Source organism: Rhizobium sp. NPDC090279, from assembly GCF_044769665.1.
In the GTDB taxonomy this organism is placed as follows: Bacteria; Pseudomonadota; Alphaproteobacteria; order Rhizobiales; family Rhizobiaceae; genus Rhizobium.
This window is the reverse complement of sequence record NZ_JBIVYI010000012.1, coordinates 113,720-171,390: the sequence shown is the minus strand read 5'-3', so window position 1 is coordinate 171,390 and position 57,671 is coordinate 113,720. Positions and strand designations below refer to the sequence as shown.

General features: G+C 61.3%; 47 protein-coding genes and 2 pseudogenes (2 of these 49 running past the window's edge). 20 read left to right on the top strand and 29 right to left on the bottom strand.

Annotated features, from left to right (window positions below):
* Positions 1–5, bottom strand: partial view of a hypothetical protein gene (locus tag ACIQWP_RS26955; protein WP_402794099.1) — the 5' end (the start) only. Its footprint begins 1,090 nt before the window's first position; only the first 5 of its 1,095 coding nucleotides appear in the window; its start codon is at positions 3–5; the stop codon falls past the left edge of the window.
* 289 nt (positions 6–294) lie between these two features.
* Here ACIQWP_RS26955 and ACIQWP_RS26950 point away from each other — a divergent pair.
* Positions 295–417 (top strand): annotated as a pseudogene (locus tag ACIQWP_RS26950) (thioredoxin); the annotation flags it as partial.
* Between the two features lie 17 nt (positions 418–434).
* On the opposite strand, the gene ACIQWP_RS26945 reads toward ACIQWP_RS26950, so the two are convergent.
* Positions 435–1,631, bottom strand: a complete 1,197-nt coding sequence (locus ACIQWP_RS26945) for an MFS transporter (protein WP_402794097.1) — start codon at positions 1,629–1,631, stop codon at positions 435–437.
* A 25-nt stretch (positions 1,632–1,656) separates the two neighbouring features.
* Here ACIQWP_RS26945 and ACIQWP_RS26940 point away from each other — a divergent pair, with 25 nt between their 5' ends.
* Entirely contained in the window at positions 1,657–2,535 is an 879-nt protein-coding gene (locus ACIQWP_RS26940) for an AraC family transcriptional regulator (RefSeq protein WP_402794095.1), read from the top strand.
* A 3-nt stretch (positions 2,536–2,538) separates the two neighbouring features.
* On the opposite strand, the gene ACIQWP_RS26935 is transcribed toward ACIQWP_RS26940, so the two are convergent.
* From ACIQWP_RS26935 to gcl, 7 genes are all read right to left on the bottom strand, one after another.
* Positions 2,539–4,167: an MFS transporter gene (locus tag ACIQWP_RS26935; RefSeq protein ID WP_402794092.1), complete on the bottom strand. Its 1,629-nt coding sequence runs from the start codon at positions 4,165–4,167 to the stop codon at positions 2,539–2,541.
* Positions 4,168–4,451: 284 nt separating this feature from the next.
* Complete coding sequence (locus tag ACIQWP_RS26930; RefSeq protein WP_402794090.1) at positions 4,452–6,863, bottom strand: putative bifunctional diguanylate cyclase/phosphodiesterase; 2,412 nt, start codon at positions 6,861–6,863, stop codon at positions 4,452–4,454.
* A gap of 14 nt (positions 6,864–6,877) precedes the next feature.
* Complete coding sequence (locus ACIQWP_RS26925) at positions 6,878–7,345, bottom strand: molybdopterin-dependent oxidoreductase (RefSeq protein ID WP_402794087.1); 468 nt, start codon at positions 7,343–7,345, stop codon at positions 6,878–6,880.
* A gap of 518 nt (positions 7,346–7,863) precedes the next feature.
* On the bottom strand, positions 7,864–9,150 hold the full coding sequence (locus ACIQWP_RS26920; protein ID WP_402794084.1) for a glycerate kinase: 1,287 nt from the start codon (positions 9,148–9,150) through the stop codon (positions 7,864–7,866).
* 118 nt (positions 9,151–9,268) lie between these two features.
* Positions 9,269–10,153, bottom strand: coding sequence for a 2-hydroxy-3-oxopropionate reductase (locus tag ACIQWP_RS26915; protein WP_402794082.1), 885 nt, complete (start codon positions 10,151–10,153; stop codon positions 9,269–9,271).
* A 5-nt stretch (positions 10,154–10,158) separates the two neighbouring features.
* Entirely contained in the window at positions 10,159–10,974 is an 816-nt protein-coding gene (gene hyi, locus ACIQWP_RS26910; protein ID WP_402794079.1) for a hydroxypyruvate isomerase, read from the bottom strand.
* 12 nt (positions 10,975–10,986) lie between these two features.
* On the bottom strand, positions 10,987–12,771 hold the full coding sequence (gcl, locus tag ACIQWP_RS26905) for a glyoxylate carboligase (protein WP_402794077.1): 1,785 nt from the start codon (positions 12,769–12,771) through the stop codon (positions 10,987–10,989).
* Positions 12,772–12,963: 192 nt separating this feature from the next.
* On the opposite strand from gcl, the gene bhcR reads away from it, so the two are divergent.
* The gene (gene bhcR / locus ACIQWP_RS26900; protein ID WP_402794076.1) at positions 12,964–13,791 is read left to right on the top strand and encodes an HTH-type transcriptional regulator BhcR; all 828 of its coding nucleotides are present in this window, start codon (positions 12,964–12,966) and stop codon (positions 13,789–13,791) included.
* A 119-nt stretch (positions 13,792–13,910) separates the two neighbouring features.
* On the opposite strand, the gene guaD is transcribed toward bhcR, so the two are convergent.
* Together guaD and ACIQWP_RS26890 are read right to left on the bottom strand one after the other, a co-directional pair.
* Complete coding sequence (guaD, locus tag ACIQWP_RS26895; RefSeq protein ID WP_402794073.1) at positions 13,911–15,254, bottom strand: guanine deaminase; 1,344 nt, start codon at positions 15,252–15,254, stop codon at positions 13,911–13,913.
* Positions 15,251–16,489, bottom strand: a complete 1,239-nt coding sequence (locus tag ACIQWP_RS26890) for a urate hydroxylase PuuD (protein WP_402794071.1) — start codon at positions 16,487–16,489, stop codon at positions 15,251–15,253. Before ACIQWP_RS26890 ends, guaD begins: the two co-directional genes overlap by 4 nt.
* Positions 16,490–16,631: 142 nt before the next feature.
* Here ACIQWP_RS26890 and ACIQWP_RS26885 point away from each other — a divergent pair, with 142 nt between their 5' ends.
* A complete protein-coding gene (locus ACIQWP_RS26885) occupies positions 16,632–17,576 on the top strand; it encodes a LysR family transcriptional regulator (protein ID WP_402794069.1) in 945 nt (314 codons plus the stop codon).
* Here ACIQWP_RS26885 and xdhC read toward each other — a convergent pair.
* Genes xdhC through uraH form a run of 4 tightly spaced genes read right to left on the bottom strand, consistent with a single transcriptional unit; the run spans position 17,566 to position 22,629 of the window.
* Complete coding sequence (gene xdhC / locus ACIQWP_RS26880; protein WP_402794067.1) at positions 17,566–18,414, bottom strand: xanthine dehydrogenase accessory protein XdhC; 849 nt, start codon at positions 18,412–18,414, stop codon at positions 17,566–17,568. The genes ACIQWP_RS26885 and xdhC overlap by 11 nt on opposite strands.
* Before the next feature lie 4 nt (positions 18,415–18,418).
* Positions 18,419–20,773, bottom strand: a complete 2,355-nt coding sequence (gene xdhB / locus ACIQWP_RS26875) for a xanthine dehydrogenase molybdopterin binding subunit (protein ID WP_402794066.1) — start codon at positions 20,771–20,773, stop codon at positions 18,419–18,421.
* A 2-nt stretch (positions 20,774–20,775) separates the two neighbouring features.
* On the bottom strand, positions 20,776–22,260 hold the full coding sequence (xdhA, locus tag ACIQWP_RS26870) for a xanthine dehydrogenase small subunit (RefSeq protein ID WP_402794065.1): 1,485 nt from the start codon (positions 22,258–22,260) through the stop codon (positions 20,776–20,778).
* A 3-nt stretch (positions 22,261–22,263) separates the two neighbouring features.
* On the bottom strand, positions 22,264–22,629 hold the full coding sequence (gene uraH / locus ACIQWP_RS26865) for a hydroxyisourate hydrolase (RefSeq protein WP_402794063.1): 366 nt from the start codon (positions 22,627–22,629) through the stop codon (positions 22,264–22,266).
* A gap of 617 nt (positions 22,630–23,246) precedes the next feature.
* Between uraH and ACIQWP_RS26860 the strand changes: the two genes are divergently transcribed.
* Entirely contained in the window at positions 23,247–23,732 is a 486-nt protein-coding gene (locus ACIQWP_RS26860) for an ureidoglycolate lyase (RefSeq protein ID WP_402794061.1), read from the top strand.
* A 149-nt stretch (positions 23,733–23,881) separates the two neighbouring features.
* Here ACIQWP_RS26860 and ACIQWP_RS26855 read toward each other — a convergent pair whose 3' ends face one another.
* The 5 genes from ACIQWP_RS26855 to ACIQWP_RS26835 form a co-directional block, all read right to left on the bottom strand.
* Positions 23,882–25,174 (bottom strand): NCS2 family permease, encoded by a 1,293-nt coding sequence (locus ACIQWP_RS26855; protein WP_402794059.1) that lies wholly within the window; start codon positions 25,172–25,174, stop codon positions 23,882–23,884.
* Positions 25,175–25,601: 427 nt separating this feature from the next.
* Positions 25,602–26,633 (bottom strand): ABC transporter substrate-binding protein, encoded by a 1,032-nt coding sequence (locus tag ACIQWP_RS26850; RefSeq protein WP_402794057.1) that lies wholly within the window; start codon positions 26,631–26,633, stop codon positions 25,602–25,604.
* A gap of 33 nt (positions 26,634–26,666) precedes the next feature.
* On the bottom strand, positions 26,667–27,437 hold the full coding sequence (locus ACIQWP_RS26845) for an ABC transporter permease (protein ID WP_402794056.1): 771 nt from the start codon (positions 27,435–27,437) through the stop codon (positions 26,667–26,669).
* The gene (locus ACIQWP_RS26840; RefSeq protein ID WP_402794054.1) at positions 27,434–28,249 is read right to left on the bottom strand and encodes an ABC transporter ATP-binding protein; all 816 of its coding nucleotides are present in this window, start codon (positions 28,247–28,249) and stop codon (positions 27,434–27,436) included. The genes ACIQWP_RS26845 and ACIQWP_RS26840 overlap by 4 nt, the downstream gene beginning before the upstream one ends.
* Before the next feature lie 147 nt (positions 28,250–28,396).
* Entirely contained in the window at positions 28,397–29,095 is a 699-nt protein-coding gene (locus ACIQWP_RS26835) for a methyltransferase family protein (protein ID WP_402794052.1), read from the bottom strand.
* A 311-nt stretch (positions 29,096–29,406) separates the two neighbouring features.
* Here ACIQWP_RS26835 and ACIQWP_RS26830 point away from each other — a divergent pair, with 311 nt between their 5' ends.
* Positions 29,407–30,354, top strand: a complete 948-nt coding sequence (locus tag ACIQWP_RS26830; RefSeq protein WP_402794050.1) for a bile acid:sodium symporter family protein — start codon at positions 29,407–29,409, stop codon at positions 30,352–30,354.
* Between the two features lie 117 nt (positions 30,355–30,471).
* Here ACIQWP_RS26830 and ACIQWP_RS26825 read toward each other — a convergent pair whose 3' ends face one another.
* Both ACIQWP_RS26825 and ACIQWP_RS26820 read right to left on the bottom strand, forming a co-directional pair.
* On the bottom strand, positions 30,472–31,089 hold the full coding sequence (locus tag ACIQWP_RS26825; RefSeq protein WP_402794048.1) for a 4'-phosphopantetheinyl transferase family protein: 618 nt from the start codon (positions 31,087–31,089) through the stop codon (positions 30,472–30,474).
* Between the two features lie 8 nt (positions 31,090–31,097).
* A complete protein-coding gene (locus tag ACIQWP_RS26820; protein ID WP_402794047.1) occupies positions 31,098–35,141 on the bottom strand; it encodes a Pls/PosA family non-ribosomal peptide synthetase in 4,044 nt (1,347 codons plus the stop codon).
* Between the two features lie 259 nt (positions 35,142–35,400).
* Here ACIQWP_RS26820 and ACIQWP_RS26815 point away from each other — a divergent pair, with 259 nt between their 5' ends.
* The 3 genes from ACIQWP_RS26815 to ACIQWP_RS26805 are packed head-to-tail and all read left to right on the top strand — an operon-like array spanning position 35,401 to position 37,699.
* Complete coding sequence (locus ACIQWP_RS26815; protein WP_402794045.1) at positions 35,401–35,637, top strand: PepSY domain-containing protein; 237 nt, start codon at positions 35,401–35,403, stop codon at positions 35,635–35,637.
* Between the two features lie 2 nt (positions 35,638–35,639).
* Positions 35,640–36,311, top strand: coding sequence for a response regulator transcription factor (locus tag ACIQWP_RS26810; protein ID WP_015342375.1), 672 nt, complete (start codon positions 35,640–35,642; stop codon positions 36,309–36,311).
* Positions 36,308–37,699, top strand: a complete 1,392-nt coding sequence (locus ACIQWP_RS26805; protein WP_402794041.1) for an ATP-binding protein — start codon at positions 36,308–36,310, stop codon at positions 37,697–37,699. The genes ACIQWP_RS26810 and ACIQWP_RS26805 overlap by 4 nt, the downstream gene beginning before the upstream one ends.
* Before the next feature lie 184 nt (positions 37,700–37,883).
* Here ACIQWP_RS26805 and ACIQWP_RS26800 read toward each other — a convergent pair whose 3' ends face one another.
* Entirely contained in the window at positions 37,884–39,950 is a 2,067-nt protein-coding gene (locus tag ACIQWP_RS26800) for a methyl-accepting chemotaxis protein (RefSeq protein ID WP_402794039.1), read from the bottom strand.
* A gap of 259 nt (positions 39,951–40,209) precedes the next feature.
* Positions 40,210–41,016, bottom strand: a complete 807-nt coding sequence (locus ACIQWP_RS26795; protein WP_402794037.1) for an MBL fold metallo-hydrolase — start codon at positions 41,014–41,016, stop codon at positions 40,210–40,212.
* Between the two features lie 385 nt (positions 41,017–41,401).
* Here ACIQWP_RS26795 and ACIQWP_RS26790 point away from each other — a divergent pair, with 385 nt between their 5' ends.
* The 11 genes and pseudogenes from ACIQWP_RS26790 to ACIQWP_RS26740 all read left to right on the top strand — a co-directional run bounded on the left by ACIQWP_RS26790 (position 41,402) and on the right by ACIQWP_RS26740 (position 51,973).
* Positions 41,402–43,087: a Na/Pi cotransporter family protein gene (locus ACIQWP_RS26790; protein WP_402794035.1), complete on the top strand. Its 1,686-nt coding sequence runs from the start codon at positions 41,402–41,404 to the stop codon at positions 43,085–43,087.
* Entirely contained in the window at positions 43,080–43,568 is a 489-nt protein-coding gene (locus ACIQWP_RS26785) for an NUDIX hydrolase (RefSeq protein ID WP_402794033.1), read from the top strand. Before ACIQWP_RS26790 ends, ACIQWP_RS26785 begins: the two co-directional genes overlap by 8 nt.
* 200 nt (positions 43,569–43,768) lie before the next feature.
* Entirely contained in the window at positions 43,769–44,656 is an 888-nt protein-coding gene (locus ACIQWP_RS26780) for an amino acid ABC transporter permease (protein WP_402794031.1), read from the top strand.
* A complete protein-coding gene (locus ACIQWP_RS26775; RefSeq protein WP_402794029.1) occupies positions 44,656–45,417 on the top strand; it encodes an amino acid ABC transporter ATP-binding protein in 762 nt (253 codons plus the stop codon). Before ACIQWP_RS26780 ends, ACIQWP_RS26775 begins: the two co-directional genes overlap by 1 nt.
* A 39-nt stretch (positions 45,418–45,456) precedes the next feature.
* Positions 45,457–46,287 carry an ABC transporter substrate-binding protein gene (locus ACIQWP_RS26770; protein WP_402794027.1) on the top strand — a complete coding sequence of 277 codons (831 nt, stop codon included), beginning with the start codon at positions 45,457–45,459 and terminating at the stop codon, positions 46,285–46,287.
* A gap of 133 nt (positions 46,288–46,420) precedes the next feature.
* Positions 46,421–47,293, top strand: coding sequence for a polysaccharide deacetylase (locus ACIQWP_RS26765; RefSeq protein WP_402794025.1), 873 nt, complete (start codon positions 46,421–46,423; stop codon positions 47,291–47,293).
* Positions 47,290–48,189 carry a polysaccharide deacetylase family protein gene (locus tag ACIQWP_RS26760; RefSeq protein ID WP_402794023.1) on the top strand — a complete coding sequence of 300 codons (900 nt, stop codon included), beginning with the start codon at positions 47,290–47,292 and terminating at the stop codon, positions 48,187–48,189. The genes ACIQWP_RS26765 and ACIQWP_RS26760 overlap by 4 nt, the downstream gene beginning before the upstream one ends.
* A pseudogene (locus ACIQWP_RS26755) lies at positions 48,149–48,861 on the top strand (MmgE/PrpD family protein); the annotation flags it as partial. The gene ACIQWP_RS26760 and the pseudogene ACIQWP_RS26755, both read left to right, overlap by 41 nt.
* 183 nt (positions 48,862–49,044) lie before the next feature.
* A complete protein-coding gene (locus ACIQWP_RS26750; RefSeq protein WP_402794140.1) occupies positions 49,045–49,539 on the top strand; it encodes a hypothetical protein in 495 nt (164 codons plus the stop codon).
* 48 nt (positions 49,540–49,587) lie between these two features.
* Positions 49,588–50,976 carry an argininosuccinate lyase gene (gene argH, locus ACIQWP_RS26745; RefSeq protein ID WP_402794021.1) on the top strand — a complete coding sequence of 463 codons (1,389 nt, stop codon included), beginning with the start codon at positions 49,588–49,590 and terminating at the stop codon, positions 50,974–50,976.
* Positions 50,977–51,052: 76 nt separating this feature from the next.
* The gene (locus ACIQWP_RS26740) at positions 51,053–51,973 is read left to right on the top strand and encodes a LysR substrate-binding domain-containing protein (RefSeq protein WP_402794020.1); all 921 of its coding nucleotides are present in this window, start codon (positions 51,053–51,055) and stop codon (positions 51,971–51,973) included.
* A gap of 29 nt (positions 51,974–52,002) precedes the next feature.
* Here the strand turns inward: ACIQWP_RS26740 and ACIQWP_RS26735 are convergent, their stop codons facing one another.
* The 5 genes from ACIQWP_RS26735 to ACIQWP_RS26715 all read right to left on the bottom strand — a co-directional run.
* The gene (locus ACIQWP_RS26735; RefSeq protein WP_402794018.1) at positions 52,003–53,697 is read right to left on the bottom strand and encodes a dihydroxyacetone kinase family protein; all 1,695 of its coding nucleotides are present in this window, start codon (positions 53,695–53,697) and stop codon (positions 52,003–52,005) included.
* Between the two features lie 205 nt (positions 53,698–53,902).
* Complete coding sequence (locus tag ACIQWP_RS26730; protein ID WP_402794016.1) at positions 53,903–54,550, bottom strand: response regulator transcription factor; 648 nt, start codon at positions 54,548–54,550, stop codon at positions 53,903–53,905.
* On the bottom strand, positions 54,543–56,144 hold the full coding sequence (locus ACIQWP_RS26725; RefSeq protein WP_402794014.1) for a sensor histidine kinase: 1,602 nt from the start codon (positions 56,142–56,144) through the stop codon (positions 54,543–54,545). Before ACIQWP_RS26725 ends, ACIQWP_RS26730 begins: the two co-directional genes overlap by 8 nt.
* Positions 56,145–56,298: 154 nt before the next feature.
* Positions 56,299–57,132: a formate/nitrite transporter family protein gene (locus tag ACIQWP_RS26720; RefSeq protein ID WP_402794012.1), complete on the bottom strand. Its 834-nt coding sequence runs from the start codon at positions 57,130–57,132 to the stop codon at positions 56,299–56,301.
* Positions 57,133–57,489: 357 nt separating this feature from the next.
* Positions 57,490–57,671, bottom strand: the 3' end of a protein-coding gene (locus tag ACIQWP_RS26715) for an aspartate/glutamate racemase family protein (protein WP_402794010.1). The gene runs 541 nt beyond the window's last position; the window shows 182 of its 723 coding nt (coding positions 542–723); its start codon lies off the right edge, out of view; it ends in the stop codon at positions 57,490–57,492.

Genomic DNA, 57,671 nt, shown 5'->3' with positions numbered 1-57,671 from the left:
GTCATTGTCTGCCTGAAACTCCGAGTGGTGGCGTAGGCATCCGCAAAGCAAGGGGCGAAGCGCAAGCCCCGCAAAATCCTGGGGTTCGACTTTGCGCCCACATTTGCAGCACGGGAAAATAGTCATTTTGTCGGCGGCTCAATACCCGGTTGTGGAGCATCTGCGGCTTCGTGGCAATGTGGTCAGCAAAGGCTTGCGGAGTGTGACCTTTTTGTCCCGCAAAGTTGACCGGCCGAGCCAGGCCCGTCTGGTTTTCGTTCCATTACGGGATTCGAGATCGATGAGGAGATCAGCATGACCAATGCCGTCTGGCACGCAGATCCGCTGAGCTGGGGCCACGGGCCGCGCATTTTTGAAGTCTTCCTGGAGCCGACCTGCCCTTTCTCGGTCAGGGCCTTCAACAAGCTCGATGCCTTGCCCTTTCCAGAATACCCTCAATCTTCCACGTTCGGCAGCAGGATCGTCAGAAGGCCGATCAGCGGCAGGAAGGCGCAGAGCTCGAAGACGAATTCGATGCTTGTATGGTCGGCGAGCACGCCGAGCGCTGCAGCTCCGATGCCGGCCATGCCGAAGGCGAAGCCGAAGAACAGGCCTGATACCATGCCGACGCGGCCGGGCAGCAATTCCTGTGCATAGACGACAATCGCTGAAAAGGCCGACGCAATGACCGTGCCGATGATGGCGCTGAGGACGATCGTCGTTTCAAGATTGGCATGGGGCAGGACGACGGTGAAGGGCAGGATGCCGAGGATGGAGCCCCAGATGACCTTCTTGCGGCCGATGCGATCACCCACGGGACCGCCGACCATCGTGCCGACGGCGACGGCGGCAAAGAACACGAACTGGCAGAGCTGAGCCGACCGTTCGGTCACGCCGAAGCGAGCCATGAGGTAGAAATTATAGTAGCTGGTGAAGCTCGCGAGGTAGAAGTATTTCGAGAAAATCAGGGCGATCAGGACGGCAATGGCAAGGCCGACGCGAGCACGGGACAGGCTCAGCGCCTTGTGGACCTTGCCCGTTTTTGCAGGCGCGCGCAGGTGGCTGCCATTGACCTGATACCAGCGGCCCAGTCCTCCAAGAATGAGAATGCCGACGAATGCCAGGCTCGCAAGCATTGCCATTCCATGCTGACCATGCGGAAGAATGAAGAAGGCGGCCAGCAGTGGTCCAAGCGAGCTGCCGAAATTGCCGCCGACCTGGAACACGGATTGCGCGAAGCCGTGTTTCCCACCCGATGCCAGACGAGCAATTCGTGATGCTTCCGGGTGGAAGATCGAGGAGCCGAGGCCGAGCAGCATGGCGCCCATCAGCAGCATCGGATAGTTCGAGGCCATTCCGAGCGTGATCATGCCGGCGCAGCTGCATGCCATGCCGAACGGCAATGAATAGGGTTGCGGTCGTCCATCCGTATACCAGCCGACGAAGGGCTGCAGGATAGAGGCGGTGATCTGATAGACGAAGGTCAGCACGCCGAGCTGGGTGAAGCTCAACTCAAAGCCTGTCTTCAGCACCGGATAGCTTGCCGGCAGCAGGGCTTGCGTGACGTCGTTGATAAAATGGCCGAGGCTGGCCACCAGCAGCACCGGATATATCGTAGTGGCCGCGCGGGGCGGATTCATGACCTGGCTCATGGCTCTCGCTTTTCAATGATCTGCCGTGCTGATATTGGAAAACACTATCGCCCGCTACCGCGACAAGGCGCAATTCTTACGAGACTGGGCCAGAATGGTCAGGAACAGCCGCATAGATCCGTTCATCGATGTCGACCGTCCCCTCATTGCCCTCGGCAACGATTATGGCGACGGCCATCGCGTCGATCCGCACCAGCATCGCCGCGCTCAACTGTTATACGGCTTTTCGGGCGTGGTGGTCGTGACCACCCCGGACGGCACGCTCGTCATGCCGCCGGAGCGCGGCATGTGGATACCGCCGGGCGTGATCCACAGCGTGCGCATGCTCGGCAAAGTCAGTATGCGCAGTCTCTACATCGAGCCCGAAGCGATCGAGACGATGCCGGATCATTGCCAGGTGGTCGAGATATCGCCGCTCTTGCGCACGCTCATTGCCGAGGCAGTCGATATTCCTGTCGATTACGATGTCAACGATCGGGCCGGTGCCTTGATGGCATTGCTTCTGCACGAGCTGGCGAGGTTGAGACCATTGCCGTTGTCCTTGCCGATCCCGCGCAACAGGATGCTTGCCGAAAAGTGCCAGGATTTCCTGCGGCAGCCGACGACGCACGATACGATCGATCTGTGGGCCAGCCACATGCGCATGAGCCGCCGCGCATTTACCCGGATGTTTCGTCTCGAGACCGGGCTCAGTTTCGTCAAATGGCGCGAGCAGGCCTGCCTGCATGCCGCACTTCCGCGGCTCGTTGCAGGTGTGCCGGTGACGACGATCGCGATCGATCTCGGCTACAAGAACCCGGCGGCCTTCACGACCATGTTCAAACGTGCCTTCGGCTACTCGCCACGCGAAATGGCTCGCCAGCATGCGGGCAATGAAACCGGCGTTGCAAATCTCCAGCCGTGAACGTCATGTCGCGTCGAGATAGGGCTTCAGGGGCATGTCGTCATGCCTGGGCACGGTCTGCCGCTCGATCATGTGATGGATGACTGGCGGCTGATCGCCGCGATGCAGTCTGTCCAGGTGTTCGGCGACCTCGACATCGGCATGTGTCTGGCGCTGGCTGTGACGGACATAGTCGATCCAGGTCGGCAGATGGTAGCTCTCCGTCCAGGTGTTCGGCTTTTCCAGATCGCGCAACAGCGACCATTGTTTTGCGCCGTCGCGGATTCTCATCCGGCGGCATTGCGCCATGACGGCCAGAAACTCATGCACGTCGTCCTGCTCGATATCGTAGTCCACCATGACCAGGATGGGTCCACTTCTGGAGCGCAGGTCGAGCTGCAATTGCGGTTCGCTGAAGGTGTTCGTCGGGTCGAGATTGAGGGATTCGAAGTCCGGCTGCCGCAGCACGAGGCCAAGCAGGCCGCCGATGCCAAGAGCCGCACTTGCGATGAAGAGGGCGCCAGTGACGCCATGCGCATCGGCCAGTTCGCCCCAGAGCCAGCTTCCCACGGCCATGCCGCCGAAAGTGGCGGTCTGGTAGAGCGAAAGCGCGCGGCCGACGACCCAGCGTGGTGTCGACAGCTGAACCGTGACGTTGAACAGCGAGAAAGCCTGCACCCAGGCGACGCCCGCCGGCATCAGGAGAAGACAGCTTAGCCATACCTGATTGCTGAGCGCCAGGAAAAAGCAACTCACCGCCAGCGTGAAGAAGGCGGCGCGGATCACCCATTCATTGCTCAGGATATCGCGAATGCGGCCGATCAGCATCGCGCCGCAGATGGCGCCGAAGCCGAAGAAGCCGAGCATGATGCCGTAGGTGATCGCAGTGCCATGCACATGGTCACGTGCAACGAGAGGCAGCAGGGCCAGAATGACGATCGCCGTCAGGCCGAAGACGAAGCCGCGGCACATCACCGTGAGCAGGTTGGGCGACATCAGGACATAGCGAAATCCGGCCGACATGGCGCTGCCGAAGGGTTCGCGCGGCAGAGTATTGCGCACGGGAGCCTTCTTCCAGCGCCATAGGGTTATGATGAGAGCGAAATAACAAAAGACGTTGAAGAGAAAGGCAAAGGCCGCGCCCGCGGCCGCGACGATGACGCCGCCGATCGCCGGCCCGATACTGCGCATGAGATTATAACTCATGCTGTTGAGCGCCACGGCGCCTGGCAGATGCTCACGCGGCACGACATCGCCCATCGAGGCCTGCCAGGAGGGATTGTAGAGGGCGCCGCCGCAGCCGATCAGGAAGGTGAAGCAAAGCAGCAGCCAGGGCGTCAGGGCATTGCTGTAGGACAGGACGGCCAGCGTCGCCGATACGCTCAGCATCAGGGTCTGCGCGATCAGCATGATCCGTCTTCGGTCGTAATTGTCGGCAAGCGCCCCGGCGGCGAGCGAGAAGATCATGACAGGCAGCGTCGTGGAGGACTGGACCAGCGCCACCATGCCATGGGATGTGGCAAGGCTGGTCATGAGCCAGGCAGCCCCAACACCTTCGACCAGTCCGCCGAGGTTTGAAATGAGCGTTGCCGACCAGAGCGAGCGGAAGGTCTTGGACTGAAACGCGACGAGCGGGGAGGTTCTATTGGGCATGTCGGCTTTTCTTCGCAGGATTGTCTTGCTCGACGGCGCGGCGAATTCGCTCGAAGCGTATGCGCAGCCGAGTCGAAATCGAGCCTATAGTGATTTGCTAATTTCCGAAACGATTTTGGAATAATATTCTCGCCAATGACGATGAAATCACGCATTCGGATGGCGGCTATCTGGCGAACGCTTCAGACGGTAAATTATCGTTTACGATGCCGCCCAGGATGATCCCGCGGTCGTGGTTCTCGTTGGAAGCTTCCGGCTTCACTGCTACGCAACCTGGGAGCGGCTTAGCGTCGCCTGTCCACGGAACCGGCCTCTGCAGCCTTCGACGAACTTTCGTCGGCACCGAACTTGAAGCGTGGAACGCTTGAGACCCCGCTCGTACCGGCAATGTCGCCGCTCTGCCGGCTGATCATGGCGCGGAATTCGTTGTCCGGGATGGGAGGGCTGAAGTAATAGCCCTGACACTCCGAGCACCCGGCCTTGATGACCATGTCGAGTTGCGTCTGCGTCTCGACGCCCTCGGCCGTGGTCAGCATATTGAGGTTGCGGCCGAGCGTGGCGATGGACTGGACGATGGCAAAACTGTCGGGCCGGCTTTCCAAGTCTTGCACGAAGCTGCGGTCGATCTTCAGCTTGTCGAAGGGAAAGCGCTGCAGATAGCCCAGCGAAGAATAGCCAGTGCCGAAATCGTCAAGTGCGATGGTCAAGCCGAGCGAACGCAGCCTGTTCAATACCTCCAGGTTGGCGGCATTGTCCCGCAAGAGCACCGACTCGGTGATTTCCAGTTCCAGACGCCGCGCGTCGAATTCCGTCAGTTCCAGCACGGTCTTGACCGTATCGACCAAGTCTGCCTGACGGAACTGGACGGGGGAGAGATTGACTGAAACGCGTACGTCCTCGGGCCATTTAAGGGCATCGCGGCACGCCTGCTGCAGCACCCATCTGCCGAGCGCGTCGATGAAGCCGGTTTCCTCTGCCAAAGGGATGAATTCAGCCGGCGAGATCAGCCCGCGTTCCGGATGGCGCCAGCGCACCAGCGCTTCGCAGGCTACGATCTTGCGGGTCTTGAGCGAAATCTGCGGTTGGTAATGAACCTCGAATTGCCCGAACTTGATGCCGTGGCGCATATCCGCTTCCAGATTGCGCCGGTTCTGGAGCTCCTCTTCCATCTGCGGGGAGAAGACGCAATAGACACCCTTGCCATCCGCTTTGGCCTGGTAAAGCGCCAGGTCTGCATTCTTCATCAGTTGGCCGGTATTGCCGCCTTCGCGCGGCGCCACTGCGATGCCGATACAGGTGCTGACAACGATCTCGTTGCCAGCGATACGGTAAGGCCGACTGACGCTGGCAATGAGGCGTTCGGACAGGTCACGGGCGCTGTCGAGTGTAGAATCAAGGCACCTATGCAGTACGGCGAATTCATCGCCGCCTAGTCTTGCCACGATGTCGTGTCGTGACGCTGTGTTGCGCAGACGGTTGGCGACCTTGCGCAGCAGCGCGTCGCCGACCGGGTGGCCCAGCGTGTCGTTGACTTCTTTGAAGCGGTCGAGATCGAGATAGAGTATGGTAAATAATTGACCGTCTGCCGCCACTCCACGCAGTGCCTGGCCGACGCTCTCCCAAAATAGCAACCGATTGGGCATGTCGGTCAGCGCGTCATGATGGGCCATGTGCACAATACGATCCTGCGCGCGGTGACGCTCGGTCACATCCTCGAACGTGCAAACCCAGCCGCCTTCACCCGTCGGTTCGTGCGATACCGCCACCACCGTGCCGTTCGCGAGATGATGGATATGGTCGCTGAGCAAGGCGATGTCGTTCCGGACACGGGTCTTATCGCCAGCAAGGCTGTGCCCCCCGCCCGTTGACAATCCGGGAGGGAGTAATTCGGGCGCGATGAGATCAGCCAATGGGGTACCGAGCCTCGCCCGGATTTCGTCCAGACCGAACAGGGCTAGGAAACGCGGATTGTGAACGATGACGCGATATTCGTCGTCAAGCAGGCAGAGGCCGAGCGACATGGCCTCCATCGCCGCATCGAACCGGGCATTCTGTATCACCAGGGTCTGCTCCTTGGCCTGCAAGATTTTCTGGGCCCGACCCAAGAGGCCATTGTGAATGAGCAGCAGCAGGATCAGCAGGCAGCCGCCGATGAGCATACCGACGGTGACCCAGGTCAGGGCCAATTGCAGGCCGAGCAGACCACGCCGGTCTTCGGCGATGCGCGCCGAATACCACATGTTGCTGTCGCTGGAGAGCCGCGCCAGCTTCGGGTAGATCGGTTCCAGGATCGCGAGGATACGCGCCGGTGTGCCGGGGACTGAAAGCTGGCTAAGTAGCGGCCGGGTCTGTTTGAGCGCCTCTTCGAGATCGTCGAGGGTCTGGCCGATGTGCGGGTTGGATTGTACGAACTTCTCGACCCCGTTGGACCGCAGGGTCTTGAGGCGATTGACGACGATATCGAAGCGCAGCCTGACCTCGCTGGCATCGATGTTGCCATCGCTCATGCCGATGGCACTAACACGTTGCTCGAGCCGGGTGAACTCACTCGGAGCCTGGGCTATCGTCCAGGTGATATTGCCCAAGCCGACGTCTTGGAGTGCGGTCTGGCGCTGGAAAACCAGGGCGGAAATATAGATCGCCGAGGTGATGAAACCCAGGATCACAATTGTCAGCGCTGTGCGAAGGTAGCGCATGCGGTCCGATGGGGTTATTTGACGGAGATTGCCTTGACCTGCCATACGGCACGACCGTGATAGGGCTGTCCCTGCAAGATTGGGTTACTGTCGAACGGATACATCACGAAGAATGGACCCTGATCGTCGATCGGCATGTATTGGCCATTACGCTTGACGGCGAGGATCGTTCCGAACTTGGCGAAATCGCTGGTCGGAATATCGACGCTATAATCGTTGAGGGCGATGACTGTGGCCGTCGCACCTTGAGCCTTGGCCCTTTCGAGCAGCAGCGCCATCGGCACGCCTTCGAAATTGACGACACCGTCGTTCCAGGGCGTCGAGGTCTTGATCGATACCAGGCCCATGGCCTCGAGCTGATTGCGATCGAATGACACCGAGCCCGACGGGCCGGTAATCGTCACTGACGGTATATCCTGCGCCTGGGCGGGCGCGGCGAACGCGGCAAGGACAGCAAAGGCAATGAAGGCGAAAAGACGCATTGGTGGTCCGATGCTTTCGGGGTATGGGCCTTGCCCGTTCTGTCTTCAGCCTGCGCAGCTAGCTGTTAAAGATCGGTTAAGGTCTGCGGGGCGATGGAAACAAACTTAACAGCTCAAGATCGGGCGCGGCATTTGCTTGACGTCGCTGATGTATTTCGAGATCGGACGAGGTCCGGGTCGCGTGCTACTGATCTGCAATCTTGCCATGAAGTCGATGGGTGTCGATATGGCTCTTCCAGGCAGCTTCGATTTCCTTTCCTCATCAATCATACCAACAAAACGCGGTGACTGGATCAAAAGTGACCCGCGTGATCGCGCTGTGCCTTTGTTACTCCTCGATAACGAGGAAGTGCAACAAATTCATGATAGGCGTCATAGCCCCCTTGCCCGCGATGGTTGGGCTTGCCTCATCAGAAAAAGAGTTCAATTTCAACGGGAAGATGCTGACGTTGTCGAACTTGTGCGAGGCAGGCGTGTGTCATGCTAGGCATGGCTCGCTCAATTTGCAGTCCTGCGATCTAGTGCAGGAGGATCGCGCGGAAGTCGTTGACGTTCGTGCCGGTCGGGCCGCTGACGAAGAGGTCGTTGAGGGCAGCGAAGGCCGACCAGCTGTCGTTGCGGCGAAGAAATTCGGCCGCATTCTTTTCCAGGCCGGCAAGTCGTGAAACCGTGGCGCCGTCGGCAAAGGCCCCGGCATTGTCCTCCGAGCCGTCAATGCCGTCCGTATCGGCGGCAAGTGCTGCGATACCATTCTGACCAGAAATGGCGCAGGCAAAGGATAGCAGGAATTCGCTGTTGCGGCCGCCCTTGCCCTTGCCCTTGCCCTTGCCCTTGCCCTTGATCGTTACGGTCGTCTCCCCGCCTGACAACAGGAGGATAGGGCCTTGCGATGACAGGCCCCGATGCGAGATCTTGGCCACGATCGCAGCGTGTTGGCGGCCGACCACCGATGCCTCGCCCTCGATGGCGTCGGACAGCACGATGGTCTCGACGCCGGCCTTGCGGGCGACCTCGGCGGCGGCATCCAGCGCGATGGCTGCCGAAGCGACGAGCTTCACGGCGTTGCGGGCGAAGCGCGGATCTGATGGCAGCGGCGGCTCGTCCCCGCCATCTTGCAGATGACGCATCACGGCTTTCGGTAAATCGAGATCATACCGTTCTATGATCTCAAGCGCATCGGCGCGCGTCGCTGCATCGGCAATGGTCGGGCCGGAGGCGACGAGGGCCGGATTGTCGCCGGGGATGTCGGAGACAACGAGAGAGACGACGCGGGCGGGGTAGGCAAGGGCGGCGAGCCGTCCCCCCTTGATGCGCGAGACCTGCTTGCGCACGGCGTTCATGGCGCTGATCGGCGCACCGGATGCAAGCAAGGCCCGGTTGACGGTGATCTCGTCGGCAAGCGTGAGATCGCCGGCGGGAGCGGGCAATAATGCCGAGCCGCCGCCGCAGACAAGCGCTACCACCAGATCGTCCTCGGTAAGATCGCCGACGGCGGCCATCAATCTTTCGGAGGCGAGCAGGCCGCTTTCATCCGGCACCGGGTGAGCGGCTTCGAGAACTTCGATACGCTCGCAGGGCACGGCATAGCCGTAACGTGTCACGACCACGCCGGAAAGCGGCGCATCCCACAGGCGTTCGAAAGCCCGCGCCATCTGCGCCGCCCCTTTGCCGGCGCCGATCACCACCGTGCGGCCTTTCGGCTTTTCCGGCAGATGGGCGGCAAGCGCCTTGTCCGGATCTGCGGCAGCGATGGCTGCATAGAAAAGCTTTTCCAGAAAGGCACGGGGATCGGCAAAGGTCGGCATCGGGTTACTCACATCTTAGAGCGTTTCCGCTTTTCTCTTGGAACGCGAAAACGCTCCACTTTCTGTTTTTGGACGCATTCCGGACGGAAAACCGCTTCGCGGTTTTCCTGGAATTGCTCTAGGCGACGGGGTGGTTCGCCATGCGCTCCAGCGCCTTGACGAGACCGGAATGGTCGAGCCCGCCATCGCCATTGGCGGCGCATTGGTTGAAGAGTTCCTGCGTCGAGGCGGTGTTCGGCAGCGAGACGCCGAGCGCCTTGGCACCCTGCAGCGCGAGGTTCAAATCCTTCTGATGCAGCGAGATGCGGAAGCCGGGCTCAAAGGTGCGGTTGACCATGCGCTCGCCATGGACTTCGAGGATGCGCGAGGAGGCAAAGCCGCCCATCAGCGCTGAGCGCACGCGGGCGGGATCGGCGCCGGCCTTCGAGGCGAAGACGAGAGCCTCGGACACAGCCTCGATCGTCAGCGCGACGATGATCTGGTTGGCAACCTTGGTGACTTGGCCGTCGCCGCAATCGCCGACGAGGGTGATGTTCTTGCCCATCAGCTGAAGGAGTGGCAGCGCCCGCTCGAAGCTTGCCTCCGAGCCGCCCGCCATGATGGAAAGCGAGGCGTTCTTGGCACCGACCTCGCCACCGGAGACGGGCGCGTCAATATATTCTGCGCCGGTCTCGCGAACCTTCTTCGCGAACTCCTTGGTCTCGATCGGTGAAATCGAGCTCATGTCGATGACGAGCTTGCCTTTGGAAAGGCCGTAGGCAACGCCGTTCTCGCCGAAGAGCACGTCCTTGACCTCGGGCGTATCCGGCAGCATCAGGATGATGGTATCGACCGTCTCGGCGAGCGCCTTCGGCGTTTCGACGAATTGCAGGCCGTTGTCGAGCAGCTCCTGGCGCGGTGGAATGGAAAATTTTGATGTGACGACGATGTGGCCGGCATTTTGCAGGTGGCGCGCCATGGGGGTTCCCATGATGCCGAGGCCGATAAATCCGATATGTGCCATGGTTGTTAGCTCCTGATATTGAGAATGGCTGCGCTTTCGACATGGCGGCCGGCTGCGGCAAACCAGCCGAGCCCAGCTTCCGTCGTGGTGCGCGGCTTGTATTCGCAGCCGATCCAGCCGTCGTAGCCAAGCGCATCGAGCGCATTGAAAACAAAGGGATAGGCGATCTCGCCGGTGCCCGGCTCGTTGCGCCCGGGATTGTCGGCAAGCTGCACGTGCGCAATCTGCGCCTGGTGCTTCCTGAATGTGCCGATCAGCTCGCCCTCGGTGCGCTGCTGATGGTAGAGGTCGTATTGAATGAACAGGTTGTCGCTGCCTATCTCTGCGATGATGGAAGCGGCCTGATCGGGCGTGTTGAGATAGAAGCCGGGAATGTCGAAGCGATTGATCGGCTCGATCAGCAGCCGGATTCCATGCTTGCCCAGTTCGGCCGCGGCATATTTGAGGTTGACGATGAAGGTCGTCCGCAGCGTCTCATCGGAGATGCCCTTGGGAGCAATGCCTGCGAGGCAGTTGATCTGGCTGCAGCCGAGCGCCGTCGCATAGTCGATTGCCGAGGCAACGCCGCGGCGGAATTCGTCGATGCGGTCGGGCAGGATCGCGATGCCGCGCTCGCCACCCGCCCAATTGCCGGCGGGCAGGTTGTGCAGCACCTGGATCAGGCTATGACGATCGAGCTCGGCGCGTAGCGCTTCCTTCGCAAAGTCATAAGGAAAGAGATATTCGACGCCTTCGAAGCCGGCCTTGGCGGCAAGCGCGAAGCGCTCGAGAAAGGGCACTTCGGTGAAAAGCATAGTCAGATTGGCCGCAAATTTCGGCATTGTCTCTCTCCTTCAGTCCAGCAAAGCGAGGATCGCGGTCGGGGCATCCTCGCCGCGTTCGGCGAGCTCCTCGAACTCGACGACTGCATTGATGTCGGCGCCCATGGCGATATTGGTGACGCGTTCCAGAATGAACTCGATGACAACAGGAACCTGGTGTTCCTTCATGAGCTTTTGCGCCGTCATGAACGCCTCCTGGAACTCGTTCGGGCTGCGCACCCGAATTGCCTTGCAGCCGAGGCCTTCGGCGACAGCGACATGGTCGACGCCATAGCCAGGCTCGGCATTATCAGTGGCGTTGATGTTGTCGAAGGCGAGGCTGACCTCGAAATCCATGTTCAGGCCGCGCTGGGCCTGGCGGATAAGGCCGAGGTAGGAGTTGTTCACGACCACATGCAGATAGGGGAGCTTGTGCTGCGCGCCGACCGCCAACTCCTCGATGAGGAACTGGAAATCGTAATCGCCTGACAGCGCCACGATCGGGCGATCCGGATCTGCCGCACGCACGCCGAGCGCTGCCGGCAGCGTCCAGCCGAGCGGACCGGCCTGGCCGCAATTGATCCAGTTGCGCGGCTTGTAGACGTGCAGGAACTGTGCGCCGGCGATCTGGCTAAGCCCGATAGTCGAGACGTAGCAGGTGTCGCGATCGAAAGCCTTGTTCATCTCCTCGTAGACGCGCTGAGGCTTCAGCGGCGTCTGGTCGAAATGCGTCTTGCGCAGCATGGTACGCTTGCGGTCGCGGCATTCTTCTGCCCAGGCGGACCAGTCGCGCAGCTTGCCTGCGGTTTTCCATTCGGTTGCAAGGTCGAGCAACAGCTTCAATGCAGCGCCGGCATCGGAAACGATGCCGAAATCGGGGGCAAAGACGCGGCCGATCTGGGTCGGCTCGATATCGACATGAACGAACGTTCGGCCTTCGGTATAGGTCGGGACGTTGCCGGTATGACGGTTTGCCCAGCGATTGCCGATGCCAAGCACGAAGTCGGAGGCCAGCAGGGTCGCATTGCCGTAGCGATGCGAGGTCTGCAGTCCGCACATGCCGGCCATCAGCGGATGATCGTCGGGGATCGTGCCCCAGCCCATCAGCGTCGGGATAACCGGAACGCCGGTGATTTCGGCGAATTCGACCAACAGGTCGGAGGCATCGGCGTTGATGATACCGCCGCCCGCGACGATCAGCGGCCGCTCGGCCGCGTTCAGCATGGCGAGCGCCTTTTCCGCCTGCGCCCGTGTCGCCGATGGCTTGTAAGGCTCGAGCGGAGCATAGGTGTCGATGTCGAACTCGATTTCAGCGAGCTGGACGTCGACAGGCAGGTCGATGAGGACCGGCCCGGGACGGCCGGAGCGCATCGTGTGGAACGCTTTCTGGAAGACGTAAGGGACAAGCGCCGGTTCCATGACGGTGACAGCCCACTTGGTGACGGGGGCTGCGATCTTGGCGATATCGACGGCCTGGAAATCCTCCTTGTCGAGGCGGGCGCGCGGCGCCTGGCCGGTGATGCAAAGGATCGGGATCGAATCGGCAGACGCCGAATAGAGGCCGGTGATCATGTCCGTGCCGGCCGGCCCCGACGTTCCGATGCAGACGCCGATATTGCCGGCGCGCGCACGGGTATAGCCCTCGGCCATATGGCTTGCGCCCTCGACGTGACGGGCCAGCACGTGGCGGATCGAACCGCGCAGCTTCATTGCCGAATAGAAGGGGTTGATCGCAGCGCCGGGAACACCGAAGGCGCAATTGACGCCTTCCTTCTCGAGAACCAGCACTGCGGCATCGACTGCTCGCATCTTTGCCATGGGATTTCCTCCGTTTCTGCATCGAAGGTACCGCATGGGCCAGTGAGTGCAATCATAAAATGGAAATCAATCCCATCATATGGAAATAAACATTTTCAACAAATCTGGAACAATCGAAGCGAAGCGGATATGCCATGAAGCCAAAGCATGTCGCCTAAAGGCGCGGTGTGCTTTCAGTCAAAAGTGAGCGTCATGGCGGAAAATCGGGAAAAGACGAGGGGCAGACCGGGCCGGAAACCGGCCGAGAATGCGACGGCTTCGTCCGTGCAGGTGCTTGATCGCAGTCTGAGGCTTCTAGGTCTGGTAGCCGAAGCCGACGGCGCGGTGTTGACCGATCTGGCGGATCAATCGGGGATGGCGCCTTCCACCGTGCACCGGCTACTGACCTCTCTCGCCCAGCACGGCATGGTGACCCATGACGGCGAGACCGGCGCCTGGACGATCGGGGTGAAGGCCTTCGAGATCGGAACGGCCTATTTGCGCTTCCGCAAGCTCGGCACGATCAGCAGGCCGTTCCTCAAGCAATTGATGGAGGCTAGCGGCGAGACCGCCAATATCGCCATCGAGGACGACGGTGATGTCGTCTTCATTTCCCAGGCGGAAAGCCATGCGCCGATGCGGGCCTTCTTCCGGCCCGGTCGGCGCGGGCCGATCCATGCCTCCGGCATCGGCAAGGCGATCATTTCGACATGGGCGGACAGCCGGATCAAGGCCGTGCTCGGCGGTCGCTCGCTCCAGCATTTCACCGACAGGACCCGCGACACGCTTCCCTCTCTGCTTGCTGATGTCGCAGCGATCCGCTCGCGCGGCTGGTCGATCGACGATGAAGAGCACACGCTCGGCATGCGATGCGTGGCCGCGCCGATTTTCGATGAATATGGGGACGCCGTTGCCGGTATTTCTGTCTCCGGTCCGGCTGTGCGATTGCCGGATGCGCGGGTCGATGCGCTCGGTCCTGTGGTGAGGGCGGCAGCGGAAGAATTGACGAAAGCAATGGGAGGAAGGCCGAAGCGCGCTTGAGCTTGCAGCGCGAGCGGCTCTTATGGCAATGGGCAGAGCGAGAATTCGGCAAGCGACAAACACGATGCCATCGTCTCTCCTCCAGAGACGATGGCATCGACGGCCCGCCGTGTAATCGGTCAGGCGAACACCGGTTGCTCGTGTGCGGCAGCTTCCGGCTTCTTGCTCTTCGTCTTCATCGCCTTGCCAGCAACGTAGACTTCGGCGATGCAGCGGTCGTCGCCCATGGTCTGAAGGATGAAGAGCTCCTCGGCGAGCGAGGTCGTCGTGCGCATGCGGAACTCCATTGCTGACTTGGCGCTGGAATCAAGCACGACGATGTCGGCATCCGCGCCTGTCTGAAGCGAGCCGATCTGCTTCTCCAGGCCGAGCGCCAGCGCATTGCCACGCGTCGTGCGATAGAAGGAGTTGAACGGCGTCAGCCGCTGGCTCTGCAAGTGCAGTATCTTGTAGGCCTCGTCCATCGTTTCCAGCATCGAGAAACTGGTGCCGCCGCCGACATCCGTTGCGACCGACCAGCGCGCGCCGAACCGATCGAAACGCGCCGCATCGAAAAGCCCCGAGCCGAGGAAGAGATTCGAGGTCGGGCAGAACACGCCGACAGCGCCGCTTTCGGCAATCACCGAAACCTCGCGGTCACTGAGATAGATGGAATGACCGAGCAGCATGCGACTATTGAGCAGGTCATAACGCGCATAGATATCGGTGTAATCCTTCGCCTCGGGATAGAGGGAGGTGGCAAAGGCAACTTCGTCACGATTTTCGGACAGATGCGTCTGGACGTAGCAGTCCGGATGCTCGGCGACGAGAGCCTTGCTCATCTCCATCTGCTCGGGCGTCGAGGTGATGGCAAAGCGCGGGCTGATCGCATAATGCGCGCGGCCGCGGCCGTGCCATTTGCCTATAAGGCGCTTCGTCTCGTCGTAGCCGCGCTGCGGCGTATCGCGCAGCACTTCCGGCGCGTTGCGGTCCATCATCACCTTGCCGCCGATCATGCACATGCCGCGTGCCTCAGCCGCCGCGAAATAGGCATCGACACTTTCGGGATGCACCGAACAATAGGCAACCGCCGTCGTCGTGCCGTTCGAAAGCAGTTCGTCCATGAAGCGGTCGGCGACTTCGGCCGCATGCGCGGCGCGTGCGAACTTCTGCTCTTCGACGAAAATATAGGTGTTCAGCCATTCGAGCAGTTGCGCGCCATAGGAGGCGATCGCCTGTGTCTGTGGGAAATGCAGGTGCGTATCGATGAGGCCGGGCAGGATGAGGTTAGGACGATGGTCCGCAACTTTAACATCGGCATTGGCCAGCTTGCGCATGTCGCCATAGGAACCGATGTCCACGATCTTTCCGTTGCGCACGAAGACCGCGCCGTCCTCGATATAGCGATAGGAAGCGGCATCATCGATGCCTTGCGGCTCGGCGAGGAAGGTCAGGACGCGGCCACGGATCAGGACTTCATTCATCGGGTCTTCTCCCCATTGATGGCACTTTCGTACCAGGAGACGAGCAGGCGGCGCTCCTCGTCGGTAATATGCGAGGCGTTGGCCGGCGGCATGGCGTGCGAACGGCCGGCCTGCAGATAGATCTCGCGGGCATGGGCGGCGATGTCGCGGTCGGTTTCGAAGACGACGCCCTTAGGCGGCGCGACGATGCCCTCCCAGCTCGGCTCCTTCGCATGGCACATCGAACAGCGGCCCATGATGGTGTCGCGGACCTTGGGGAAAGCCTCGGCCGTGACGAAGGGCTGCTGGATCGCGGAGATCTTCGTTGTGGGTTCGCCCGTCAGGATCTTCGGCACCGTGGAAAGCCACATGATGATGATGAATAGGATGACGGTGACAAGCCAGGTCCAGGTCGGGTTGCCGGCATTGGCGTGGCGGGTGTTGAACCAGTGGCGGATCGTGACGCCCATCAGGAAGACAAGCGAGGCGATGATCCAGTTGAACTGCGTACCGAAAGCCAGCGGATAGTGGTTCGACAGCATCAGGAACAGCACGGGCAGCGTCAGATAGTTGTTGTGCGTCGAGCGCTGCTTGGCGATCCTGCCGTATTTAGCGTCGGGCGTGCGGCCGGCGAGAAGGTCGGCGACGACGATCTTCTGGTTCGGGATGATGATGAAGAACACGTTGGCCGACATGATCGTGGCCGTGAAGGCGCCGAGATGCAGGAAGGCGGCGCGGCCCGTAAACAGGTGGGTATAACCCCAGGCGACTGCGATCAGAATGAAATACAGCGCCACCATCAGCCGCGTGTTGTCATTGCCGAAGGGTGACTTGCAGATCAGATCATACATGATCCAGCCGCCGGCGATCGTGCCCAGCGAAATGGCGATCGCCACCGGCTTGGAGACGTCGAGCACGGCAGGGTCGATCATATAGAGGTCGGCGCCGGCATAGTAGACGAGGCAGAGCATGCCGAAGCCCGAAAGCCAGGTGACATAGCTTTCCCATTTGAACCAGACGAGGTGGTCCGGCATGTTGGCGGGCGCCACCAGATATTTCTGGATGTGGTAGAAGCCGCCGCCATGGACCTGCCACTCCTCGCCATAGGCGCCCGGCGGCAGGGCCGGATGTTTCTTCAGGCCCAGGTCGAGCGCGACGAAATAGAATGAGGAACCGATCCAGGCGATTGCCGTGATCACGTGCAGCCAGCGGACGGCGAAGGTTATCCAGTCCCAGGCGATGGCATATTCATACATGGGAACTCCCTCCCGATCTTCACGGGACTGTTTGCCATCCCTCGATTTTCTCGAAAATCCCGGTTAATCCGCCAACACTTTCAAAAAAAACTATAAGATGACCCCCGCTTTGCTCCGCACGCCGATGTGATAGAAAGGAGCCATGTCTTATCTTGATAATGTCCGTGTCTTCGTTCGCGTGGTCGAACTCGGTACTCTTTCGGCAGCAGGGCGCGACCAGCGGGTCACGCCTGCGGTTGCGAGCAATCGCATCAAGGAGCTCGAGCGCCATCTCGGCGTGCGCCTCTTCAACCGTACGACACGTAAGCTCTCGCCGACCGAACATGGCCGCGTCTTCTACGAAAAGGCTGTGAAGATCATCGAGGCGGTGAACGAGGCGGAGGGGGCAATCGCCGATCTCTCGCGCAATCCGAAGGGCTCGCTCAGGATCACGGCGCCGCTCGGCATCGGCCGGCGGCTGATCGCGTCGGGCATTCCGGAATTTCACGACAAGTACCCGGATATCGAAGTGCGCGTGCGCCTGTCGGATCACAATGTCGATATTCTGGCCGAAGGCGTCGACGTCGCCTTCAAGCTTGGCGTCTTGGAAGATTCCAATCTGCGTATGCGCGGCATCCTCAATTGCGAACGTGTGCTGTGCGCATCCCCGGCCTATATCGCGCGCCGCGGCGCGCCGGCGGATGCCGATGCTCTGATTGCCGACAAACACGACTGTCTTTTGCTGCGCTATCCCGGATCGAAGGAATATTACTGGACGCTGATGACGGCCGAAGGTCCTCGCAAATTCGAGGTCGCCGGGCCCTATGACAGCGACGACGGCGACGTGCTCACCCAATGGGCGCTCGAAGACCGCGGTATCATCAACAAGCCGCTATTTGAAGTGAAGGCCTATCTGAGGGACGGCCGGCTGACGGAGATCCTGAAGGAGAGCCCACCGGCACCGATCCAGCTCGCCGCCATCTATCCGCACAAGCGCTTCCAGGACCCGAAGGTCCGGCTGATGATCGATTTCATGGCGGAGCGCTGTCAGCGGCTCATCGGCAAACTGCTGGAAGACGAGCCGGTGTCTGCGGCTTCTAACGGCTAACGGCTCCGGCGAGCTTTGCGCGATCACTTGTCCAGGTCAGTGCCGCTGTCATGATCTCGGCGGCGGCAAGGGTGGCGATGACGGTCGGGCGCTTGTCTTTCACAGCCGTCCCGCCGATCGGGCAGATGAGGCGATCGAAAAGCTCCGCCTGGCCGGTTTCGCGCGACAGCCAGTTGCGGAACGTGGCGCGCTTCGTCTTGGAGCCGATCATGCCGACATAGGCGGCATCGTCACGCTTGAGCGCTTCGGCGGTGATAAGGAAGTCGAGCGCGTGATCATGGGTGAGGATCACGAAGCTGCTGCCGGCAGGCGCATCGCGTACCAGGGCTTCGGGCATGGCGGTAAGACAAGTCTCGATGCGCGGCACGTTGGAGGCAATCAGTTCCTCCTCGCGCGTATCGACAAGCACGACGCGCAGCGGCGCGAGCGACAGCGCCATGGCAAGCGCATCGCCGACATGGCCCGCCCCGAAAACATAGACATGCGGCCGCGCCGCCATTTCCCGGTCGCTGCGGGCGACGAGCTCGTTTGCAAGCTCTGAATTGAGCGCCGTGAAGGCAAGACCCACCCGGCCGCCGCAACATTGGCCGATCTCCGGGCCGAGCGGCACGTTCATCGGTTCCGCCGCTAGTCCGGAACGCAAGGCCCGGCGCGCCTGGTCGATCGCCATGTATTCGAGCGTCCCGCCGCCGATCGTCGCGAAGATCGCCCGTTCGGACACCAGCATCCAGGCGTCAGTGTCACGTGGCGCCGAGCCCGCGACCCCGGTGACCTCGACCAGTATCGACGCCGGCTCGCGGCGCAGGAAATCCCGGATATCTTCACGGGCGGCAGGCATGACCTCACTCCTTCTGTGCGGTCTTAAGGCGCTCGATTGCCATCAGCACCCGTTCGGGTGTCGCCGGCGCGTCGAGACGCGGGCAGATCTTGTGGTCGGCGACGCTTGCCACCGCGTCCGAAAGAGCGTGCAGAACGGCAAGGCCGAGCGGCAGCGGCGGCTCGCCGACCGCCTTGGAGCGGTGGATCGTCGGTTCATAGGCCTCCGACCAGTCGGTCAGCGCCACATTGAAAATCTTCGGGCGGTCGGATGCAAGCGGGATCTTGTAGGTGGAGGGCGCATGCGTCCTGAGGCGTCCCTTGCCGTCCCACCAGAGCTCTTCCGTCGTCAGCCAACCCATGCCCTGGATGAAACCGCCCTCGATCTGGCCGATGTCGATGGCCTTGTTCAGGGAGCGGCCGGTGTCGTGCAGGATATCCGTGCGCTCGACCACATATTCGCCGGTCAGCGTATCGACGGAGACCTCCGAACAGGCGGCGCCATAGGCATAGTAATAAAAGGCATGGCCGCGGCCGGCCTTGCGGTCCCAATGGATTTTCGGCGTCTTGTAGAAACCGGCGGCCGAGAGCTGGACGCGCGCCATATAGGCCTTCTTGATGAGATCGGAAAAGGGCATCTCGATATCGCCGATCCGCACGCGGTTGGGCAGGAATACCACCTGTTCGCGGGGCACCTGATGGCTTTCCGCTGCAAAGGCGATCAGCCGGTCCTTGATCTGGCGTGCGGCGTTCTGGGCGGCCATGCCGTTCAGGTCCGCGCCCGAGGAGGCGGCGGTCGGCGAGGTGTTCGGCACCTTTGCCGTCGTCGTCGCGGTGATCTTCACCCGGTCGAGATCGATCTGGAATTCTTCCGCCACGACCTGCGCGACTTTCAAATGCAGGCCTTGCCCCATCTCGGTGCCGCCATGGTTCATATGCACGGAGCCGTCGCTATAGACATGGACCAGCGCACCGGCCTGGTTCGATTCGGTCTTGGTAAACGAGATGCCGAATTTCACCGGGGTCAGCGCAAGGCCGCGCTTGACGATGCGACTCTTCGCATTGAACTCGGCAATGACTTTTCGACGTCCGGCGTAATCGGCGCTTTCCTCCAGCTCGGCGACGATGCGCTGTATGATGCAGTCCTCGACCTTCTGGTGATAGGGGGTGAGGTTGCGTTCGCCCTTGACACCCATCGCGTCGTAGAAATTCAGCTTGCGGATTTCGAGCGGGTCCTTGCCGACGGCAAAGGCCACCTCGTCGATGACGCGCTCGGCGCCGACCATGCCCTGTGGGCCGCCAAAGCCGCGGAAGGCGGTGTTGGAAACGGTATTGGTATAGAGCGGCGCCGACTTCGCATGAACATGTGGAAAGAAATAGGCATTGTCGCAGTGAAACAGCGCGCGGTCGCCGACGGGGCCGGAAAGGTCGGCGGAAAAGCCGGCTCGGAGCGCGAAGGTATAGTCGATCGCAAGGATGCGGCCCTCATCGTCGAAGCCGACATCGTAGTCGATGGCGAAATCATGCCGTTTGCCCGTCGCGACCATGTCTTCGTCGCGGTCGAGCCGGACCTTGACGGCGCGTTTCAGCTTCTTGGCGGCAATCGCTGCGATTGCGGCGCATTGGTTGGCTTGGGTTTCCTTGCCGCCGAAGCCGCCCCCCATGCGACGAACTTCGATCGTCACCGCATTGCTTGGCACGCCGAGCGCATGGGCGACCATGTGCTGCGTCTCGCTCGGCCCTTGCGTCGAGCAATAGACGATGATTTCGTCATCCTCGCCGGGCAACGCCAGCGAGACCTGGCCCTCGAGATAGAAGTGATCTTGGCCGCCGAGCCGCATGCGGCCGGTCACGCGGCGCGGCGCGCTCTTAAGATTTTCCGCCGCATCGCCGCGCTTCAGCGTCAGCGGCGTGACGACTTGCCGATGAGTCGAAACGTCGAGATCCCAGATGTCGATATCGGCCGGCAACTCCTCATAATCGATCTTCGCCAGCCGGGCGGCGCGACGCGCCTGTTCGCGCGTTTCGGCAATCACGCAGAAGATCGGCTGGCCGTGAAACTCGACCTTGCCAGCTGCAAGCACCGGGTCGTCGTGCATGTAGGAGGGCGAGATATCGTTGACGCCGGGGACGTCTTCATGGGTCAGCAAGGCAACGACACCCGGTGCTGCGCGCACGGCCGAGAGGTCGACTGATTTCAGGATGCCGTGCGCAACGGTGGAGAGGCCCAGGCCGGCGTGCAGCGTACCTGTGGGTTCGGTGATGTCGTCGATATAGACGGCTGTGCCGGAGACATGCTTGTGCGCGGAATCATGACGGGGACTGGAATGAACGCCACCGACGATGGTCTCGGCCTTGAGATCGGACGTGTGCTTGTTCATGGTTACGCGGCCTCGTATCTGGACACCTGAGCCGGTGTCGCATGGGAGGTGGTTTCCAGATAGAAACGGAGCAGAAGGTTCTTCGCTGCGAGCGCGCGATATTCCGCAGTGGCGCGCATGTCGGTCAGCGGCGCGTAATCCTCAGCGTATTTCTCCATTGCCGTCTCCACCGTCTTCTCGTTCCAGGGTTGGCCGAGCAGAGCCTTTTCGACGAAGCAGGCCCGTTTCGGCGTTGCGGCCATGCCGCCATAGGCGATCCGTATTTCCGCGACCGTGCCATCGGCTGAAAGTGCCAGGCGGAAGGCACCGAGCGTTGCCGTGATATCCTCGTCCCGACGCTTCGTCACCTTGTAGACGGCGAATTTTTCGCCTGCTGCGGGAACCGGAATATGCACGGCTTCGACGAATTCGCCGGGCTGGCGGTCCTGTTTGCCATAGGCGATGAAATAGTCTTCGAGCAAAATGGTGCGTCGGATAGCGCCCTTGCGCAAGGTGAGCGATGCGGCAAGCGCGATCAGCGCCGGCGGCGTGTCGCCGATCGGCGAACCGTTAGCGATGTTGCCGCCGATCGTGCCCATATTGCGCACCTGCTGGCCGCCGATGCGGGCAATCAGCGGGCCGAGCTCGGGGATATGTTGCGAAAGCGTCGCGATCGCCTCCGAATAGGTGACGCCGGCGCCGATGGTGATGACACCGTCTGTTACCGCGATCGACTTCAACTCCTGCAGTCCGGCAATGAAGACCACCGGCGATATGTCGCGCATGTGCTTGGTGACCCAGAGGCCGACATCGGTGGAGCCGGCCACCACCGTCGCGGTTGGCGATGCCTCCAGAACGGCAGCGAAATCATCGAGGCCTGCCGGCACGATCAGCCGGTGGCGGCCTTCGCCGATTTCGACGCGCGCATCATTGTCAAGGCCCTTCAGGCGCGCGATCATCGTCTCGCGTTCGGCAAGGAGCGGGTCGTCTTGCGTTCCGCCATAGCTGGAAATGGCTCGTGCAGCGCGCAGGATCGGCTCGTAGCCGGTGCAGCGACAGAGATTGCCCTGGAGCGCCGTTTCGATCTGCTGGTTCGTCGGGTTCGGTGTCTGCATCCAGAGCCCATAGAGCGACATGACGAAGCCCGGCGTGCAGAAGCCGCATTGCGAGCCATGAAAATCGACCATGGCCTGCTGCACCGGATGCAGACGTCCGTCGCCGGCCGCCAGATGCTCGACGGTAACCACATGGCAGCCGTCGAGCGAGCCGAGAAAGCGAATGCAGGCATTGACGCCTTCATAGACAAGCCCGCCTGAAGGCGTCAGCCGTCCCACGAGCACGGTGCAGGCGCCGCAGTCTCCTTCGGCGCAGCCTTCCTTCGTGCCCTTCAACGAGCGGTAAAGCCGCAGCCAGTCGAGCAGGGTCTGGTCCGGCGCGACGTTGCCGAGCGCAATGTCCTCGCCATTCAAGATAAAACGCAGTTCGGAGCGGATTGTCAGGGCCGTCATCGTTCAGCTCCCGCGATAGGTTGAATAGCTGTAGGGCGAGAGGAGCAGCGGCACATGGTAGTGCGCGCTCTCGTCTGCGAGGCCGAAGCGGATCGGGATGATGTCCAGAAACATCGGGCCATCGCCAGAGCGGCCAAGATAATCACCGGCATGGAAGCGCAGCTCGTAAGTGCCAGACTTCATGGTCTCGCCCGATAGCAGCGGCGCGTCGCAGCGGCCGTCATCGTTGGTTTCCGTCGATTTCAGGAGGTGCTGCCCGTCGCCGTCGATCCGATAGAGATCGATGCGCAAGCCCTGGGCGGGCTTGCCGAGCGCCGTATCCAACACGTGGGTGGTGAGCCGGCCGGCTCCTGGCGAATGAGGCTGCATGCTTTTCTCCCGAACGTAGCGCTCCTACCTCCACTATCCGCCAGGCTCATACCACTGAAAAGCAGCGGAATCGTTCGAGACTTTCAAATTTTCCGAGGGGAATGGCGCGCGCGATTTGCGGTTAGAAATTGGCGTTCGAAAACGTTTGGAGGAACGTTTGATGCGGTGTCGACGTGACATGGATGGACACGGTCGACGCTTTCAGCGGTTCACCGACAAGGTGAAACCGGCTTTGGCATAGAAATCTGCCTTGAATGATGAAGAGGGCGGCGAGAGCCGCCGGTATATTTGTGCCACCAGGCTTCTGCCGGTCTCGCCGCGCCGGAAGGATGCGGGAAAATTGTCTGCAGAGCCCGGCACGCATTGGTTCGCGATCAACGATCTGCTCGTCGATCATCCATCGGCAGGCATAGCCAGGAAGAGGCCTTAGCACCTTCAGAATCGTTATCCGTAACGATCACCTTACGGAAGCGATGGAGCGACGCTGGTCTGACGGAGCGCAATTTGCGTTCCGGGCGAGCCCGGCTGTCCGCGCCTAAGGCCATGCAGCGAACTTCACAGATCTAGCGCCGATCGAGGCAGAGGTGACTTCGAAGAATGACAACGGGAGACCATGGATGAAAGTGATCGAGATTCAGCCGCTGACCAGAACCGCATTCGCCCCCTTCGGCGATGTGATCGAAATGGAGGGCGCACATAGCTACCCCATCAACGCCGGGAAATGCGTTCGCTATCACGACCTCGCGAAGGTCGAAGCGATCGGCAAGGAGGCGCGTACGATGATCAGCTGGCTGCGCGGCGAACCCTATGCGCTGCCGCTGGAACTGCGCATGGTGGAGCGGCATCCTCTCGGCAGCCAGGCCTTCGTTCCGCTGTCGAACCACCCGTTCCTCGTCGTTGCGGCGCGGGAAACGGACAATGGCCCGGGCGAGCCGGTGGCCTTCCGCACGAGGCCCGGACAGGGCGTCAACATCTGGCGCAACGTCTGGCACGGTATCTTGACGCCGCTCGACGGCGTCTCCGACTTTATCGTGGTCGATCGCGGTGGCAAGGGCGTCAATCTCGAGGAGCACTTCTATGAGGAAACGTTCCTGATCCGCTGATCGGATCGGGATCGGTCGGGATGCCAAAAAGGGCGCTGCCATCGCAGCGCCCTTTTTGCTTGGGAACATTTCCGTTTTCCGCAGCCTGCAAGACGTCGAAAGGCCGGGTCATTCAAGCGAATGACCCGGCCTGGAATTCATGCTAGCCGCTAGTCTGCGAAGAAAGCGAAGCGCACGATGAACAGGGCAGCAACGATCTGCGTCGCCAGGTGAAGCGTCTTCCAGCGACCGGTGCAAACCTTGAGGACGACGTAGCTGATGAAGCCGAAAGCCAGACCGTTGGCGATCGAGTAGGTGAAGGGCATCGCCAGCGCCGTGAGTGCTGCAGGTCCCGCTTCGGTCAGATCATCCCAGTCGATTTCCGTCAGTTCGCGCATCATCAGACCGGCGACGTAGAGCAGGGCCGGAGCCGTCGCATAGGCCGGAACAGAGGCCGCGAGCGGGGAAAAGAACAGGGCGGCGATGAAGAGTATGGCGATTGTGACGGCCGTCAGGCCCGTGCGACCTCCCGCCTGAACGCCCGATGCGCTTTCGACAAAGGCCGTCGTGCTGCTAGTGCCCATCAGCGAGCCGGCAACGATGGCCGCGCTGTCGGCCAGCAGAGCTCGGCTCAAACGGTTTGGCTTGCCTTCCTGGATCAGGTTCGCCCGCTTGGCGACGCCGATCAAGGTTCCGGTGGCGTCGAACACCTCGACGAGCACGAAGACGAGAATGATGTGAACCAGGCCGCCGTGCAAAGCGCCGAGGATGTCGAGTTGCATGAAGGTCGGCAACATCGACGGCGGCATGGAAACGACGCCGTGGAACTGGCTGACGCCGAAGATCCAGGAGAGAACGGTGACGGCAAGAATGCCGATCAGGATCGAACCCCTGACTTTCATCGCATCAAGAACGGCGATGACGAAGAAGCCGAAGATGGCGAGAAGCGGGCCGGTCTGCTTGAGGTCTCCGAGGCCGATGAGCGTCGCCTTGTTGGCGACGACGATGCCGGCGCTCTTGAGCGCGATGATTGCCAGGAAGAGGCCGATACCGGCGGCGATCGCGCTCCTGAGCGAACGTGGAATTCCGGCGATCAACCAGCTGCGCACGCCGGTGACGGTCAGCAGGACGAAGATCGAGCCGGAAATGAAGACCGCGCCGAGCGCCTGCTGCCACGTAAAGCCGAGTGCGGCGACGACGGTAAAGGCAAAGAAGGCATTGAGCCCCATGCCTGGTGCCAGCCCGATCGGCCAATTGGCGACAACCCCCATGATGATCGAGCCCAATGCAGCGGCAAGACAGGTGGCTACAAAGATGGCATTGCGGTCCATGCCGGTGGTCGACAGGATATCCGGGTTGACGAAGATGATGTAGGACATCGTCAGGAACGTCGTCACGCCTGCGATGAGCTCGGTGCGCACGGACGTGCCGTGTTCACTCAGTTTGAAAAGTCGTTCAAGCATAGTTCCTCCCTAAGCGTTCCCGACGCTCGTAAAATCATGGGGCTTGCCTGCATCTCCTCCGGATGCGGGCCGCGAGAAGCGGCTGTAAACGCTTTCTGGCGAGGGGGGATTGTGCGCTTTTAATGGCTTCTCACGCTAGAGCCGGATTTCCCTGCAATTCGCGAAAGACATTCTAATTTTTCGAGCTATTTCTGCGCGAATTTTTTCTGATCCCGGTGCTGTCCACTAGTAGCAGAAGCTGTCGCGCGCTACCGCGCAATCATCCGGCGATGCGGATCAGACAACAAAGATATGTGCGATATTTATAGCGGCAAGGTGACAAAGCCAATCTATTTCCGCGGGATGGCGAAATAGTGATTGCCGTCCCCGTCCAGCAGAATGCCCGGGTGCCGATTGTCGGCACCCGGGCATTCCTTGCCGTCTCCAATCAGGTTTTTGCCGCCTTGGCGAAGGTCGGATCGAACGTCTTGTCGAAGGGTACGTCGGCATTGGCAAGGTCAGGATCGAGCGTCTTCAGGACGCCCATCATGGAATCATAGCCTTCCTTCGTGACCATGCCATCCGGCGAATACATTTCCTTCGAGCTCTTGAACGCCTGCATGTAGAGATCGCGATTGCCGAGCAGATATTCCTCCGGCACGACGCCGGCAACATCCTCGGGGCTCGCCGTCGCAATCCATTTCAATGCCTTCATGAAGGCATTGACGGTCCGTTGCGTCGTTATCGGATTGGCCGCGGCGAATTCGCGTTTGATATAGACGGTGGCTGCGGGGTTCGGGCCGCCGAAGAGCGCGCGTGTCCCGGCTTCGGTGCGGGTGTCGAGCAGGATGGCGATATCGCCGTCATATTGCAGTTGCGCGATGACCGGATCGAGATGGGAGAGCCCGTCGATCTGTCCGCTCTTGACCGCCGCGACCGCCCCGGCCCCGCCGCCGACGCCGATCAGCGACGCGTCGTCGACCTTCAGCCCGTTCTTCAGCATGGCATATTGGAACATCAGCGCCGTCGACGAGCCCGGTGCCGTCACGCCGATCTTGCGGCCCTTCATATCGGCCATGGACTTGATCTCGCCGGCAAGCTCCTTGCGCACGGCAATGACGATCCCGGGGAAACGGCCGAGATTGCAGATCGCGACGATGTCCTGCCCCTTGTTCTGCATGCGGATCGTATGCTCGTAGGCGCCGGCCACGACATCGAGCGAACCGCCGATGAGGCCTTCGAGCGATTTCGAACCGCCGGCAAAATCATTGATGGTGACATTCAGGCCCTCTTCCTTGAAGAAGCCCTTTCGCTCGGCGATCGTCAGCGGCAGATAATAGAGCAGCGGCTTGCCCCCGACGCCGATCAGGAGATCGGGCTTCTCCGGTTTGGCATCCTGCGCTGCAGCCGGCAGGATGCCTGCGAGCGACGCGCCGATGCCGAAGCTTGCAGTCCCGATCAGAAATGTCCTGCGTTCCATATTCTTTTCCTCCACTTTTCCGTTTTCTTTGCGCTACTGGCCGCGCCAGGCCAGCAGGCGGCGTTCGACCATGGTCACCAGCCAATCCACGATCAGGACGAAGGCCGTCAGCACGACCATCCCGGCAAAAACGCCAGTCACGTCGAAAACGCCTTCCGCCTGCTGGATCAGGTAGCCGAGGCCGGCAGCCGAGCCCAGATATTCGCCGACCACAGCGCCGACCACCGCAAAGCCGACCGAAGTGTGCAGGCTGGAGAACACCCACGACAGTGCCGAGGGCAGGTAGACATGACGCAGCAACTGCCGCTCGTTCATGCCCAGCATCCGTGCGTTGGACAGGACAGGCTGGCTGACTTCCTTGACGCCCTGGTAGACGTTGAAAAACACGATGAAGAAGACCAGCGTGATGCCGAGCGCCACCTTGGACCAGATGCCGAGGCCGAACCAGAGGGCGAAAATCGGCGCCAGCACGACGCGAGGGAGGGCGTTCGCCGCCTTCACATAGGGGTCGAACACGGCGGCGACCAAAGGCTTGCGGGCAAACCAGAAGCCGAAGACGACACCACCGAAGGAGCCCAGGAGGAAGGCGAGGATCGATTCCGACAAGGTAATCCAGAGATGATACCAGATTGAGCCGCTTGCGAACCATTGCACCACGCGCAGCGCCACCTTCAGGGGATCAGCAAAGAAGAAGGATATGGTCTTCGGATTGCCGAAAAGCGTTGTGGTGGTCGCGAGATGCCATATCAGCAGGATGACGACGGCCACAAGGATCTGCAGCAAAAGGAGGAGCGGACGGTTCATGCGGTCTCCCCGCTGGTCTGGCGGTATGCCGTCATGACTTCGTCGCGTAATGCCTGCCAGATATCCCGGTGAAGCTGAATGAACACGGGATCATGGCGGATCTCGGCGATATCCCGTGGCCGTTCGAGGGTGACCTTGAAGTCGCCGATGATGCGGGATTTCGGGCCGGCGGACATGATGACGACCCGGTCGGCAAGAGCGATCGCCTCGTCGAGATCGTGGGTAACAAACATGACGGCCTTGCGATCCTCCGACCAGAGCTTCAACAGAAGGTCGCCCATGATCAGACGGGTCTGGGCATCGAGCGGGCCGAACGGCTCGTCCATCAACAGCAGTTTTGGATCGCGGATCAGCACCTGCGCGAGCCCGACGCGCTTGCGCTGGCCGCCCGACAGCATGCGAGGGAAGCGATCCGCGAAAGCGGCAAGGCCGACACGCCCCAGCCATTCGCGGGCGTTCTTCCTTGCTTCCGCCTGGCTCGTTCCGGCAATCTCAAGGCCGATCGCCACATTTTCCAATACGGTCTTCCAGGGCATCAGCGAATCCTGCTGGAAGAGATAACCGGCTTGCCGGTTGATCGCTTTCAACGGCTGACCGAAAATTTCGACCGTGCCGGATGCGGGCGCCAGAAGTCCGGCCGCGGCATTGAGAAGTGTGGATTTGCCGCAGCCAGTCGGGCCGACAATGGCTACGAATTCATGCGCCTCCACATTCAGATTGGTCGCCGCAACGGCATCGAACCGTGTCTTGCCGGCGATTTCGAACGAAATCGCCACCTGCTTCAGGCTGACCGCCCGCACAGCCTCCATCATCGTGCCCTGCTGTTCCTCCCGGACGCGCGCCAACTCGCGCGGACGTCAGGCATTGCCATATTCGGTCAACAGATCAAAGCAGGTCGTGCCAGTCAATACGCGATCGGCCACACAGTTCCTTATGTCACAGCGGAAGGCGGCGACGCATTACCAAAGCCGCGGCATCAGCCTAAACCGGACGCGACCGGCATAGTCGGCATAGCCTTCCAGTTCGGCCTGCAGCAGTGCGTCTTCCCAGCTCGTGCGCAGGATCAACAGGGCGCTTGCCCAGGCGGCGGGGATCAGGGCCCACCAGGAGCCGAGCGCCAATGCCAGCCCGGCAAACACCAGGATCGCGCTGACATAGCCGGGATGGCGCACGAATACGTAGGGGCCGTTGCTGATGACGTGCTGGCCGCGTTCCCGTTGCAGGCGCACGCCCGGCTCGAAGAAGCGATTGACCGCTTGCGCCCATGTGCCGAGCGCGAGGCCGGCCGCGAGCAGGATGTAACCCAGGATCACGACGGAGGTTGGCATCGCCGACCACGCCATCCTGCCGGCGTCGAGCGTCGCAACCGGAATTTCGGCGACCATGCCGAGACAGATCAGCGAGACCAGGATGAGGTCCCAACGCTTGGTGCCGGCCTGAAAGCGGTTGCGAGCCCTGAAGATCACCGGGTTCACGCGCAGCATGACCAGGACCGCTATCGCATAGCTGACCGCGAGAAAGGCGATGAAGATCCATCCGGGTAGCCAGTCGAGGCGGCCCGCAGGCAAAAAAACGAGCACGAGCAGCAGCAAGGGCAGGCCGATCGCATAGGATATGGCGGCCCTGCGGGACATGGGATCGGGTTCGGTAACGGTCATCCGTGTGCTCCTTGCAACGCACGCCGTGCGATACAGCCAATGATCGCTAGCGCAACCTCGCGGCACACGACCATCTCGGGATTTTGATACTGCCGTCCCATCATGGCAAGGTCTTGGTGTCGAAGATCGTAGCCGATCCAGCCACGCAGGTCACGGAACACCTCTGCAAGGCTGCGAACTCGTGGGGTGTAGTGGATTTATGTCGGATAGATCGTGCAAGCGGACGGATCGCGCAGCTTGACGGCTTGACAGGCAAGGCACCGGGATTAGACCGGCGAGAATAGCATCTTGCTCCTTCCCCCGGAGATCCCATGAAATTCCTGGCATCCCTTTCTGCCTTCGTTGGCAAGACCTTTTCCATTTGGGTCATCTTGTTCGCCGTGCTCGGCTTCTTCTTCCCCGGCTTCTTCAAGCAGTTCGCGCCCTGGATCGTGGTGCTGCTCGGCATCATCATGTTCGGCATGGGGCTTACGATTTCGGTGGAGGATTTTCGCGAGCTGGTGCGTCGCCCCCATGAGGTCGCGATCGGCGTCATCGCGCATTTTGGCATCATGCCGGCATTGGCGCTGCTTTTGACCAGGATCATTCCCATGCCGCCGGAGGTCGCCGCCGGCGTCATTCTGGTCGGCTGCTGCCCGGGCGGCACATCGAGCAACGTCATGACCTATCTTGCCCGCGGCGATGTGGCGCTGTCGGTCGCCTGCACGAGCGTGACCACGCTCGCCGCGCCGATCGTCACGCCGTTTCTCGTCTGGATGTTCGCGAGCCAGTATCTGCCTGTGAATGCCTGGTCGATGTTCATCAGCATCGTTCAGGTCATCATCGTGCCGCTGCTGCTCGGCTTTATCGCGCAGAAGGCCATGCCCCGCCTGGTTCGCGCGGCGATCCCGGCACTGCCGCTCGTCAGCGTCGTCGGCATCGTGCTGATCGTTGCCGCCGTCGTCGGTGCGTCGAAGGCGGCCATCGTGCAGTCCGGCCTGCTGATTTTCGTCGTCGTCGTGCTGCACAACGGTCTCGGCTACCTTTTCGGCTACTATGCGTCGAAGGCGCTCGGGCTCAACTTCTACAAGCGCAAGGCGCTGGCGATCGAAGTCGGCATGCAGAATTCGGGTCTGGGCGCTGCGCTGGCAACGGCCTATTTCTCGCCGATCGCCGCCGTTCCGAGCGCGATCTTTTCCGTCTGGCACAATATTTCGGGCGCGACCCTGGCAAACTGGTTTGCCTCGCGCAAGGACGCAGACGCGCCGCCCCGCGCCTGACCGGGACTGGAAACCATCCATCTGAAGAGGCGCGGCTTCAAGCAGCGCCTCTTTTCGCATCAGCATAGTCGCATCGATGCGGGACTGGCCGAAGTGCTCGATACCGTGTGACGCGGTCTAGGTCAGATCCTTGGCAAGGGCGCAATAGACCGGCTGATCGGTCAACCCCGTAAGCCTGGTTACGGTGAGTTCAATCGGCGGCAGCCGTCGTCCGGCTCCAAGGCGCACGGTTGCGCCATCGATGCGGAGATGGTTCGGCTGCGCCGCCAGATCCGGCTCGTCCAGCCCGTCGAAAATGCCTCGGCCGCTGATCTTCAATGCGGCCTCCTTGGCGACCCAGAGACGGTAGCAGATTTCCAGTGCTGCCGCGCCATCAAGCGTGGCGACCGCGGCCGCTTCCGCTCTTGAGAAATGATCGGCTGCAAAGGCGGTCGGATCGAAGCTGTTGCTGTCTTCGATCTCGATATCGACGCCGACGGCGCCATCGGGCGCAAAGCCCGCCAGCAGCAGGTCGGCCCGGTGCGAAAGCGAGATGCCCAGCTCGTGATAGGGAGGCCTGAGCGCCGGCCGGTCGCTCGGTCGACGATAGATGGAAAGATCATCCCGTTGCGCGGCGCGTCTCAAGGCGGCTTGCGCCATTGCGTCCCGCTCTTCGTGTCCGCCCGGTGCCGGGCGGACAATGACGGCCATCGCATCTGCGACCGTCAGGACGACCTCGAATTGAGGGGTCGCCATGTCGCTCTTCACGCGGCGGCCGAGGGCAGGACGGCCTTTTGAACGACGGGAGCGGCTTCCTGCTCGGCTTGCACGGCCTGGGCGGGCGTGCCGACCCAGGAGGTGCCAGCTGGAATGGCCTCGCCCTTCATCACCAGCGTCAGCGGACCGATCTCGGCGAAATCACCGACATTGGCTTCGTAGAGGACCGTGCTGCCGGAACCGATGGATACGCCCTTGCCGATGTTGATGCGGCCCACCTTCATGATGCGGTCCTCATAGAGATGGGTCTGCGGGCAGGAGCCCATGTTGATGACGGCATGGTCGCCGATGCTGGTGCAATCGAATTCGCAGATGTCGGTGCTGTTGAGCCATGCCCCCTGGCCGATCTTGGCGCCGAAGGGGCGCAGCAACCAGGGCAGGAACGGCGTGCCGCGCAGATAGTCGAGCAGCATCTTGCTGGCAAGCCCGCCGTAGAAGACGGCGACCGCCTCAGTACGCATTGCCCACCACGACCACATCGGCCGGTTCATCGGCTTGTAGGTGCCGATGAGTATCCATTTAAAGGCGACAGCGACGAGATACAGGATGCCCGAAGTCGCGAGACCAGCAGCCATCAGCGTCCAGAACAGACGGCCCCAGGCGCCGTCATCGATCGCGCTCGCCATCATGTCGGACATTGCGAGCGCCATGACGATCAGGATGGCGGTCGGCAGCGACGTATGCAAGGCTTCGAACACGATGCGCACAAGGCGCATGCGCAGAGGCGGTGCGTAGGTGGCGGTCGCGGCCGCCTGCAGCCTTTCGCGGGTCGGGAACTGGAAGGCGGGGCTGCCGCACCAGGTTTCGCCCGCCTTGACGTGCAGGGAATCGGGCAGGCGTGTCTTGATGCCGACGAGTGAATCGCTCTCGATCACGGCACCCTGCGAGATCACGGAGGAATTGCCGAAGAAGCAGCGATCGCCGGTCTTCAGGCGCTTCAGCACCATCCAGCCGTTCTGGATTTCCTCATCACCGAAGATGGTCTCGTCTCCGATGAAGTTGTCGCGGCCCATTTCGATGAGGTCGTAGCGACCGGCGAAGTTGGCCGAGATCTCCGTGCCCTTGCCGATCTTGGCGCCCATCAGGCGGTACCAATTGCGCATGAAGACGGTGGCATAGAGCGAATTCAAGGTTTCCAGCATGGCCTCGGTGGTCAGGCCGACAACCCATTTGCGGAAATAGAGGTTGCCGAAGATCGAGTAACGGCCCGGCACGACGCGGGGCAGGAGCACCCATCTGAGCGCCACGACGACGGCCATGGACACCACGATCAGCAGGAAGGCGGCCGGCCAGGAGAGCGCGGCGATCATTCCCCAGGACAAGGGATCGTCGGCGCCCGGCGAATACATCTGCTGCACGGCCGAAAACAGGTAGAAGGCCGGGAAGATCGGCAGAAGGCCGACGACGAGGCTGAGATTGTAGGCGACGAAATAGGCGGCGAACTGCAATACGCGCCCTACGGTTCCAAGCTCCGGATGGGCGGGCATCGCCTCATGTTCGGCATGGCCGGTCTGGCGTGCGGGCGAGCCGTCCCAGCGCGTATGGGCCTCGACATGCGTGCCGGCGGCAATTGCCGTCAGGTCGCCGATGACGGCGCCGTCGTCAATCTTGACGTTATGGCCGATGACGGAACCGTTGCCGATCTGCACGTTTTCACCGATGTCGATCGTGCCGACATGGATCTGGTTGCCGATGACCTCGACATTGGCGAGCTTGACCTTGACGCCGAGGCTCGATCTTGCGCCGACGCGCACCAGGTCGATCGCGCCTTCCTCGAACTCGTCGATCATCGCATCCTTGCCGACCTGGGCGCCAAGCGCGCGCATGTAGACGCGGATGAGCGGCGAGCCCTTGAGGAATTTCGGCGCGGTGAGCTGAACGATGCGCTGCATCAGCCAGATGCGGAAATAATAGGTGCCCCACAGCGGATAGACGCCGGGCCGCGTGCGGCCGATGACGAGCCATTTGAGGGCGACGACAACGAGCTTCTCGCCGAGATTGAGGGCGAGATAGACGCCGCCGAGGATGAGGATCTCGTTCCAGACCGACGCGCCGTCATCGATCAGCAGGATCGAAGCCAGCAGCAGGCCGATCCATTGCAGCGTTGCGATCGCGACGATGAAGGGCAAGACCACGGCCTGAGCCAGACCGCAATAGAAGCGCCGCCGCCACGGAACCGGCTCGAAGCTCTTGCGCTCCTGTCCGGAAGCGCGCTCGCTGCGCTGCTCCAGGATCGCCGCAATGCCCCGAAGCGTGCGACCGGCATAGACGTCGCGCAGGGCGATGCCGGCCAGCAGCGGGATCTTGCGGACTTCGGAAACGAACCGGGCCGCCAGCATCGAATGACCGCCGAGTTCGGTGAAGAAATCGGCTTCGAAATTGATGGAGCGCAGGCGAAGCGCCTCTGTTGCCGCCTTCAGCAGCTGGGCTTCGGTCCAGGTGCGCGGCGGTTCCTGAGACTGAGCCGACTGATCGGCCACCAGCGGGATCGCGGCGAGCGTCTTGCGGTCGATCTTGCCGGAGGGAAGGCGCGGCAGCGACACGTGGCTGTGCCAGGCGGCGGGCACCATATAGGGCGGCAGCTTGGCTGCCAGCACGGCGCGCGCCTTGTCGCGGTCGAAGCTGTTGCCGGTCGTCACGACATGGGCGACCAGCATGTCCTCGCCATCCGGCGGCCGATGCACGACCACGGAGGCAGCCTTCACGTCCGCAAGCTCGCCGACCACGGTCTCGATCTCACCGAGCTCGATACGGTAGCCGCGGATCTTGACCTGATCGTCGATGCGGCCGAGGAAGTGGAGCTGACCCTCTTCATCCATCAGCACGGCGTCGCCGCTGCGGTAAAGTACAGGGTCGCCATGGGCCGCGAAGGGGTTGGCGATGAACTTGGCGGAGGTAAGCTCGGGCAGGTTCCGGTAGCCGGCGGCGACGCCCGGTCCGCCGATCAGCAATTCACCGGTATCGCCGCGCGCAACAAGCTGCAGGCTTTCGTCGACGACATAGGCCGTGGTGTTGGCAATCGGGCAGCCGATCGTGATCGGCCGGGAAGGGTCGAGTTCGGCGTAGGTCGCAACCACGGTCGTTTCTGTCGGGCCATAGGTATTGACCAGGCGCCGACCCGGCTTGAAGAAGCGGCTGACGATCGCGGGAGGGCAGGCTTCGCCGCCGACGATGATGACGCGCAGGCTTTCGACGTCGCGCTCCAGCATGGTGAGCAGGGTCGGCACGGTGTCGATGACCGTGATCTTTTCGGCTTCCAGCACGTCGGCAAGCCTGTCGAGTTCGGCCATGACTTCCGATGTCGCGACCTTCAGCGTCGCACCGACCAGATAGGGAACGAATATTTCTTCGAGCGAAAGGTCGAAGGCAACCGAAGCCTGCTGCAGAACGACATCCGATTCGACCATGCCGAGGACGTCGTTACCTGCCCGCAGATAGTGGCAGATGTTCCGGTGCGTAATGACTATCCCCTTCGGCTTGCCCGTGGAGCCGGAGGTATAGATGGCATAGGCGGGATCGTCGTGGGCGGCGAGGCGCGGAGCAACACCATCGTCGTCTTCGGAAAGCAGCGCCTTGAGGATCAGTGTCTGGCCATCGAAAGCGGGCGCAAGGGCCGCCTTCTCGTCATGCGTCAGCAGCCATTTCGCGCCGCAATCGGCAAGGCTGACGGCCACGCGGTCAGCGGGGGCTGCAGCATCGAAAGGAATATAGGCCGCGCCGGCCTTGAGGATCGCGAGAAGCGCAACGTGGAGCTCCAGGGAACGCTGGAACCACAGGCCGACGAAGTCGCCGGGGCCGATGCCTCGACGGCTGAGCGCGCGCGCCGCCTCATCCGACAATCGGTCGAGTTCGGCATAGGTCATCGCCTCGGCCGTTCCGATCAGGGTCAGTGCCGTCTTGTCGGGGCTGCGGGCGACCGTTGCCTTGAATATGTCCACAAGGGTTTCATTGCGGACGAACTCAGGCCGAATGCCGCCTGAGAAAACCGAGAGGCTGGCATTTGGGGTAATCGACGAAATCTGGATAGTCATGGTAACTTCTGCACAACGAAACTCGACACAATCAACGTGCCATCTATCAATGCTTATACACCTTTCAATTTGCAGCTCTCTTACGGGCGCTGTCAGGGAATTGTAATGTTGGGGAAGCTATGTTTGGGTCGGCGCGGGGCGTGGCCCGCGTGCAATCTCGGAAGAAGGATTGATATCGTTGCGCATATTCGGGCGAAGAGCCAGCTGGCCCCGCTGGCTGTCCGTTCTCTTGGCGGCGGCTTTGCTGAGCCTGCCAGGCATGGAGGCATTAGCTCGTCCGCACAGCACTGTTCTGGTCGAGGATGCCGGCACCTTGCGGCCGCTGCGCGACATCTATGCCGTCGTCGCGCGCGAAATGCCGGGGAAGGTGTTGCGAATCAAGCGGATTCGCCGGGCGGGGCGCCAGGCCTATGCCGTGCGGGTATTGAAGCCCGACGGCAAACGTGGTGACATAGTGCTCGATGGTGCAACGCTCGCCGTGATCGAGAGACGCTGAGGATGCGCATTCTGATTGCTGAGGATGAGCCCAGTATCGTGGCGGACATGCGCCGCTGCCTGGAGGATCAGCATTATGTCGTCTCGACCGTGAGCAACGGCGAGGAGGCGTGGTATCGTGGCGATATCGAGCATTTCGACCTTGTCATCCTCGATCTCGGGCTTCCCAAGCTTGATGGCCTGACGGTGTTGCGACGCTGGCGGGCGGAGCGCCGCGGCATGCCTGTCATCATATTGACGGCGCGTGACGGTTGGCGCGACAAGGTCGACGGCATGGATGCGGGTGCCGACGACTATCTGACCAAACCCTTCCGCATGGAAGAGCTTCTGGCCCGCGTGCGCGCCTTGATGCGCCGCGCAGCCGGGCAATCCTCTCCGATCCTTTCCAACGGCGTGCTGGAGCTCGATACGCGCCAGCGTACGGTTTCGTTTCGCGGGCAGCCGGTACAGGTGACGGCGCTGGAATATCGGCTTCTTGCCTATCTGATGCACAATGCCGGCACCGTGCTGTCCCGAACGCAGATCGCCGACAGCATTTATGACGAAGAGACGGAGCTTCTGTCGAACGCGCTTGAAGTCGTCGTCGCCCGCCTGCGGCGCAAGTTCGATGGTACCGTCATCGAGACCCGGCGCGGCCAGGGCTATATCATCCCGCGCGAGGCGCCGCCGTCATGACGCCGTTTTCGCTGCGAGGGCGGTTGCTGCTGGGTTCCGCGGTGGCGATCATCGTCGCAACCTTTCTGGCCGGCGTCGGCATCAATGCCATCTCGGGGCTGGCCGTCAGGGCGCTTGCACTCTCCGAGATAGACGAGGAATTGCGCGTCCTGCTGGCTGCGGTCGATATCAACACGTCCAACCAGCTCTTTCTCGACGATACGCCAACGGATTCCCGTTTCGGCATCCCGAACGGCGGTTTCTATTGGCAGATCGGCCGCAACGGCAACGTGGAACTGCGTTCGCAGTCGCTCTGGGAGCAGAATCTTCCCTGGCTTCGGGCCCGCCCCCGCGATGCCGGCCGGGCGACGGATATGAAGGGGCCGAACGGCAGCCATCTTCTCGCCGTCGAGCGATCCATCTCCATCCCCTCGGCGACGGGCGATCAGATCGTCGATATCGTGATGGCGCTCGACAATCGCGAGCTTGCGCCCGCGCGCTGGCGCTTTTTCTATGCCATGGCGCCATCTCTTGGCGTGCTTTCAGCCGCCCTGATCGTGGCGGTCATCGCCTTTTTGCGATACGGCTTGCGGCCGCTGAACGATCTGCGCGCGGCATTGATGGCCGTGCAGGAGCGCTCCGCCCGCAAGATCACCGGCCAATTTCCGCGGGAGGTCCAGCCTCTCGTGGACGATCTGAACGGCCTGCTCGCCTCCCGTGAGACGCAACTGACGCAGGCGCGCGCTCGCGCCGGCGATCTGGCGCATGGTCTGAAGACACCGCTTGCCGCCCTTGAGGCGACGGCGCGCATGCTGTCGGAAGAGGGCATGTCGGAACGGGCGGCGGCGATCCAGACGGAGGTCAGCCGGATGGAGGCGCAGATCAAGCGAACGCTGGCGCAAACCCGCGCGAGCCTGGCAGCCGCCCACACCGTCGGCGTCATGGACGCCAGCGCCGATCTCCAGAAGATCATCTCGGTCATGCGGCGCCTGTCGACCGAACGGAAAATCGACTTCGAGCTCGTGGCGCCGCCCGAGATGTGGCTGGCGATCGACGAGGCGGATTTTGCCGATATCACCGGCAATCTGATCGACAATGCCAGGAAGTGGACGGCGGGCAAGATCAAGGTTTTTCTGTCGCAGCTGGCCGAGCACGAGGGCGTGGAACTGCGCATCGAGGACGATGGGCCGGGCCTGCCGGAGGATGCTGAAATGGCCTTCATCCGTCGCGGTAGGCGGCTGGACGAAAGCATCGCCGGGACCGGCTTTGGTCTCGCGATCGCCAAGGATCTGGTCGAAGCCTATGACGGCAAGCTGACGCTCGCCCGCTCCGGCCTCGGCGGCTTGTCGGTCACCGTCAATCTGCCGGCGCGGCTGCTGAAGGACAAGCAGGTGGTGCTGGAAAGCTAGAGCATTTCCGTTTTAAATCGAGTCACGGAAATGCTCTATCCTTCTGTTTTTACGCAGTTCCAGCAAAACCGCTTCGCACTTTTGCTGGAACTGCTCTAGGTCGGCGCATGCTGGTCGAGCATTGCCGCCCGCCATTTTGTTTACACAAGGCAGGCGGGCGGGACGGATTTCGGGCATTGCCGCCTCAGGCGGCGCGCCGGCTGCTTCTCGCCTGGACGGACTGCTCGGCAATGCGAAACTGGGCGAGCAGCTCGTTCAATGTGGCGGCTTCCGACGCGAGGCCGTGGCTCGCAGCGGTCTGTTCCTCGACCATGGCGGCGTTCTGCTGCGTGCCCTGATCCATGGTGTTGACGGCCGTGTTGATCTCCTGCAGGCCGGTCGACTGTTCGCGCGAGGCCCGAACGATCGCTTCGATGTTGCGGTTGATCTCCTGGACGTCGCGCACGATCACCTCGAGCGCTTCGCCCGTCTGGTTGACGAGGGTGACGCCGTTCTTGACCTGCTCGCCCGAGGCGGTGATCAGGGATTTGATCTCCTTGGCCGCCTGCGCGGAGCGCTGCGCGAGTTCGCGGACTTCCTGCGCCACCACTGCAAAGCCCTTGCCGGCGTCACCGGCGCGGGCAGCCTCCACGCCCGCATTGAGCGCGAGCAGGTTTGTCTGGAAGGCGATGTCGTCGATGACGCCGATGATATTGGAGATCTCGCCTGACGATTTTTCGATCATGTTCATGGCGCCGACGGCCTTTTCGACGATCTCGCCGGACTTTTCCGCGCCGCCGCGAGCCCGGGTGACGAGCTGGCTGACTTCCTCCGCGCGACGAGCGCTATCCTTGACCGTCGTTGTGATTTCCTCAAGGGCTGCAGCAGTCTCCTCGACCGAAGCCGCCTGCTGTTCCGTGCGCCGCGCAAGGTTGTCAGCAGCAGCCCGGATTTCACCGGCGCCGGTGTCGATTGCGCGGGCATTGCGACCGACTGTCGCCATCGCCTCGTGGAGCTTTGCGACCGAGGTATTGAAGTCGGTCCGCAGACGGTCGAGGTCACCGACAAAGGGAGCCGTGATGCGATGAACGAGATCGCCATTTGCCAGGCGACCGAGCCCATCGGCGAGCGAGTGGACCGCGGAAGCGATCTGTTCTTCTTCACTGACCTTGAGGGCTTCGCGTTCGCGCCGCTCCTGCTCGCTGAGCAGGCGGGTATCTTCGGCCTCTCTCGCAAGACGGCCGCGCTGGATCATGTTGTCGCGGAAGACGGCAACTGCAGCGGCCATGCGGCCGAGCTCATCCTTGCGGTCGGTCGCCGGAATTTCGGCGGAGACATCGCCGCCGGCAAGCCTGCCCATGGCGCTCGTCATCTGCAGGACCGGTCGGACCACCAGTCTCGACAGCAGCGCGGCCAATACGGCGATCAGCGCGATGACGCCGATGAGGGTCGCGATAGCCGCGGCGATACGGAATTTGGCGATACCGGCGAATGCCATGCCGCGGTCGACCTCGACCCCCAGATACCAATCGGCGCGAGGCAGGCCCTGAATGGGCAGAAAACTGACCAAGACCGACTTGCCGTTGAAGGTTGTCTCGGAAATGCCGGCGCCGATCACGGGCGTCGCCTGCGGGAAGGCATCAGCAAGTTTCTTGGTGACCAGCTGCTGATCCTGGTGGACGAGAATGGTCCCGTCGGTCTTCACCAGGAATGCTGAACCCTTGCCACCCATCGTCACCGACTTGACCATGGAGACGAGCGAGCCGAGGGAGAAATCGCTGGCCACAACGCCGAACAGCTTGCCGTCGCGCTTGACCGGCATGGCGGCGGTGATGACGAGAGCACCCGTAGAAGCGTCGACATAAGGGTCGGTGAGGGCCAATTTGTCGGCCTTGACAGCATCCTTGTACCATGGCCGCTTGCGCGGATCGTAGTCGGCCGGCAGCTGTTGCGCGGGAACGGTCGTGAAGACACCTTGCTCGTCGCCGAGATAGGTGGACATGAATTCTCGTATCAGAACGGGATTGTCGAAGGCGTCGTGAATCGCTTGAGAGTTTTCGGCCTTGGCGGCGGCATTGGCGGCGAGTTCGGTCAGCATGACACGTGCGCCCAGCCAATTCGAGATGCTCTGAGACGCCTGAAGGCCCGAGGATTCGATCTCGCCTTTGATCGCATCGCGCGCCAGGGCGCGCTGAAGGCTGTCGATATAGATTGAAAAGCCACAGAGGGCAGCGATGACGACCAGGGACGCCACCACCAAAATCTTCGTCATCAAATTGAAACGGGTCTGCACGGGATCGGTCCTTGAAGGTGATCCAGCGTGCCGATCATTGAAGGAGCAGACGCGCCGGATGGGCCAAACGTCATGGTCATTCCAGCAAATGCCATCATGGCGCCGCGCATGTCCTGGTGAGACATGCGGTCACATATGAGGCAGAAGCGTTAAGTTGCCTTTAATCACGATGCCCCGCGCGCGTTGTCCGCGCGCCCAGTCGCCGGCGCGATGGGCATCCGCGAGAAGCGATAAAATTCTAACCCGTAATTGCCTGGATATATCGTTGCGCCGAGCTGCCGACGACATGATTGCCGTTCCGCTCCACGGTTCGGCCCTGGAATGCGCCGTAGATCGCCTCGAACCGGTAGGGCTGCACTGCCTCGGAAATCCTATTCACCGCGCTCGCATTGAGCGGAATGAGGTTCGGATAGCTGCGCATGAAGCTGACATAGCGGCGGTCCATGGTCACCTGCATCGTATCGCCAACGAATAGTGCGCCATGTCCGTCTTCAAGCCACGGGCAATGAAGCACCGAACTGCCTTCGAAGTGACCGCCGCAGCGGATCATGGTGGCAGCACCTATCTGCAGCGTCTCACCTGTCCATGGACGCAGGGCCGCACCGGGCCTCTGTGCCCATCCGGCATCATCGGCATGAAGGTGGATCGGCACGCCGCCGGCGGCGGCACTCCATTCGATCATGGACGAATAGAAATGCGGGTGGGAAATCGCGATCGCGCTCAACCCGCCCATCGCGGCAATCCGTGCCCTGCTGGCCTGGTCGACAAGGCTGAGGCAGTCCCACAGGATGTTGCCGTCAGGCCCCTCGATCAGAAAAGCACGTTGGCCAATGCCGAAATAGGGCGAGATCTGCAGGCTATGAACGCCTTCCGCTTCTTCATTCCAGGCCACGGCATACGTTTGGTCGAGGATCGCCATATCGGTCCAGTCTTGTCCTGATTGGGGCACGAACTGGCGGTCGTCCTCGCAGATCGGGCAGGCGGGCGGCGGCCCGTCGCTTTCGCTGAACTGCGTGCCGCATGTGCTGCAGATGAAATGCGTCATCTCGAGTTCCTCGCCAGCCTGTCTCTCCGACCTGCGGGCAGGGACTCGCCGCGCGGCCAATGACGGCTCTCATGTTACTATATTGGCCAGATGCAGGATGGATCAAAGCGAAAAGGCGAGGTGGTGCCGCCGTGAACAGAAAATCGTCGTTTTCAGACCGGTTTTTCCAGGTGAAACGGATAGTCCTAATCAGTAATGACAGAATTAATGTCTGTCTATCATTATGATTTTTAATGTTAAAGTGATTTTTCCGCAAGTTTTGTGACAATCTGGCCTTGCAAAAGATGCAAAGACGAAGAAACATAGTCGGCTAATGAAAGTTTAGTCGATCGTGATATGGGTGTTCGGCGTTTGTCCGGGCATCGCAGGCATATGGAGGACCACCATGGCGCTTATTCTCGGCCTCGTCGCCCTGGCCGGCCACATCGCCCTTTTGCTCTGGGGCACGCGCATGGTCCAGACCGGCATCCAGCGTGCCTTCGGTCCCGATCTGCGCTCGTTTCTCGGTCGCGCGTTGAGCAATCGCACGAAGGCGTTTTTTGCTGGGATCGGCGTCACGGCCATCCTGCAGAGCAGTACGGCAACCGGCTTGATGGCGTCCGGCTTTGCGGCGGGCGGCCTGGTCGATCTCGTGCCGGCGCTTGCCGTCATGCTGGGGGCCAATGTCGGCACGACACTGATTGTTCAGGTGCTGTCCTTCGATGTCGCCGCCGCTTCGCCGGCCCTGATCCTTATTGGCGTACTGATGTTTCGCCGGACCGCCAATTCGCGCGTCCATGATCTCGGGCGCGTCATGATCGGGCTTGGCTTCATGCTTCTGGCGCTGCATCAGCTCCTCGACCTGATGACGCAGTACGAGGGGTCAAAGGCGCTCGCCTATGTCCTTGATGCAATTGCGGCGACACCGGTACTGAGCATGCTGCTGGCCGCCATTCTGACATGGGCGGCTCATTCCAGCGTTGCGGTCGTGCTGCTCATCATGTCTCTTGCAAGCAAGGGTCTCGTCAATGTCGATCAGGCCTTCGCGCTTGTTCTCGGCGCCAATCTCGGCACCGCGATCAACCCGTTGATCGAAGGCCAATCAGGCGCCGATCTCTCCGTCAAGCGGTTGCCGATCGGCAATATGCTGACGCGCATCGTCGGCGTCGCCGCGATGATCGGTCTCTTGGAGCCAGCCACGCGTCTATCGGCGATGGTCGATAGCGACAGCGCCCGTGCGGTTGCTAATTTCCATAGTGCCTTCAATATCGTTCTGGCTCTCGTATTCATGCCGCTGCTGCGGCCCTATGCGGATCTATTGACCAAATTGTTGCCGCAGAAGATCGATGAGGCCGATCCGACGCGGCCGCGATATCTCGATCCGGCCGCCAAGGAGACACCCGTCGTCGCTCTCGGCGCGGCGGCGCGAGAGGCGTTGAGGCTGGTTGATGTGCTCTCGGAAATGCTCGCGGGCGCCAAGTCGGCACTAGCGGATACGGATCGCAAGGCGCTGACGCGGCTGCGAGCGCTGGACAATATCCTCGACAGCCTGAATACGGCGGTAAAAACCTACCTGACGTCAATCGACCCCGACGAACTCGGCGAAGCCGACAGGCGGCGTCTGAACGAGATCCTGCTGTTTTCGATGAACATGGAACATGCCGGCGACGTGCTCGATCAGAACCTTCTGCCGCATCTGGCAAAGCGCCTGCGCCGAGGCTTGAACTTTTCGAAGGAAGGGCAGCTCGAACTGGCGACACTGTTTGACCGATTGCAGTCGAACCTGCAGACCACGGCCGCCCTGTTCATGACGCAGAACGAGGGTGCCGCCCGCATGCTGGCTGAGGAGAAGGTGATCTTTCGCAAGGCTGAGCGCGAGGGGACAGAAGCTCATTTCCAGCGTCTGCGCCAGGGCGGCATCGAGACTGTCGAGACCAGCTCGCTTCACCTCGACCTGTTGCGTGACCTCAAGCAGATCAATTCGCATCTCGTCGCCGCTGCCGCCTATCCCGTTCTGGAAGAGCGCGGTGAGCTCTTGCAGAGCCGGACGCCAAGCCCGGTCCCACAGGCGGCGGTGACGGCGCATGACTAAAAAGACCTATCTCCGCCGTTTGGCGGGCGAGGCGGAAAAACTCTTCGCCGGCCAGTCAATCGAGCAATATGCCGCGATCTGCTACAGGCGCTCGCCAGGGCTGAAAGACGTGCAGATCCTGCTGATCACATCGCGTGATAGCGGCCGTTGGGTCATTCCCAAGGGATGGCCGATAGAAGGCAAGCTGCCGCATCAAGTCGCCGAACGCGAGGCCTGGGAAGAGGCCGGCGTCAAGGGGAAGGCAAGGAAGAAGAGTTTTGGCTATTATACCTATCTCAAAGTTCTCGATACCGGCGACACTGTCCCATCTGTCGTTCAGGTCCATCTTCTCGAGGTGACGGGATTGGATGAGCGTTTTCCGGAAAAGGGTCAGCGCCAGCTTCAATGGCTCTCGCCCAATGAGGCGGCTGCCCGCGTCCGGGAACCTGAGTTGAAAAGCTTGCTGCGCATGGCCGAGACCGTCCTTGCGCCGGATCGGTGAATACAACCAATCCTCCAGATTCCCCCTCGCATCTCAACTCACTAAGGCCTGACGGTGCAACACCGTCATGGATGCCTATGATTTATGCCCAAAGCGCATAAATCGCATGTCCAAATCTCGTTTGTGGCCGAAATCAAAAGCAACGTAAGTTTTCCCCATTAGAAAATGGAAGCTCACCAACGAGCTCAGGGGATCGAAATTTGACCAACTCAGCGCTACTGGACGTGAAAGCGCTTGTGATCGTGCCGCAACGAAAGATCGGCACCAAGATCATGGCGGCAATCTGCATCATCCTGCTTCTCCTGTTGGCGAGAGCCTTCTGGAAGGGTGACATCGCCTGGGAATATGTCGGACAGAACCTGTTTGCCAGGGCCGTCATGATCGGGGTCGGCAACACGATCATCATGACGTTCTGCGCCATGATCGTCGGTATCGTTCTCGGTGTCATCGCGGCGATCATGCGCATGTCGGATAATCCGGTTCTGCGCAGCATTTCGGTCGGCTATGTCTGGCTCTTCCGCGGCACGCCGGCGCTGCTACAGCTTCTCTTGTGGTTCAATCTCGCCCTGATTTTTCCGACGATCGGCATTCCGGGCGTTCTCTCCGTCCGAACGGTCGACATCATGACGCCGTTCGTTGCGGCACTGCTCGGCCTCGGCATCCAGCAGGGCGCCTATACGGCGGAAGTCGTGCGCGCCGGGCTTCTGTCGATCGACAAGGGTCAGATGGAAGCCGCGCAGTCGATCGGCATGACGAAGCTGCGGGCGACGCTGAAGATCGTCCTGCCGCAGGCCATGCGCGTCATCGTTCCGCCGATCGGCAACGAAACGATCGGAATGGTCAAGCTGACGTCGCTCGCCAGCGTCATCCAATATTCCGAGGTGCTGAAGAACGTCGAGGACATCTACTATGTCAACTCGCGCGTCATCGAGCTGCTGATCGTCGCCGCCATCTGGTACATGGTCGTCGTCACCGTGCTCAGTATCGCCCAGATCTATATCGAGCGGCATTTCTCCAAGGGCTGGGGCAGGCGGGATGCTGGCGCCCAGCAGGCGACCAATCAGGCCGTGGTCGGGGAGGCTGGCTGATGGACGCGATCATCAAGGCACACGGCCTGCAGAAGTATTTCGGCACGTTTCACGTCCTCAAGGATATCGATTTCGAGATCAGGAAGGGCGAAGTCGTCTGCATCATCGGCCCTTCCGGCTCGGGTAAGAGCACCTTCCTGCGCTGCGTCAACCAGCTCGAGCAGATCGATGCCGGCTATGTCACGGTCGAAGATGAAATCGCCGGCTATCGCCGCGAGGGCAACCGGCTGTTTCCGCTGCCGGATCGCGAGATTGCGCGGCAGCGTCAGTCGGTCGGCATGGTCTTCCAGAAATTTCATCTCTTCCCGCATCGCACCGTCCTGCAGAACGTCATCGAAGGCCCGGTCGGCGTGCAGAGGCGGCCGAAGCAGGAATGCATCGCCGAGGCGCGCGTTCTTCTGCAGCGTGTCGGTCTCGCCGACAAGGCGGGCGCCTATCCGGGTGAGCTTTCCGGCGGCCAGCAGCAGCGCATCGCCATTGCCCGCGCGCTTGCCATGAAACCGAAGGCGATGCTGTTCGACGAACCGACCTCGGCGCTCGATCCTGAACTCGTCGGCGAAGTCCTCGGCGTCATGAAGGAGCTTGCCGCATCCGGCACGACGATGATCGTCGTCACGCATGAGATCGGCTTTTGCCGCGAGGTCGCCGACCGCGTCGTCTTCATGGATGCCGGCATGATCGTCGAGACCGGGACGCCGAGCGACATATTGGAAAACCCCAGGAATCCCAGAGTGAAGAACTTCATCTCTGCGGTGCTTTAACAAGAAAAACCCTGAAAAAGATCATCAGAGGAGAATTGCATGAAACTCATTCGTCTCGCCGCCTCAGTAGCCCTTCTTTCACTCGCGGCCACCGCTGCTTCGGCGGATTCGAGCCTCAACCTGATCAAGGATGGCGAACTCCGCATCATGACCAACCCGATCTATCCGCCGATGGAATTCGTCAATCCGGACACCGGCACGATCGATGGCTTCGACGTCGATCTGGCAAACGCGATTGCCAAGAAGCTCAATCTCACGACCGTTTTCGTGACCTCCGCCTTCCAGGAGCTGCAGAGCGGCCTTCAGACCGGTCGCGCCGACATGATCATTTCCGGCATGAGCGACAACATGAAGCGTCAGGCCGCCATGGACTTCGTCGACTACATCACCAGCGGCCCGATCCTCTTCACCGTCAATGCCAACGCCGGAACCTACAAGCAGGCGAGCGACCTTTGCGGCAAGACGGTCGCCGGAAGCCGCAGCACGACCTTCGGCGATAACGTCAAAGCATGGAGCGCTGAGAATTGCGAAGGCAAGGGCAAGCCCGCCATCAAGTTTGAGGGCACTGCGGATTCGAACGCTGCCCGTCTCGGCATGAAGCAGGGCCGCTATGACGCAGTCGTGCAGGGCATCGAAACGATCGCCTACCAGATGCGCATCGAGCCCAATACCTATACGCTCGTCGGCGAGCCGCTGCTCAGCAACGACACGTTCGGCATCGGCTTCAAGAAAGACCATACCGCGCTTCGCGATGCGGTTGCCGGCGCTCTCGACGCGCTGATCAAGGACGGCACCTATGATGAGATCCTCAAGAAGTGGGGCCTCGTCCACAATGCCGTTCCGAAGGCCGTGATCAACGGCGTCAAGTAACACTTAGAAGAAGCGCCGCAGTAACGGCGGCGCTTCTTCCCTATCTCATGGATGCAGCCGATAGCCGGGGCGCTCAAGCGTCCACGGATGGACGGTTGCGGCCCAAGACACACCGAAACGCATGCTGAGTCCCATGACTACCAAGAGTGCAACCAAATCCGCGAAACCAAGCCTGTGGCCGGAAGGCCGGCAATCGGCTGTGGCGCTCGCCTTCGATGTGGATGGCCCGACGGGCGATGCGATGCTCGATGGCTCGCTGCTCTCCAACCCCCGCTATTTCACGCAAGGCGCCTATGGCCCGTGGCGGGCGCTACCGCGCCTTCTCGATCTTCTCGCTGCTTACGGCCTCAAGGCAACCTTCTTCGTTCCGACCTGGGTGATCGAACATTGGCCGTCGCAATGCGAACGCATCCTCAAGGATGCCCACGAGATCGCCTATCACGGCCATTATCACGAGGTCTTCATCGACTGCAGCCGTCAGCAGCAGCTCGACATCATGGGGCGTTCTCGCGACATTTTCCAAAGCCGCATGGGTGTGACGCCGGTCGGTTTCCGCACGCCCTCGGGCGACTGGAGCGACGAGACGGCCGAATTGCTGCACGAGTTCGGCGTGATCTATTCCAGCTCGATGCGCGGTGACGACCGGCCTTATTTTCATACGACACCGCGCGGCCGTGGCCTGGTCGAGATCCCGGGCCGTTGGGATATCGATGATTACACCGCTCTTGCCTACAGCGAAGAGCCTGACTTTCCCATCGGTCTCGACCGGATCTCAGGCTACGCCGATGTCCAGCGCAACTGGTGCGCCGAATTCGAGGGTTATCATCGCGAAGGCCTCTGCTGGACGACGATCCTGCATCCGAAGGTCTGCGCCAAGCCCGGCCGGCTTGCGATCCTAGAGGGTCTGTTCAAGGCGATCACCGCCCATGGCGACAGCGTCTGGGCAACACACTGTGCGGAGATCGCAAAGTGGTGGATTGCACAACATCCGGAGAATGCCGCATGACCCATACGTCTTCAAAAGGCTTCTGGCCACAGGGCAAGACATGCGCGGCGATCATTTCTGTGATCTTTGACGACGGGCTCGATGCTGTCGCGCAGGCGCCTGACCTCAAAGAGCGCAGCAAGAGTTTTTCCGTCTGGCAATACGGCGCCACGCGCGGGGTCGAACGCCTTTGCAATGCCTTTGCCGATGCCGGCATATCCACGAGCTGGTTCGTGCCGGGGATCGTTGCGGAGAGCCACAAAGAGTTGCTGCGCGATGTCGTGTCGCCGCATCATGATATCGAAAGCCACGGCTGGGATTTCGAGCGTTATGACGCCATGCAGGCAACCGAGGCCGTCGATCTCCTCAAGCGCAGCCGCGAGAGGCTGAACGCGATCGCATCGAACGAGGTTTCCGGCTTCCGGTTGCCCGCCGGCAACTGGCCGCGCCACTTCGATCGGCTCCTCGTCGAGGCCGGCTACACTTGGTCGGCATCGCTGAATGGCGACGATGTGCCCTACAGACATTCCTCGTCGCTGGTGGAGATCCCGGTTCATAATGAGCTCGAGGACCGGCCCTATTTCCAGTTCAATTTCACCCCGGCCTTTCCGAAGGGGCAAAGCCGCATCCCGTCCTATGAGGCGGTTCTCGGCAACTGGATCGCCGAGTTCGATGCCTACCGCAAATATGGCCTCTGCTATGTCATCCAGCTTCGCCCGGAATGGACCGGCACGCCCGGCAGGATCGCGCTCGTCGAAGCCTTGCTGGCCCATATCAAAAGCTTCGACGACGTGTGGCTGGCGACGGCCGCTGAGGTGGCACGGTGGCACGCCGGCAAGGAAAGTGCCGCACCAGCCGATCATCCGATCAACGTCTATGAAGCCTATGTTGATGAGGAAGAGGCCCGTGAGCGTTAATCTGACACAGGCAATAGCGGAGCTTGTCTGCTCGACGAGATTTGAAGCCTTTACGCCCGAGACCATCCACAAGGCGAAGCTTCACATCCTCGATACGCTGGGTGCTGCGATTGCCGGTTCCGCATCCCGCGAAACTGATGCCGTCGTCGCGATGCTCGGCATCCAGGCAGGAACCGGACATTCCACGATCTGGGGGCGGTCGACCGCGGCGGACGCGAGAACATCTGCCTTCGCCAACGGCGTCTCCGCCCATGCCTACGAGCTTGATGACAGCGGCGGCTGCGATCATTCCGGAGCAGTTGTGCTTCCGGCCGTGCTTGCCGCGCTCGGCGACAGTAGCCAGCCGTTAAGTGGTCGCGAACTGTTGCGTAGTGTCCTGCTCGGCTACGAAGTCGGCCGGCGCGTGCTGGAAGCGGTCGGTGGCTACGAAGAGCACAATGGTCTCGGCTGGCATTCGACGGGTACATGCGGCGGTTCGGCGCTGCCGCTGCCGTCGGCAGCATGGTGAACCTCGACGTGAATGCCATGGCCTCAGCACTTGGTTCGGCCTGCTCCTTTGCCGGCGGAACCTGGGCCTTCATCCATAATGGCAGCTCGACCAAGAAGCTCCATGCCGGCCGGGCCGCCGAAGGCGGGCTCATGGCTGCCTATCTTGCACGGCAGGGGTTCGAAGGTCCCGACAGCGTCTTCGAGGCCGAGCGCTGGGGCAGCTTTTTCGCGACCTTCGGTGCTAACAAGGGCGATCCGCAGGCACTGATCCGCGACTTCGGGCATTATTGGCGGCTGAACCGATGCTCCATCAAGCCGCACGCTACCTGCCGTGGCACCCACGCCGGGATCGATGCGCTGGATCTGATGCTGCAGCGCCACGGCCTTGATCCCGCCGATATCGCCGCCATCGAAGTCGACATCAGCGGCTTTCAATACGGCATGTGCGGCGGCAAGGTCATTCAATCCCGCGCACAGGCCCAGATGAGTCTGCCCTATGCGCTGGCGGCACGGCTGCTCTACGGCAAGGTCTTTCTGGCCGAACTGGAAGAAGCCGCCTGGTCGGCCGCCGAGATCGGCCCGTTGATGGACCGCATCACGGTGCGTATTGATCCGGCGATGAAGGATGAGGACGAGCCGGCGATCACCATCGTCACGATATCAGGTGAGCGGCATCAGCTTGTCGTCGAGTTTCCGCTCGGAGGTCCGCAGAACCCGCTCTCCGATGAACGATTGATCGGAAAATATGCGGCACTTGCTGGCATGGTGCTGCCGACGGCAAGGGTCGACGCCATCAGCGACTTCGTTCTCGACCTCGAAAACCAGACAGACGCCCGCAGCCTGCTTGCGCTGCTTCAATAGAGAATGCGCCCGGAGGAGGGCTGCATTCGTTCGAAAGGGAAGATCGCGATGAAAAACCAGAAAGAAGCCACATGGTCCCCGCTGTTCAAGCAGGCGGTCTCCAGGGATTTCGAAAGCTTTCACGAATGCCTTGATCAGGACAAGCGCATTGCATTGCACGACGTTGCGGGATCGAAAGTCCACGCCGAGATGCTCGCCCGCGCAGGCATATTGACTACCGAGGACAACGCGCAAATCCAGACCGGCCTCGACCAGATTGCCGAAGAAATGCGCTTGGGCACCTTCGAATGGAAGGCGGAGCTCGAAGACGTTCACACCAATGTCGAGAACCGGTTGATCGCACTCATCGGCGATGCCGGCAAGAAGCTGCATACTGCCAGATCGCGCAACGATCAGGTCGCGACCGACATTCGCCTCTATGCCCGCGAGCAATTGGATCTTCTTGCCGACGATCTGAAGACGCTTATCGGCGCCTTTGTCGACCTGGCTGAAAAACATGCCGATGCGATCATGCCCGGCTTCACACATCTGCAGGTGGCCCAGCCCGTCACCTTCGGCCACCATCTCATGGCCTATGTCGAAATGTTCCTGCGTGATCTCGATCGCGTCGGCGCGGCGCGGGAGCGTCTCAACGTTTCCCCGCTTGGTGCTGCGGCCCTTGCTGGAAGCGGCTATCCGATCGATCCCGAATACAGCGCCTCCGAGCTTGGCTTTGCCGCATCCTTTGCCAATTCACTCGACGCCGTTTCCGACCGCGACTATGTCGTCGACGTCTGCAGCTCCGGTTCGATCATCATGGGGCACCTCTCGCGCTTCAGCGAGGAGGTCATCCTCTGGTGCACGCCGATGTTCGATTTCATCGAGGTCGGCGATCAGTTCTGCACCGGCTCGTCGATCATGCCGCAGAAGCGCAATCCGGATCTGGCGGAACTGGTGCGCGGCAAGGCCGCTCGTGTCATGGGAAATCTCGCTTTTTCGGCGGCACTGATGAAAAGTCAGCCGCTTGCCTTCAACAAGGATCAGCAGGAATCGAAGCCGCCGCTCACCGATACCCTTGAGACCGTCCGCGCTGCGGTCAGCGTCACGGCGCGGATGATCCCGACGATCACGGTCAAGCATGCAAGGATGCTTGCGGCCGCCAATCAGGGCTATTCGACGGCAACAGACCTTGCTGACTATCTTGTTCGCGCCGGCCTGCCGTTTCGCGATGCCCACCACGCGGTCGCCGCGATTGTCGGGGCCGCCCGTGACAAGGCGCTGCCGACGCTTTCGGAGCTTTCGCTCGCCGACATGCAGGCCTTTGCTCCGACCATTCGCGAGGATGTCTTCCAGGTGCTGACCGTCGAGGGCTCGGTCGCCAGCCGCGATCACAAGGGCGGCACGGCGCCGCGCCGGGTCCGGGAAGCCATAGAGACGGTGCGCCGCGCAATCGCCTGAGCGCCATCGGTTGCCATTCCATGCACATGCTTTAATGCTTGCTGTTCGAGACAGCAGCGGAAAAGCCGGGTAGGGAATGGAGCCGAGGTTCGATCACAACAGATTGCCGCCGCTGCAGACCTTTTCCGTCGTCGCGGAAACGGGCAGTTTTACGGCGGCAGCAGCCGAACTCAATCTTAGCCAGAGCGCGATCAGCCGGCAGGTGCAGCAGCTCGAACATTATTTCGGCTGCAGTCTGTTCGAGCGCCATACCCGTAAAGTTGCGCTGACGGAGCGCGGCATGGCGCTGATCCCGATCGTCGACGGCCTGCTGGCGTCGCTCAAGACCTCGTTCGAGGCGACGCGGACCACGGTGCGCTCTCTCACTATCCGCATGCCGCCGACCTTCGCGCGCAAATGGTTCCTGCCGCGTCTGCCGGATCTTCACAGCCATCATGAAGACCTGAATATCAATATCGATACCGCCTGGTTCCTGCGGCCGACCTTTTCGGTCGGCGATATCGACATGCTCATCACCTATGGCAATGGCCACTGGCCGGGCATGGATGTGCTGCCGCTATTACGGGAACGACTGACGCCGATGTGCTCGGCGCAATTCCTGCCCAAACTCGGCGATCCGCCTGAGGTCAAGAACCTGCAGAACTGCGTGCTGCTGCACTCCAATCCGCGCCACAGCGACTGGACACTCTGGCTGCAGGCCGAAGGCGCCTATTCCTTCCAGGCCTCCCGTCATCAGGTTTTCGACACGCAGGATTTCGCGATGACGGCAGCCGCGAGCGGCTACGGCGTGACGATGGGCGATCTTGCCTTTTCGCGGCAGGATCTGGAAAGCGGCGAGCTGGTCGCTCCCTTCGAGCGCATCATCGACAGCGGCTATGGCTACTACGCGCTTTGGCCGGCGCGAGCAGAAGCACGCCAGAAAGTGTGCGCCTTTTCCGACTGGCTTGGGCACGCCTGCCGCGCGAGCGCGGACGGTTTTGGCGAAGGTCAGGCTTAACGCTTCAGGGTGGCGCTGCGCTACCGAACTCAGAGAGCTGTCGCCAGCGCCTTCATCCAGATCGCTACCGCTGCCGCACCGCCATCCTCTATCCCAAGAGCTCTCTCGCCAAGGTAGCTCGCGCGGCCGAGCTTTGGCACCATATCCGCCGTGCGGCGCGCGCCCTCGGCGGCCACCGTCGCTGCCTGTTTCCATGCCTCGGTCGCAGGCACTTTGTCGTCGGCAGCTTCCAGAGCCTTCAAGGCCGGATCGAGCGCATCGAGCATGGTTCGATCGCCCGGTTTTGCGCCGCCGATCTCGCTGATTGCAGCAATACCGACCGCGAAGGCGGCGCGAAAGTCGTCCGGTGAGAAGCGATTGTTTTGGTTAAGATGGCGGCCGGCTCGGGTGAGCGCAATTGCATAGAAAGGACCGGAGCTTCCGGCGATCGCCCGTCGCAACGCATTGCCGATCGCAACCAACGCATTGGCGGGATTGATCCATGCGTCTTCCGGCAGGGCGCGAATGGCCTCGGCGCCACGGAGCATGCTCGCCCCAAGATCGCCATCGCCGGCCTTGCTGTCGAGCTCCGTCAGCTGGGTTTCGGCTGCTTCCAGCGCATCGCTGACGGCAAGGCCGATCCGGCGCAGTTCGCGAGGATCGAACAGACCAGCATCGCCAAGCGGCGCCTCGTTTTCCGATGCTCTTGGCACCTGCACGATATGGGGCGCCTCCGCAATCGCACCACCCCTCGGCCAGGCGGTCGCGGAGGTCTCGGCGTCCAGTAGCTCGGCATCGCCTTGGCGCAAGTCCAGGAGCGAGATCGAGCAGCCGGGCATTTCGAGTGCGGTCAGGAAGTTGCCGCTCCATGCCCGCTCGATTCTGAGGCCGCGCGCGCGCAGCGATGCGATCGCGCAACGCGCCACGACCGCCAGTTCCATGGGCGGTGTCGCGCCGAGACCATTGATGAGCAATGCGACCTTGGCGCTCGTGGCAAGCTGCATGTCGTTGACGATCTGCTCGATGATCCTGTCGGTGATGGCGTCGGCTGGCAGGAGTTTCGTGCGCTCGACGCCTTTTTCCCCGTGAATGCCGAGACCGAGTTCAATTTCGTCCTCGCCAAGTGTGAAACCGGCCTTACCTGCGGCCGGGACGATGCAGGAGCCGAGTGCGACCCCCATGGTGCCGAGACGGGATGCCGCAGACCGGGCGATCGCGGCAACCTCCTTCAGGCTCTTGCCGCTGGCTGCGGCAGCACCCGCGATCTTGTGTATCAGCACCGTTCCGGCAATGCCGCGGCGACGCTCGCGCGGCACAAGGCCGGAGAGCGCCACATCATCCGCCACGACGACGACTTCGGTCGGAATGCCCTCGATGGTCGCCAATTCGGCGGCAAGACCAAAGTTCAAGCGATCGCCGGTGTAGTTTTTAACGATCAGAAGCGCACCCGCCGGGCCGGCGCTGGCGCGAATGGCGGCAAGAACCGCATCGACGCTCGGGGAGGTGAAGACCTCTCCAGTGACGGCCGCGGTCAACATGCCCGGGCCGACATATCCAGCATGGGCAGGCTCGTGCCCCGCACCGCCACCCGAGATCAGCGCCACGGGCCGCTCGGCGGGCGCGGGAAGGTCTGAACGAATGACGACATTCTCGGCATCCAGCAAGGCGAGGCCGGGTGCGAGAGCGACGATGCCCTCCAGCATTTCTCGCACGACGTCGGCGGGTCTGTTGATGAGCTTCTTCATGGTCGTCCTCCTCTTGCCTGCACGGCCCGCTTCCGGTCGGCCAGCCATCCCGGATGGGACAAAGACCAACTTGGGTGCGCCCGGTCTCCTACGGAACCGCGCGCACCATATCATAGCCGCCATTCACGCCATCAACCGATGGGGAAAAAATTAAGCGGTGTTGCAAGCGCGGCTTGCTGCCCTGGGCGCATGACCAAGCGCATGACTAGGGCGCCTGTTCTTCCCCCAGTATTTCCGCCTTCCTGACGAGCTCGGCGACCGAACGCGCCTCCATCTTCCGCATGACATTGCCGCGATGCAGCTTCACGGTCACTTCGCTGATGCCGAGTTCGTGGGCGATCTGCTTGTTCATCAGTCCCGTGACCACGGCTTTCATGACCTCGCGTTCGCGTGGGGTAAGGTGTCCCGCAAGCGCAACAACCGCCTCGCTCTGCGCGCTCTGACGTCTGCGTGCGGCGTCGCGCTCAAGCGCCACCGCCACCGCATCGAGAACATCCTGATCCTTGAAGGGTTTGGTCAGAAAATCGACGGCCCCTGCCTTCATGGCGCGTACGCTCATCGGGATATCGCCAAACCCGGTCATGAAGACGATCGGCATCTTGTTGCCGAGGCGCTCAAGGTGCAGCTGGAAATCCAGTCCGCTGACGCCAGGCAGCCGAACATCGAGGAGGATGCACCCCGGACGGTCGAAATTTGCGGCCTGCATCAGCGCCGAGGCGCTTTCAAAGGCCTCCGCCTCGAATTTCATCGAGCGGAACAGATCCGTCAGCGCCTCGCGCATCGACAGATCATCGTCGACGATGAAGATGACCGGTGCAGGCGGCACCTTTGGCAACTTGCGTGTGTCAGGCATGTTCCATCTCCGGCTTCATGGGCAGGCGTATCTGGAAGATCGCACCGCCTTCGGGATGATTGGTGCCATCGAGCTTTCCGCCCCGCGCTTCGAGCGAGCTGCGGCATATGGAAAGGCCCATGCCCATGCCCTTCGCCTTGGTCGTGAAGAAAGGGGAGAACAATTTGTCTTTTGCGTTTGCATCGATGCCCGGCCCGGTGTCGTGTACGATGATGGAAACATGTTCGCTATCCGCCTGGCTTGCCGTGATCCTGACGATCCGCTGCGGACTCCCTGCCTCTTCCATGGACTGTATGGCATTCGTGATCAGATTGATCAGCACTTGCTGCAGTTCGATTTTCACGGTTGAAATGGAGGGTATATTCGGGCCGAAATCCACAAGCGCATTCGTTCTGCTCCGCTGAAGTTCGTGTTCCATCAAGCCTATCGTTTCCTCGATCAGCTCACGCAGATCGATCGTTTCCAACTTGTCGCTCGATGGAGCAAGCAGGCTGCGGGCATTGTGGATGATTTCGCTTGCGCGCTGGCTGTCGCGGATCATCCTTTCCGCCGAACGTCGGGCGGCGGCGAGTTCAGGAGGTTCGCGATCGAGCCATCGCAACAGTGTCTGCGCGTTGACGACGATCGCGCCAAGCGGCTGGTTGAGCTCATGGGCAAGGGAAGCCGACATGGCGCCGACCGTTGCGGCCTTTGAGGCCTTCGTCAGTTCCGCCTGTGCTTCGACACGGGCTTTCAGCGCCATTTCGCGTTGCGTGATATCGACCATGCTGACCACGACGCGATTGAAGGCAGCGGGATCTTCGGGAAGATTGATGCTCAACAGCACGAACTTGTCTTCGCCGCTATCGGCTCGCACCTTGACATTGTCCTCGAAGATCCTCTTTCCGTCCATGATTGCCTGAAACATGTCGATGAGCGTCTGTTGTTCGGCCTGAATGTAGGAATGCAGGACGCCGACCGCGGAAGACCGCGCGCCGAGCAGTTCGCGCGCGGCTTCATTGGCCGCAACGACCCTGACCAGGCTTATGCAATCGTCAAGGAAGCCCGGATTGGTGCGGGCATGTGCCCCGATATTCGTGATGCCTTTGGCGCGGATTTCACCCAGATAGCTGTGCAGTTTCGAATAATCCCGCTCCCAGAGCGCGACCCGCGTGCGGTCGAAAATCGAGCGATACCGTGCCTCGCTTTTCGTGAGGGCGGAGTTGCTCGAAAGCAGGCTGAGGCGGGTCGTTTCCGTTTTCAGCAGCAGGATCGTCGTGACGATCAGCGCAGCCAATGCGCCGAAGAGGCGGATTGTCGACTGAAGATCCACATCCTGGCCATGAGCCACGGCGTAGGAAACATGGGTCATGATGTAGGAAAGAACCGTCAGGATTGCGCATCCGATCGCGGCGAGCAGAAGGCCGATGCGCGTGGTAGCCTGGGCGGCGAGAAGCATGCTGACGACATAGAAGACCGCAATGGCGCCTTCTATGTCGGTATAGGTATCGATGTAGAATACGAAGATCGCGAGCGCAATCGCGGCAAGGCCAAAGGCCGCATTGTTGCGGCCTCCGGGGTCGTGTGCGCGACGTAGCAGCGACGCTTTGGACATTGTTCCTTCAGCCTGTTCGATCCCAAGCCTATGCTTTTGCCGGCACAATTGGGTCTATACATAGGTGTGGCGGCGACGATAGCGCCGAGGCAAGGGGTCGTCCAGCGGCTGTTTCAATTCGCCGGAGCCTGCACCACTTGCGGCGCCGTAACGATCACGTCTGGCTCTGATTGGAGGAGGTTCCAGTGCGGATGGCCGTGGAAGCCGGGACGAAGGAGACATGGCCGCTGCTTTGGAACTGCACCCAATAGCCGAGGGCCATGAAAACGGCGCCGCCGACAAGGTTGCCGAGCGTGACCCATACGAGATTGTGAACAGCGCCATCGAGCGTGATATTGGCGGGATGATCGCCCATCAAAGCCATGGCAAAGGTGAACATGTTGGCGACCGAGTGCTCGTAACCTGCGGCCACGAAGATCGTGATCGGCCAGAAGATCAGCATGATCTTGGCAGCAGCATTATCCGTGCGCCCTGCCATCCAGATCGCCAGACAGACAAGCCAGTTGCACAGGATGCCGCGCGCAAAGAGCGCGAGAGAACTTGCCGACATCTTGGCCGAGACGATGGCGAAGAAAGTCTGGCTGCCATCACCCAGCAGTACGCCGCCGCCAGCAAGGTGGAAGAGACCGGCAAGCACCACGGCGCCGATCAGGTTGCCGACCCAGGCGGCTATCCACACAAGCACCATATCGGTAATCCCCGCGCGCCGGGTCAGGACCGCAAGAGGCATATACATCGCCGTTCCCGTAAAAAGTTCGGAGCCGGCGAAGACGACGATCGTCAGGGCTGACGAAAATACGGCGCCCATGACCAGATGAGCCCAGGCAGGATCGGCGTGCGCGCCGGCGGTAAACATGAGGATGTCGCCAAAACCGATATAGGCGCCCGCCATTGCCGCTCCGATGAGGAAGGCAAACAGCTGCGTGCGCACGATATGCGCCTTGTGTTCGCCTGAGGTGGCGAAGTTGACGATGGAATCCTGATACATACGAGATCCTCGCATTAACGCCTGGATCGAACCGAGGGCGTGCTGATTGATGCACGCAAGCTAGTCGCATGGGATGTCGTACTGAATCATACTTAGGTGTAGGTGAGCTTGTGCTGGCGGAACGGCGACCCGCCGGCGCCAAGGGACGCGGGCGGGATCGAGCAGCTCTTGATTGACTGGCCAAGCCGACGGCCGGCGCGCGGTCCGATTGCCTAGCGCCGCTAGAGCGTGATGCCGAAAAGTGTAAGCGGTTTTCGGGCGACATCACGCTCTACCCATTTGATTCTAGAGCGGATTCAGATTTTAGATCGAACAGACCTAAAATCATCCGGCTCTAGCGATTGAGTAAGAAATGCCTCAGACGCAGACCCGGCATTCGCCCCCTTTGATGCGTGGAAAATCATAGGCATTGACCTTCGACGTCGTATAGCCGGCCCCGACGAGGGCTTCCGCCAGCTTGATCGCGGCGGTGACGCCATCGATGACCGGAACGCCGGTTGCCGCCTGCAGCCTATCGCAAAGGGAGGACATGCCGGCAC

Coding starts and splice junctions, on each gene's coding strand:
- ACIQWP_RS26945 (WP_402794097.1), bottom strand. CDS start 1,631: ATGAGCCAGGTCATGAATCCGCCCCGCGCGGCCACTACGATATATCCG.
- ACIQWP_RS26935 (WP_402794092.1), bottom strand. CDS start 4,167: ATGCCCAATAGAACCTCCCCGCTCGTCGCGTTTCAGTCCAAGACCTTC.
- ACIQWP_RS26930 (WP_402794090.1), bottom strand. CDS start 6,863: ATGCGCTACCTTCGCACAGCGCTGACAATTGTGATCCTGGGTTTCATC.
- ACIQWP_RS26925 (WP_402794087.1), bottom strand. CDS start 7,345: ATGCGTCTTTTCGCCTTCATTGCCTTTGCTGTCCTTGCCGCGTTCGCC.
- ACIQWP_RS26920 (WP_402794084.1), bottom strand. CDS start 9,150: ATGCCGACCTTTGCCGATCCCCGTGCCTTTCTGGAAAAGCTTTTCTAT.
- ACIQWP_RS26915 (WP_402794082.1), bottom strand. CDS start 10,153: ATGGCACATATCGGATTTATCGGCCTCGGCATCATGGGAACCCCCATG.
- hyi (WP_402794079.1), bottom strand. CDS start 10,974: ATGCCGAAATTTGCGGCCAATCTGACTATGCTTTTCACCGAAGTGCCC.
- gcl (WP_402794077.1), bottom strand. CDS start 12,771: ATGGCAAAGATGCGAGCAGTCGATGCCGCAGTGCTGGTTCTCGAGAAG.
- bhcR (WP_402794076.1), top strand. CDS start 12,964: ATGGCGGAAAATCGGGAAAAGACGAGGGGCAGACCGGGCCGGAAACCG.
- guaD (WP_402794073.1), bottom strand. CDS start 15,254: ATGAATGAAGTCCTGATCCGTGGCCGCGTCCTGACCTTCCTCGCCGAG.
- ACIQWP_RS26890 (WP_402794071.1), bottom strand. CDS start 16,489: ATGTATGAATATGCCATCGCCTGGGACTGGATAACCTTCGCCGTCCGC.
- ACIQWP_RS26885 (WP_402794069.1), top strand. CDS start 16,632: ATGTCTTATCTTGATAATGTCCGTGTCTTCGTTCGCGTGGTCGAACTC.
- xdhC (WP_402794067.1), bottom strand. CDS start 18,414: ATGCCTGCCGCCCGTGAAGATATCCGGGATTTCCTGCGCCGCGAGCCG.
- xdhB (WP_402794066.1), bottom strand. CDS start 20,773: ATGAACAAGCACACGTCCGATCTCAAGGCCGAGACCATCGTCGGTGGC.
- xdhA (WP_402794065.1), bottom strand. CDS start 22,260: ATGACGGCCCTGACAATCCGCTCCGAACTGCGTTTTATCTTGAATGGC.
- uraH (WP_402794063.1), bottom strand. CDS start 22,629: ATGCAGCCTCATTCGCCAGGAGCCGGCCGGCTCACCACCCACGTGTTG.
- ACIQWP_RS26860 (WP_402794061.1), top strand. CDS start 23,247: ATGAAAGTGATCGAGATTCAGCCGCTGACCAGAACCGCATTCGCCCCC.
- ACIQWP_RS26855 (WP_402794059.1), bottom strand. CDS start 25,174: ATGCTTGAACGACTTTTCAAACTGAGTGAACACGGCACGTCCGTGCGC.
- ACIQWP_RS26850 (WP_402794057.1), bottom strand. CDS start 26,633: ATGGAACGCAGGACATTTCTGATCGGGACTGCAAGCTTCGGCATCGGC.
- ACIQWP_RS26845 (WP_402794056.1), bottom strand. CDS start 27,437: ATGAACCGTCCGCTCCTCCTTTTGCTGCAGATCCTTGTGGCCGTCGTC.
- ACIQWP_RS26840 (WP_402794054.1), bottom strand. CDS start 28,249: ATGATGGAGGCTGTGCGGGCGGTCAGCCTGAAGCAGGTGGCGATTTCG.
- ACIQWP_RS26835 (WP_402794052.1), bottom strand. CDS start 29,095: ATGACCGTTACCGAACCCGATCCCATGTCCCGCAGGGCCGCCATATCC.
- ACIQWP_RS26830 (WP_402794050.1), top strand. CDS start 29,407: ATGAAATTCCTGGCATCCCTTTCTGCCTTCGTTGGCAAGACCTTTTCC.
- ACIQWP_RS26825 (WP_402794048.1), bottom strand. CDS start 31,089: ATGGCGACCCCTCAATTCGAGGTCGTCCTGACGGTCGCAGATGCGATG.
- ACIQWP_RS26820 (WP_402794047.1), bottom strand. CDS start 35,141: ATGACTATCCAGATTTCGTCGATTACCCCAAATGCCAGCCTCTCGGTT.
- ACIQWP_RS26815 (WP_402794045.1), top strand. CDS start 35,401: ATGGAGGCATTAGCTCGTCCGCACAGCACTGTTCTGGTCGAGGATGCC.
- ACIQWP_RS26810 (WP_015342375.1), top strand. CDS start 35,640: ATGCGCATTCTGATTGCTGAGGATGAGCCCAGTATCGTGGCGGACATG.
- ACIQWP_RS26805 (WP_402794041.1), top strand. CDS start 36,308: ATGACGCCGTTTTCGCTGCGAGGGCGGTTGCTGCTGGGTTCCGCGGTG.
- ACIQWP_RS26800 (WP_402794039.1), bottom strand. CDS start 39,950: ATGACGAAGATTTTGGTGGTGGCGTCCCTGGTCGTCATCGCTGCCCTC.
- ACIQWP_RS26795 (WP_402794037.1), bottom strand. CDS start 41,016: ATGACGCATTTCATCTGCAGCACATGCGGCACGCAGTTCAGCGAAAGC.
- ACIQWP_RS26790 (WP_402794035.1), top strand. CDS start 41,402: ATGGCGCTTATTCTCGGCCTCGTCGCCCTGGCCGGCCACATCGCCCTT.
- ACIQWP_RS26785 (WP_402794033.1), top strand. CDS start 43,080: ATGACTAAAAAGACCTATCTCCGCCGTTTGGCGGGCGAGGCGGAAAAA.
- ACIQWP_RS26775 (WP_402794029.1), top strand. CDS start 44,656: ATGGACGCGATCATCAAGGCACACGGCCTGCAGAAGTATTTCGGCACG.
- ACIQWP_RS26770 (WP_402794027.1), top strand. CDS start 45,457: ATGAAACTCATTCGTCTCGCCGCCTCAGTAGCCCTTCTTTCACTCGCG.
- ACIQWP_RS26765 (WP_402794025.1), top strand. CDS start 46,421: ATGACTACCAAGAGTGCAACCAAATCCGCGAAACCAAGCCTGTGGCCG.
- ACIQWP_RS26760 (WP_402794023.1), top strand. CDS start 47,290: ATGACCCATACGTCTTCAAAAGGCTTCTGGCCACAGGGCAAGACATGC.
- ACIQWP_RS26750 (WP_402794140.1), top strand. CDS start 49,045: ATGCTGCAGCGCCACGGCCTTGATCCCGCCGATATCGCCGCCATCGAA.
- argH (WP_402794021.1), top strand. CDS start 49,588: ATGAAAAACCAGAAAGAAGCCACATGGTCCCCGCTGTTCAAGCAGGCG.
- ACIQWP_RS26740 (WP_402794020.1), top strand. CDS start 51,053: ATGGAGCCGAGGTTCGATCACAACAGATTGCCGCCGCTGCAGACCTTT.
- ACIQWP_RS26735 (WP_402794018.1), bottom strand. CDS start 53,697: ATGAAGAAGCTCATCAACAGACCCGCCGACGTCGTGCGAGAAATGCTG.
- ACIQWP_RS26730 (WP_402794016.1), bottom strand. CDS start 54,550: ATGCCTGACACACGCAAGTTGCCAAAGGTGCCGCCTGCACCGGTCATC.
- ACIQWP_RS26725 (WP_402794014.1), bottom strand. CDS start 56,144: ATGTCCAAAGCGTCGCTGCTACGTCGCGCACACGACCCCGGAGGCCGC.
- ACIQWP_RS26720 (WP_402794012.1), bottom strand. CDS start 57,132: ATGTATCAGGATTCCATCGTCAACTTCGCCACCTCAGGCGAACACAAG.